We start from the raw sequence: 55,577 nt of genomic DNA, 5'->3' as shown, positions 1-55,577 counted from the left end.
ACGGCGACGCGGCGAGCGTGGCCAGGGGAGCGGTGACGAGCGCGATGACGAGCAACGGCAGGAAGCGATTCATCTGGACGGACTCCGAAGCGGTTCGAGGACGACTGATTCGAGGACTACTGGATGGACAGCACATGGATGAGCCCCCAGGCGGACAGCGTCAGGGCGGCGAAGCCAACGAGGCCCGCGTAGACGACCCGCATGCCCGCGCGGCGGACCATGCTCAGGTGGGTGCCAAGCCCCATGGCCGCCATGGCCATCACCATGAGGAAGACGCTGGCGGTGGAGAGCCACGCCTTGGCGGCGGCGGGCACCACGCCCACCGTGCCCAGCACGCCCACCGCGAGGAAGCCGATGACGAACCACGGGATGGGCGGCTCCTTCAGCGAGTAGCGCACCTGCCCGCCCGCGCCGGAGACCAGCCCCAGCACCACGAGCGCGGGGGCCAGCAGCACGACGCGCGTGAGCTTGACCAGCGTGCCCAGATCCCCGGCGGAGGTGCCCCAGGTGAAGGCCGCGGCCATGACCTGCGCCACCTCATGCAACGTGGCGCCCGACAGGATGGCGAGCTGCGCGGTGCTCAGCCCCAGCAGCGGCCCCACGAAGACGAAGAAGAGGACGCCCACCGTGCCCAGGATTCCACACAGCCCCACCGCCAGCGTGGTGTCCTCTTCCTCCGCGCGGGTGACGGAGCTGGCGGCCACCACCGCGCTGGCGCCACAAATGGAAGTCCCCACCGCCAGCAGCGTGCCCAGCTTCTCCGGCACGCCGAAGCGCTTCGTCACCCAGCGGATGCCCAGAATGCCGCCGACGATGACGGCCAGGGCCAGCAGCAGCACGCGTGGGCCCACCTTCGCCACCAGCCCGAAGTCGAGCCGCGCGCCCATCAGCACGATGCCCAACCGCAGCACCGTGCGCGCCGAGTAGCGCGTGCCCTCCATCAGGCCGGGGGCCAGCCCCAGGGCCGTGCGCAGTGAGATGCCAATCAGCAGGGCCACCGTGAGGGGCCCCACCACCTTGAGGCCGGGGAGCGTGGCCAGCCCGTAGCTGACCACCGCCAGTCCAGCGGCGAGCCCGAGCCCCGGCAGCCGCCGGCGCCAGGGGCCTCCAGGCGGAGGCGGGGCGGAAGTCGAGTCGGAAGCGGCGAGAGGTGCGGTCATTTCGGGGGGGCGGTGGGAGGAAGTCGCGCTCACGGTTGGACCTGCTGGGTGCGGAGCACGGCCGGCAGGTCCTCGCCCACCGCGCGGCCCTCCAGCGACTCGCGCAGTCGCGGCTTGCCGGCGAGGAAGCGGCGCACCGCCTCGTGCGCGTCCACGTCGAGCACTTGCGGATCCTGGACGCCGGGGATGCGGCAGAGCATGTCCGGCGAGTCCCCTTCCCGCTCGCAGGCCGTCACGGTGTAGAGGCGCTCATCCACCACCGGCTCGCCAGCGACCTCCAGGGCGAGGAGGCGCTGCCCCTTGGGGGCATCCGAGCGGAAGCGCACCGTCATCCCCGAGGGGCGCGGCAGCCACCCGCCGAAGCGCTTCTCCGGGTCCTTCGCGAAAACGTTCTCCAGCTCCTGCTCCCAGAAGGCGCGAAGCTGACGGCCACTCACCTTGCCCGTCTTCAGCTTGTTGGTGATGGGAAAGAAGTTCCACAGGTCGGCCTCACGCACGGGCCCGGGCAGCAGCGGCGTGCCGAAACGAAACCCATTGGAGAGGCCAATCTCCGTCCCGCCGACGGCGCGGATGGCGTCAGCCAGCACGTTGTCCAGCGGGTTCTCCACCACCGCGTAGCGTGCGAGCGTCACGTCGGTGTGCCCCACCGGCGAGGACAGCTTCTCATCATAAGGCGCGAGCGCGGCGTCCACGAGCCGCGCAACCTTCGGGTCCTCGGGGAAGCGCGACGCGGTCAGCTCGATGAGTTCCCAGCGGCGGTCCACCACCTTCCCGTCCTCCAGCCACAAGTCCATCCGGCCGAGGAAGGAGCCAAAGGCGCCGGGCTCCACCACCCAGCTCCCCGCCTGCTCGATGGGCTCATAGGTGCGCTCGTGCGTGTCACTGGAGAGGTGGGCGTCCACACCGGGCACCCTGGCGGCCAGCCCCACGGCCTTGGCGAGCCCCACGTGCGTCATCAGGAGCACCACCTGTGCGCCCTGGCGCTCACGCACCTCGCGCACCAGCTCCGGCAGCGCCTCCGGGCCGTCATAGCGCAGCCCCTGGCTGTACCCCGGGGGCTGACGGCGCGGGACGTCCGGGTCCGTGAAGCCCACCACGGCCACCTTCACCCCGCCCACCTCCTTCACCAGGTACGGCGGGAAGAGCCGCTCGCCGCTGGCCGCATCGCGCAGGTTGGCAGCGAAGAGCGGATGCTTCAGCTCACGGGCGCGCTGGCGCAGCACCGCGGGGCCGTACACCACTTCCCAGTTGCCGGGCACCGCGCCGTCCAGCCCGAGCGCGTTGAGCGGTTCGATGAGGGCCCCGCCCTCGCTGAGTGCCGCCGCGCCCGAGCCTTGAATCGTGTCACCGGCGTCGAGCACCAGCACGTTCCCACCGCGCTCGGCCCGAATCTGTTGGATGGCGGTGGCGACGCGAGCGAAGCCGCCCGCCATCTCGATGCGCTCCTTCCCGTCGCGCCAGAAGAGCTCCGGGTGGGCGCGCATTTGCGCATGCAGGTCCGCCACGTAGAGGACGGTGAGCTGCTGGCGCTGGGACGTGGGAGCGCTGGCGGTGACCGGGGGCCGGGATGAAGCACAGCCGGAGGCCAGGACGACCAGCGCGCCGAGCGCGGACAGGAGACGGGACATCGTGGAGCACCTTGCGAGGGGTGAAAGGAGACAGCGGAGGAGACACGAGGTGCGCCGCGTGGAGTTCCCGGACGGCGGCGCGCCTTGAGCGCCTCGCGCGTCACGGCCACGTCGACATGGGGCCGAGATTGAAGACGTCCTGGAACCCCTGCTCCTTCAACAGGCGCTCGGCACGGCCGCTGCGCGCGCCACTGCGGCAGTAGACGACCAGGGGCGTCTGTGGCGCGCCAAGCTCTCCGAACCGCCGTGCCAGTTCATCCACCGGGATGTTCACCGCGCCTGGCAGGTGACCGGAGGCGAACTCCTCGGGCGTGCGGACATCCACCAGCGTGGCGCCCGCCTCCACCCTGCGGCGGGCCTCGGCCCCCGCCGCGGCGTCACCTGGACGCGGGCGCGAACAGGCGGCGAAGAAGAGACCCATGAACACGGCGGCGACGACGAAAATAACCTTCATGGCGCGGCTCCAAGCGACACCGGCGGCTGCTGGCCGCCGGGAAGTGCGTACAGCCTGGTGAGAGCCGTGGCGACGACTAAAGGATTCAGCGTCCTCCCCGCCCGGCAGCCCGGCCGCGACAGGGACACACAGACGCGCGGACTCCCGCCTCCCCCAACGGCCCGCGGGGACGGTCCGGCCGCCGCTTCCGGCATGGCCCCGCCCCAGCCGCCTCAGGGAGAGAGGCGGGCCAGCGCGGCCAGGAGCACCGCGGGCTCCAGTTCGGAGACGGCCAGCGCGGCCCGCTCGCCCCCACTGGGCAGCACGCAGATGCGCTCTCCCACGGGCCCTTGCGTGCACCGAGGCCCGTCACCAGCGAAGCGGGCCGCCTCCTGCGCCGCCGCCGAGCCCGGCAGGGGAAGGAAGAGCGTCATCGCCTTGCCCTCCTCGTGCCGGTACAGCAACGAGGCGGAGAGCTTTCCATGCAACCGGCAGCGACGGGCACCCAGCAGCGTCGCGCCTGGCACCACCGGCACATCCACCGGATAGCCCACCTCCCGCTCCACCCACGCCTTCACCTCGGCCGGGTCCGAGGACTCGAACTCACAGGGGTCGACCCGGGAGAAGGCCTTGAGGTGGTGCCGCTCGAGGTCCATCGCCAGCGCCTCGTTCATGCCACTGGGCCATGACGTCCAGAGGACCCCCACCGACGCGAGCACCGCGGCCAGGCCCGCCGCCAACCTCCGCCTGGGGAAGAACGGCCGGGGACGCGGCGCCAGCCGCGTGACACGCTCCGCCAGTTCGGGCGGCACTCGCGGCTCCGCGGCGCCCTCCGCCCTCAGCGCCTGCCGCAGCGACGCATAGCGGGCAGCCTCCCGGGCACAGCCCGCGCATCGGGACAGGTGGTGCGCCACCGCCTGCTGCTCATGCGCCTGGACCTCACCGTCAAACCACGCGGAGAGACGCTCCTGCCACTGGGGGCTACAGGCTTCCATGGACCTTCTCCTTCTCGAGGAAGTCGAGCATCGCAAGCCGCGCCCTCGCCAGCCGCGAGCGCACGGTGCCCACCGGGCAGCCCTGCACCTGAGCAATCTCCTCGTAGCTCAGCTCCTCGACTTCCCGCAGCCACAACGTGTCGCGCCACTCCGGCGCCAGGGAATCGAGCGCCGCCTTCATCTCCGCACTCAAGGTGCGGGCGTGCAGCTCCGCCTCCAGGTCCGCGGATGGCTCCGGAGGAAGCGCCCGGCCCAGCCCGCCCTCCAGCACCTCCAGGTGAGGCCGCAGCCCCCGGCGAGAGTTGAGGTACACGGTGCGCTGTACGGCGAGCAGCCAGGCCTTGAGGCGCTCTGTCTCTCTCAGCGCGCCGCGCTGCTCCAGGGCGCGCGCCAGCGTCTCCTGTACCAGGTCATCCGCCTCCGCGGCGCTGCCCGTCAGCCGACGCCCCACCCGTCTCAAGACGGGCAGGTGCTCCAGGGCACGTTCGATGAAGGCGCGGGCGCTCACGGGCATGAGGACACGGTGGGGCGGGTGAAAGGTTCCCGGAAAAGGACGAGGGCGATCGAGAAGGAGGAGCGCCCTCGCCTTCCGCGTGGCGGACGCGGGGCTATGGAGCGGGCGTGGCACCCACGTGCGGAGCCCCTGGACGCGATGCATCCGCGCCCACGCCGCTCCGCGCCTGCAGCACCTGCGCGAGGTAGAAGCCCGCGAACATGGCGGGCACGAAGATGAGCAACGGGAAGGCCCCGGTCGCCAGCGAGGTGAGCGCGGGACCGGGGCAGTAGCCGCCCAGCCCCCAGCCCACGCCGAAGAGGGCCGAGCCCACGAGGAGCTTCGCGTCCGGCTTGCTGGCGGCGAACGAGGGGAACCTGGCGGCGAACAGGGGCTGCGCGCGCTGGTGGATGAGGGGCCGCAACGCCGCGTGAACGGCGATGGCGCCACCCATCACGAACGCGAGCCGGTAGTCCCAGTCTCCCGCGATGTCGAGGAAGCCGAGGACGTTGGCCGGGTCCGTCATGCCGGCGAGGCCCAAGCCAATGGCGAAGATGAGGCCGCTGAGGAACGCACTGAGGGAGGGACGCATGGGGGCTTTCTCTAGAGGACGTGACGGACCAGGAAGACGGTGAGGACACCGGTGGCCATGAAGGTGAGCGTGGCGGAGATGGAGCGGACCGAGCCCCGGCTGATGCCGCAGACGCCGTGTCCGCTGGTGCAGCCGTTGCCCAGCCGCGATCCGAACCCCACCAGCAGTCCGGCCCCCGCCAGCAGCCAGAGGCCGCCCGCGCTCGGGGTCGAGGGCGCCGGGAAGGAGCCGGGGCGCAACCAGGCGAGCAGCAGCCCCCCGGCGAGCAGCCCGGCGAAGAAGAGCACGCGCCAGGCCACGTCACCGCGCACGGGAGCCAGCAGCGAGCCCACCACGCCGCTGATGCCGGCGACCCGGCCGTTGGCCAGCAGCAACAGGGAGGCGCTCAGCCCGATGAGGGCCCCGCCCAGGAGAGGAAGGAGGATGGAGGAAGTCATGTCGGGTGAGAGCCAGGCTCCAAAGAAAGGATTCAGCAGGTCCTGAATCCTTCTTCCACGCCCCGGGCTCTCATGGACAGGAGGCTTCGACATGATTTTCCGGCAGCTTTTCGATTCCGAGTCCTCGACGTACACGTACCTCATCGGCGACGAGGCCACGCGCCAGGCCGTCCTCATCGACCCCGTGCTGGAGCAGGTCGACCGCGACCTGCAGTTGGTGGCCGAGCTGGACCTCACCCTCACCCACGTCTTCGACACCCACGTCCACGCCGACCACATCACCGCGTCGGGCGCGCTGCGGGAGCGCACGCAGGCCACGGTGGTGGGGAGCGTGAACGGCGCCAGTTGCGCCAACGTCCAGGTCCGCCACGGGGACGAGGTACGCGTCGGACAGCTCGTCTTCCAGGTGCTCGCCACCCCGGGGCACACGGACGACAGCACCAGCTACCTGCTCGGCGACCGCGTCTTCACCGGGGATGCGCTGCTCGTGCGCGGCAACGGCCGCACCGACTTCCAGAACGGGAACGCGAGCCAGCTCTACGACAGCCTCACGCGCGTCCTCTTCGCCCTCCCCGATGAGACGCTCGTCTACCCCGGCCACGACTACAAGGGCCGCACGGTGACGAGCATCGCCGAGGAGAAGCGGCACAACCCTCGCGTGGCCGGCAAGAGCCGGGAGGAGTTCATCCACATCATGGAGAACCTCAACCTGCCCAGGCCCAAGCTGATTGACGCCGCCGTCCCGGCCAACCGCGCCTGTGGACACACGGCGCCCTCACCCCAGGGGGCCTGAGCTCCCTGACCTCTTCGCAGGAGTCCCGACCATGACACCCCACCCCTATCAGGACATCACGCCCTCACAGCTCGACACGCTCGGCCCCGAGGTGCGGCGCATCGACGTGCGCGAGCCGGACGAGTACACCGGCCCCCTGGGCCACCTGCCCGGAGCCGAGCTCGTCCCCCTGGACACGCTCGAGGCCGCCGCCAACGCGTGGCCGCGCGAGGCGCCGCTGCTGCTCATCTGTCGCTCGGGCGGGCGCTCCGCACAGGCGGCGCGGTTGCTCGCCCACGGCGGCTTCAAGCACCTCTTCAACCTGGCGGGCGGGATGCTCGCTGTGCGCGAGCCGCTCGCGCCGCGGCCCCAAGGCTGAGCGCGCGTCGCGACAGGACGGACACCATGCCCCTTCTCGGCTTCTCCCTCGCGGCGCTCATGGGCCTGTCGCTCGGCCTGCTCGGCGGCGGTGGCTCCATCATCACCATCCCCATCCTCGTGTACGTCCTGGGCTTCGGGGCCAAGGAGTCCATCGCCATGGGACTGGCCGTGGTGGGCGTCACCAGCCTCTTCGGCGCGGCGAGCCACTGGCGCAGGGGCAACGTCCAGTGGAAGGCGGCCCTCGTCTTCGGGGCGGTGGCCATGGCGGGTACCTACGCCGGGGCGCGCCTGTCCGCGCTCATCTCCGGGACGACGCAACTCCTGCTCTTCGCCACGGTGATGCTCGTCTCCGCCGTCTTCATGTTCCGCAATGGCCGGAAGGACTCCGCACAGGCGCCCGAGCCCCGGAAGGCGTCCTTCCCCCTCATGGCCCTGGCCGCCCTCGGGGTGGGAGGCCTCACCGGTCTGGTCGGCGTGGGCGGCGGCTTCCTCATCGTCCCGGCACTGGTGCTGCTGGTGGGCCTGCCCATGAAGCAGGCGGTGGGCACCAGCCTGCTCGTCATCGCCCTCAACTCCCTCGTGGGCTTCGCCGGCTACCTCGGCCACGTCGAGGTGCCCTGGGTCTCCCTTGGCATCTTCACGGCCATCGCCGTGGTGGGCATCCTGCTGGGCACCTGGGCGTCCCACTTCGTCTCCCAGGCGACGCTCAAGACAGCCTTCTCCGGCTTCCTCGTCGTGATGGGCGTCTTCATCTTCTTCAAGAACCGGGAAGCGTTGGGGCTGGGGGGCGGCGCCGCCACGACACAGAATGCCCACTGACGTCACTCAGAACTCCAGGAGGAGCACCATGGCCGAGCAGCCCCCCGACGCAGCCGCTCAATGGGACGCACGCTTCAGTCACCCGGCGTATGTTTATGGCACGCAGCCCAACGACTTCCTCGTGGAGATGGCCTCGCGCCTGCCTCCCGGCGGGCGCGTGCTGAGCCTCGGTGAGGGCGAGGGCCGCAACGCCGTCTACCTCGCCTCCCTGGGCCACGCCGTCACCGCGGTGGACGCGTCGAGCGTGGGACTCCAGAAGGCGAAGCAGTTGGCAGACGAGCGCGGCGTCAACATCGAGACGCGCGTCAGCGACCTGGCGCACTTCACCTTTGCGCCGGAGGCGTGGGACGCGGCCATCGTCATCTTCTGCCACCTGCCCCCCGCACTGCGGCGGCGGGTGCATGGCGCGCTGGTGAAGAGCCTCCGCCCCGGTGGCCTGGTCCTCCTCGAAGCGTACACTCCCGCTCAGCTGGGCTTCCGCACGGGTGGACCGCCTGTCGAGGAGCTCCTCTACACGGCGGAAGCCCTGCGCGAGGACTTCGCGGGCCTGGAGCTGCCCGTGCTCCGCGAGCTGACGCGCGAGGTCCGCGAGGGGACCCTGCACACCGGAAGGGCCGCCGTGGTGCAGCTCGTCGGGCGCAAGGCGACGTGAGCCCGGACCGCGCCAGCGCCCCGCGCCTCATCTGCATGATGCCGCCAAGGAGCTCTCCTCCTCCGAGCCCACTCCGAACCAACCACACATGATTCGGGACTTGACCTCCGGGAGTGGCTCAGGTGTGCGAGGCAGGGCTCGGGCGATGCCGCGCATTCTCCTGAGGGACATTGAGCATGCGCAGGGATGCGTCGGCGGTTTCCTACGGGTTTGGCGTCCAGCAGAGGAATGGCTCCTCAATGAAATTTGAAACGTAGTTATTGGCGTCAAGCACGCGGAATCGGATGTACTTGGTGTAGTAGCGTCCGCCTGTAAACAAACCATACCTGCACGGCTCACTGAAAGCAGTGGAACCATTGCGCCAGTAGAAGTTACCTGGGTCTGGATTGGCATCGAGATTATGTGCCATTTGCCACTGATAGATGTACGGCGCTACGCCGCCGCTTGCACTTCCAGAGCACTCAATTCTTGTGAATGATTCATTCTGGAAACAGCTCCCAGTCACTGTCGGAGGCGGTATGTCGAAGGCGACTACAGTGTCGCCCGTATCGACTTCCCTTCCTTCGGCGGAAAGAGGCTCCCCGCAGGCACTGAGCAAGGCCACCGCTGAAGCAGTCACTGCGATTAACGGAAGGTACTTCCCGATGGTGCGAACCGACATGGGCGCTCCTGTGGCAAGGCCGAAAAGGCAGTCGAACTTTAACTGACTTCCACGAAATTCCGCTTGAGCGGTTCGGAAGTGTTCTGAACTGCTCAAATGCTGCGAGCGTCCGTGGGGCTGCCATCCCCGTTGGCTCGGCCCGCAACTGAGTAGCCGTTCAGCGGGTCAAGTCCCGAATCTTGTGTAGTTGTTTCGGAGGGGGGAATCGGGGGAGGAAGGCTCCTCGGAGGCATCAAGCAGCGTGGTAATGGCTTCGTGAGCGCTGTCGTGTGGCTCTCCGGGTCGGGGCCACACGCGACACCGGAGGCAAGTCATCGACTTTGAAGATCGGAATCGTCGCCAGCTCGGCTCTCAGCTCCGACCGTCAATGAAGGACGGGAGCCTCTGTCACGCGCTCGAACGACACGCCCAGATTCCCGACCCGTTCGAGTTCGTTCTTGATGTCCTCCGACACGATGAAGGCAGTCTTGAACTTCTTCAGCCGAAAGACATGCGCGCCTTCAGTTTTCGAGGGGTCGATTCGCAGCCCGTAGATCCAGTTGTACTCGCCTGGGTAGTCAGGGGACGGTTCGTCATAGTGATGCACCTCCTGGCACCGTGCCTCATCAATGGCATCAACTACCTTGATTACATTGACGACAAAGTACCGCTCGGACTCTCTCTCTATCGACACCGGAAAGAGCTGAACATCGTCGGGAGCCAGTGTCCTGAAGACGTTCGCAATGGCTTCGCTGACGATGGGGGCAGCCTCAATCACAGAGAAGTCAAACGCTCGCTTAGTGCCAGGATGTGCGATTCGTGCTGCGAGGGGCCCCAGGTCAGGAAGGATGCGACCATCCGCGAACATCCAAGGCTCGTCAAACGCCTCACCAGAATCCCGTGTCGGCGTCTCAATCAGCCACCGTGGCACATCACCAAGCTCCACTGAGTAATAATGACGCTCCAACTTATTTCTCCACCTTCACAATGAAGCTCCGCAGCGGATTTCCCGGCGTCATAAGCTCGTTCGCTATCCTCGCAAGTTCCTTCATCAGACTGGCCCGGCAGGTCTCCGTCGTTCGGCAGCGCGCAACAGAGCGCTCAAGACGCCGAATCACCGCTCGGTGATACAGTTCAGGGTGGGGCCCTTCGTGTCCCTTGAGCCGCACCTTGTTGGCAGCGTCTTCGAGCGTCATCCCGGCCTTCTCGAATAGCTTCTGGCACTGAGGAGTCCAAGGACCGCCGGTAGCGTCGGAGATGGGGTTCTTGTTCGTGCAGATGTGATGAACGGGCCCCACCGCGTCACCAGGAAATCGCCCGTCCGAGTACATCGCCAGGGCCGCCGCAGCTCCCGGAGCCAACGCCACATTCAGCACTCCAGCGGCAGGCATCGCGATTGAAGTCACGCCACCATTCAACGCCGCCCCGAGCTGAAATCCCGACTCAGCCTGCGCCCGAAGCGCGGCCTGGGGGAAGCCCGGGAGCTTCGGCCCCTGGGCCGCCATCGCGTTCTTTCCGCCGAGAGCCGCCATGACGACGAGCACCAGGACGCGCGTGCCACTCGTCCCCAGCACCCGCCCGAACCGATGCCCGATGTCTTGTAGCTCGATGACGCTCATCGCCGTCCCCGCATCATCCCACAAGCGGGCGAATCCGCGCCCGATCTCCCAGACGGGCACCACACCCAGGTACGCCACCATCGCCGCCGTCAGTGCTACCGCGATGACCTTGGTGATGGGCTCGGGAAGCGCCACAGTGAGGAGCAGGGTCAACGCGGCCGACGTCACCAAGGCCTTGAGCGCCGCTGGGTTCAGCACCTTGCCGACCTCGGCCTCGACGCTCTCCCAAACGGTGTCGAGTGCGAAGGACAGCGCCATCAGCGTCCGGTCCTTCCGGGAGAACGTCAGCCCCGTTCCACCCACCAGGGTCAAGCAGTCGTCCGCGTCGGGACAGATGCGCGCGTACAAGGACTCAGGCGAACTCCCCGAGCCGGAGTCCACAAGGCCCTTCGAGGACGCCAGCAGGGTCCTGGAGCGCACCCATTCTCGCTCATCCGCCGCTTCAGCCGCTCGGAACGCAACGTCCATGCGCATGTCGAGGATGAGCCGCGTGAGGGCAGACTTGAATTCGTCCTCGCCCACTTCGACTGGGTCAACATCTACCGACTCGTGGACGACTCGCTGACCATTTCCAGCATCGATATTGACAATGCGAGTGGTCGTACACCCCGCTAAAAGAAGCAGCAAAGACACCACTGCAACCCATCTCATAGCATCCCCCGAAGACACCCCTGGAAATCAGGAGGCGCTGCAGCCTGACTCTGGGGTCTGACAACTTCAGCAGATTTCGCGCGACAACCAACCTACTACACGCATCCCAACTTAACTTCCACACCCTCCAGGTTGCACTGTCCTTCAGGCGCCACCGAGCAAAGAGTGGATTGCCCCACCACGCTCCTGGAAGGTTGTTCGCTCTATGAGACCTACCCAATTCACAAGGTCTATCCTGACTTTCGCAGCACTAGCGTCGTTGGGTGCGCATGCCGCTGAGCACTATCGGCGGTCCATCCTGCTCTCCGAGCATCCGGAGAACGGGACCCACTCCGTCTACGTGAAGGGGCAAGTCATCACGACGTTGCACTTCGAGCAGCCCGCCAACCCGAGCAAGACGAAGGTGTTCGGCTGGGAAGGTCGACTCGAACCACTCACGGTGGCCCACAACAAGGTCATCCTGGAGCCCATCCGGGCTCTCCACCGCGATGAGTGTCGCCGTGCGTCACAATGACAGTCCAAGACCGCAAGAGAGCCCAGAAGACACACAAAAGGCGATGAGCTACCTGCATCTGTTCGTCGGAGAATCCGCCTGGGTGCAGCTCGACGCGAACCAGACCCGGGCGCGTCCCATCACCTTGTACGACGGGAACATCGAGAGCGTGCTGAATGAGAACCTCGGGCTTCTTGAAGCACCAGCTCGGCTCTACGGCAGGGTCTGGACAGGCGGTCCCCAAGTCGTCATCCGCTACCATGCGGCCCAGCCGATGAATGGCCGAGATCAGGTACCCATCTGCGCAGTGGCTCGCCTCGGGTTCGGGCAGCTCCGAAAGCACCCGGAGTCCAAGCCAGGGACAGCCATCCTCGATTCGCCCCGCGCAGGGGTCTACATCGTGGACGAGTTCCGGTGAGGAAGCAGGGCCGCTGATAATTGTCGCGGAACCCCCGGCCTGGTTGGAGCAACGCCCGAGCGTTGAGCACGGCGAAAAAGAAAAAGGGCTGGTTGCCTGAAGCAACCAGCCCTTCTCTCTTCTTGGAGCCGACACCCAGGATTGAACTGGGGACCTACTGATTACGAATCAGTTGCTCTGCCGCTGAGCTATGTCGGCGCGACAGGTGCGCGGGGAGTACCATGGCGGCTCATGTCCGGCAAGCAGAAATGAAGGCGGGCGCTCACCCGCCCCGCCACCACGCCCGTTTTCGCGCGCCCGCATCGTTGGCTTTCCAATCATCCCCACGGTTAACCACCCTGACACGGATGACACACCGCGTCTGTCGTAGGTGACACATCGCGTTGACATAAGTGCCCGTTATCGCTCCAGATTCTTGGGAGAGGACGGGTGCTTGGCGCGGTTGAAGTCTCGGAGCGCCTATGTACATAAGGGCCCCGCTACCCCCACGTGCCTCGCCCACGAGCGGCGACGCGACAAGGAGCATCTCCCGTCATGGCCAGCGAAGAGAATTTCATGCGTGCCCCGGCCCCTACGCCCAAGCGCACCGTCTACACCGAGGCGATGGAGATCTTCCATCGTGCCGCGGACCTCATCGCGCTGGACAAGCGCGTCCGCCTCGAGTTGGAGGAGCCGGACTACGAGCACATCTTCTACGTCACGGCGAAGCTGAAGGACCGCCTCGTCCCGCTCTCCGAGGAGAAGGCGCGCACCTTCTCCAACCTTCCCGAGACGCAGGTGCGCAACAAGGAAGGCCTGGAGCTGCTGGCCAACGGCAACATCATCCTCAACGGCCGCGCCCTGCTGGGCTCGGACGTGGACATCCGCCAGGGCCACCTGCGCCTGCCCGACGGCAAGGTGTACCAGCTGGTCCCCGGTGAGTCGCAGCGCTTCAAGGCCTACCGCGTGCAGCACAACCAGGCGCGCGGCCCCTACAAGGGCGGCCTGCGCTACCACCGCGAGGTGTCCCTGGACCTCTTCAAGGCCCTGGCCGCGGAGATGACCTGGAAGACGGCCATCGCCGAGGTTCCGTTCGGCGGCGGCAAGGGCGGCATCCAGATCGACCCGCGCGAGTACGGCCGCGAGGAGATCGAAGCCATCACCCTGCGCTTCATGTACCGGCTCAAGAGCATGATTGGCCCGGACATCGACATCCCGGCGCCGGACGTGGGCACCAACCCCGGCATCATGGCCCTGCTCTACCGCCAGTACTCGGACGGTGAGCGTGAGCGCCACAACCTGCGCGGCATCGTCACCGGCAAGGACGTGCGCATCGGCGGCTCCGAGGGCCGCCACAAGGCCACCGGCCAGGGCGTCGCCTTCTGCATCGAGGACTACTACGCCGACCGCGGCGAGTCCGTGAAGGGCAAGACGTTCATCATCCAGGGCTTCGGCAACGTGGGCAGCCACGCCGCCAACATCCTGTCGCAGATGGGCGCCCGCCTGCTCGCGGTGAACGACGCCGACGGCACCATCTTCAATGGTGACGGGATCGACGTGACCGCGCTCTCCGCCTACGTGCAGGACCCCAAGAACCTCAAGCGCAGCGTGCTCGGCTTCCCGGGCGCCCAGCGCATCGAGAAGAAGGACCTCTGGGACGTCCCGGCGGACATCCTGGTCCCCGCGGCCCTGGGCGGCGAAATCACCGCCGAGGTGGCCGAGCGCCTGCGCGTCAAGCTGGTGGCCGAGGGCGCCAACGGCCCCACCACCCCGGAGGCCGACCGCATCCTGGAGAAGCGCGGCATCGAGCTCATCCCGGACATCATCGCCAATGCCGGTGGTGTGACGGTGAGCTACTACGAGTGGATCCAGAACAAGCGCATGGAGCGCTGGAGCGAGGCCGAGGTCGACCAGCGGCTCGAGCGCGCCATGAAGCGCAACTACCGCATCATCCGCGACATCTCGCGCAACCAGCCGCGCAAGACGGAGATGCACGACAGCCGCCAGTACTGCATCGGTGAGGCGGTGGACACCCGCTGCGCCGCCATGATTCTGGCGCTCAAGCGCATCGAGGCCCACTACCTCCTCGAGGGCTTCTCGCAGTAGTCGAAGCCACGGGCACCCGCCCACCGCTGGAAACACGAAGGGCACGGTCCTCCATCTGGAAGGCCGTGCCCTTTCGTTTTCACCGGGTCCGGAGGTTGGCTTGGGCGGCCCCCGCTGCTGTTCCGGGAAGCGCCAGGCCGCGAAGCCCCTCACGGGCCCCAGGCGAACGTCAGTGCATCACCCGCTCGCGGTCCACCAGCAGGAGGGGAGCGTCGTCCTGCGTCTCATAGGCCACGATGCGCAGCCCCACGCCGCGGCTGCTGCCCTCGCGCCCGTCCTTGCGCCCGAAGGCCAGGGCCACCTGGTAGCGGACCTCGCACAGGCACGTCATCTCCGTCCCGTCCTCGCCAGCGAACGTCACCTTCAGCTTCTCGCCCAGGCCCACCTGGTCCCGGACCTCCACGAACATGCCCCGCGTGCTGATGTTGCGGCCCACACCCCGAAGCATCCCATCCTGGGTGGTGAGGTAGACGGTGAAGACCTTGTCGAAACGGAGGTGGGAACGGCGCTCGTGAGGACGCTCAAACATGGGGGTAGTAGCTCCCGGAACAGGTGGTGACAGGCGCAACCTACACGGTAGCCACATGTAGGCAAGTTCTTCACCTACATCCACCCCTGCACACCCATGTAACGAGTGCCGGACGCTTTCCGAAATGGCACGATTCCGGGCTGAACCCCTGTTCCCCGGAGACCTCGCCCGTGAATCGCATCCTCCTCGCCGCCGCCCTCTTCCTCGCGCCCGCGCTTGCCCTGGCGGACGCGGACCCTCGCTTCGCCAAGCTGCGTGACGAAGCCGAGCCGCTGGGCGGGCTGGGGACCTTCTTGGATAAGTTCGTGGGCGCGTGCGACGGCCCCTTCGTGGACTCGCAGTGCAAGGCCAACGCGGAGGCGTTCCGGAAGAAGTACCAGGGCAAGCGGCTGTACATGATCGTCACCGAGGACGACGCCACCATGCTCGCCCCGGGCCCCTATTCGCTGGGCACGGGCGAGTACAGCATCAACATCACCCCGTTCTTCCCCGCCGGCAGCTCGGCGCTCACCCACGGGGCGCCCAAGAAGACGGACGGCAACGGCAACCCCATCCTCCCCTACCTCACCGTCACCGGTGACATGCCGGCGGGGTGGAACCTGCAGATGTTCAACCGCCTCTTCTCCTCGCGCTCGGTGCGGGCACAGATTGTCTTCACCCCGCAGAGCGTGTGGACCCTGCCCAAGAAGGGCGGCGGGAAGAGCCACGGCGTGACGGCACGCATCGAAGCCATCTTCATCACCGAGGCCCGCAGCGGCCAGACCATGGGCTTGTGGCTCAACGGCAAGGACGCCAAGAAGCGCTAGCCGGGCGTCACCTCACCGGGCGATGGCGATGTACTGGAGCGCCTCGCCCCGCTTCACCCGAAGGAGGATGCTGACCCCGGCGCTCCCCTTCCCCAGCGCCGCGCGCACCCCGGCCACGTCCTTCACCCGGCGGCGGTTCACTTCCGTCACGACGTCTCCCGCCCGCAGGCCGGCCGAGTCCGCCGGGCTGCGCGGCGTGACACCTGACACCAGCACGCCAGACCAGGCCGTCTCCCCCAGGGGCGCGGCCACCTCCGGCGTGAGGTCGCGGATCACCAGCCCCATCTCCTCCTCGCTGGCCGTCCGCTGGATGAGCCCCTCGGTGGCCTCCTGCGCGGGGCGCGCCACCAGCCGCACCGTCACTTCCTGCGTCTCGGTGCCCCGCGTCAGCGACAGGCGCGCCTCGGTGCCCGGCGCCAGCAGCGCCACCTTGCGCAACAGCTGCAGGTAGGAGCCGATGGGCCGCCCGTTCACCGCCACCAACCGGTCTCCGGGGCGGATGCCCACGGCCGCGGCGGGGCTGCCCTTGTAGACGTCCTTCACCAGCGGGGCCTGGCGCTCACTGCCCCCATTGCTCCCGTCGTCATTGATGACGACGCCCAGCCACCCACGCGCCAGCTTGCCGTTCTCCCGGAGGTTGGGCAGCAGCTCCTTCACCAGGTTGCTGGGGACCGCGAAACCAATGCCCTGCCCCTGACTGATGATGGCGGTGTTCACCCCCACCACCTCCCCCTTCATGTTGAAGAGCGGCCCACCGGAGTTGCCGGGGTTGATGAGCGCGTCCGTCTGGATGAAGTCGTCGAACTGGCCCACGCCCAGTACGCGCTCCTTGGCGGAGATCATCCCGTGGGACACGGAGTGGTCCAGGCCAAAGGGGTTGCCTATGGCCACCACCCAGTCGCCCACCGCCATCCGGTCCGAGTCCCCCAGGTAGACGGCGGGCAGCTTGCCCAGGTCCACGCCGCTGAGCCGCAACAGCGCCACGTCCGTGGAGGCGTCACGGCCCACCACGGAGGCGGCGAACTCGCGGCCATCCGCCAGACGCACGGCAATCTGCTGCGCGCTGGCCACCACGTGGTTGTTGGTGACGACGAGCCCGTCGGGCGTCAGCACGAAGCCGGAGCCTGTGGACTTCTTCATCCCCTCCAGGCCACCGGCCCGGGGCCCCACGGTGGTGATGTTGACGACGCCCGCCTCCACCGCGCGGATCAGCGGCGCCAGCGAGGACGGGGGCACGAAGTGGGGGATGCCCGGGTCTCCCTCGGCGCGCTCGCGCCACAGGCCCAGGCTGCCCGTCTGCCCCTCGACACCCGCGGCCTGCGCGGCGAACCACGCGGCATGCTCCCGGGCCCGCGCGGGAAGCCACGCGTCGAGAGGACCCTCGGCGGCCGCCGCGACCGGGGCGAGCGCCAGCACCAAACACAGGGAGAAGAATCGGGAGAGCACGGAGCGGCAGTCTACACGGCGGACCATGGTCGAGCGGACGCAACAACCGGGCCCGGCGCCCCCTTCCCGTGACGGGGGCGCCCTGGACGGCGGCGTCAGGCCTGGACGGGGGCGACGTACTTCGCCACCTTCACCCGGGCCGGACGGATGATGCGGTCCTTCAGCCGGTAGCCCGCACGCAGCTCGGCGACGATGCGGTGGTCCTCGTCCGGAGTGGCGGTCACCTCCATGTCGACCGCATCGGCCGTGTTCGGGTCGAAGGTCTGCCCGACGACATGAAGGCGCTCGATGCCCGTGGACTGCGCCTTGCGCAAGAGCTCGTCACGAATCATCCGGACGCCCTCGGCCAGCGGCGTGGTGTCCTGGGCGCTGACGGACAGGCACCGGTCCAACTCGTCGATGGCCTCCAGCAGCGTGACGGCCACGTTGCCGCGCTCCACGTCCAGCATGCGCTCACGCTCCCGCGTCACGCGCTGCTTGAACTCCTCGCGGTCCTTCTCCGCGGCCTGCACCGCGCGGACGGCGATGTCGAACTTCTTGCGAAGCGTCTCCAGCTCCGCGACCAGCCGCTCCCGCTCCGCGTCCTGACCGGCAGCCGCGTGCTCCTCCGGAGCCTGCTGCTGAGAGGAAGACTCCTCGGCGGCGGAAACAGGTCCCTCGCCGTTGGCGGAGGGGGGCTGCTGGGGGGCTTCGGGGGCTGCGTCGGTGCGGGTGTTACCGGCCATGTCGAACCTGAGGCGATGGTGGGTGCGCAGTCTCGCGCGAAAGGTAGGGAGCCACTGCTGCCCGGAACCTAACCGCGAGAAGGCCCCTGTCAACGCGGGAGCGAGCTAGTGCTCCTGCGGCGCGGCAGGAGACTCGGCCATGAAGCCGTGGTCCACCTGCCCTGTCACCTCGTCAATGATTTCCACCTGGGCGGCCCGCAGCGAGTAGTAGAGGAGCCACCGCTCCGCCGCCGTCAGGGATCCCGCCGGCAGGGCCTCCTCAATCTCCTGAACCGTGAGCCGTCCCTCCTTGAGCCCCTTCGCGAAGAGGGCCTTGCGGGCGATGTAGCTCTTACCGATCCTGTTCTCCACGGCGACGCCTCCTTTCCTCTGAAGATAATTTCGCCCACCGCTCGCCGCAGGGCGTCGTGGTGGCGGTGGGCTTCGGGACGGCAGGAGGGCAGGCGCCCAGCCAGCCGACGTCTCAGGAGTCGAGCGCGTCCGAGTGCTGCGTGGGCGGCGTCTGGTCGTCACTGCTTCCGACGTCCACCGGGTGCGCGGAGATGACCTGACGCGCCTCCGGGTGCAGCAGGCCGCGCTGCGCCAACACCTTGGGACCCAGAATCGTCACCATGGTCTCCTCCTCCACCACCTCCACGGCCAGGAGCCGGGCCGCCAACGCCTGGGCCCTGTCCTTGTGAGTGGTCAGCACCTGACGGGCCCTGTCGAGCGCTTCACTGACGAGCTTGCGCACCTCCTCGTCAATCATCCGCGCCGTCTGCTCGGAGTAGCTGCGCGTCTCCGGTACGCCCGCCGAGCGGAGGAAGCCCGGGCCATGTTCCGCGCTCAGGGCCACCGGCCCCAGCGTGCTCATGCCGTAGTCCCGCACCATCATCCGGGCCATTTCCGTGGCCTGGCGGATGTCGTTGGACGCGCCGGTGGAGATTTCCCCGATGAAGATCTCCTCCGCGGCCCGGCCGCCCATCATCCCCGCCATCTTGTCGCGCAGCTCGTCCAGCGACATGAGATAGCGGTCCTCCAGCGGCAGCGACATCGTGTAGCCCAGCGCCGCCAGGCCGCGCGGGATGATGGACACCTTCGTCACCCGCTCCGCGTGAGGCAGCATCCACCCCACCACCGCGTGGCCCGCCTCGTGGTGCGCGACAATCTCCTTTTCACGCTCGTTCATCCGGCGGTTCTTCTTCTCCAGGCCGGCGACGACACGCTCGATGGCTTCCTCGAAGTCCGCCCGCATCACCGCGTCGCGGTTGCGGCGCGCGGCCAGGAGCGCGGCCTCGTTCACCACGTTGGCCAGGTCCGCGCCCGCGAAGCCCGGGGTGCGCGAGGCAATGGCATTGAGGTCCACGTCCGGTCCCAACTTCACGCCCTTGGCGTGAATCTCCAGCACGCGCTCGCGGCCCCGCTTGTCCGGCCGGTCCACCAGCACCTGCCGGTCGAAGCGGCCCGGACGCATCAGCGCGCTGTCCAGGATCTCCGGACGGTTGGTGGCCGCCAGGATGATGAGACCCGCGCGGCTGTCGAAGCCGTCCATCTCCGCAAGCAGCTGGTTGAGCGTCTGCTCACGCTCGTCATGTCCACCGGCCACGCCCGAGTTGCGGCTCTTGCCAATGGCATCCAGCTCGTCGATGAAGATGATGCACGGCGCCTTCGCCGTGGCCTGGGCGAACAAGTCGCGGACTCGCGCGGCGCCCACGCCGACGAACATTTCCACGAACTCGGAGCCCGACAGGCTGAAGAAGGGAACGCCCGCTTCACCGGCCACGGCCCGCGCCAGCAGCGTCTTGCCCGTACCCGGAGGGCCCACCAGCAGCACACCCTTGGGGATGCGCCCGCCCAGGCGGCGGAACTTCTCGGGCGTCTTGAGGAACTCGACGATTTCGCGCAACTCGTCGACCGCCTCATCCACGCCGGCCACGTCATTGAAGCCCACGCCGGTGTCGGCCTCGGCCTGCACCTTGGCGCGTGTCTTCCCGAAGCTCATGACGCTCTGCGGGCCCTGCCCCATGCCGCCGGCCACCCGGCGCATCATGAAGCTCCAGAAGAGGAAGAAGAGGCCCAGGGGCAACAGCCATATCCACAGCGCCTCGCCCAGCCCTGACTGCGGCACGGCCTCGAACTGGATGCCCTTCTGCTCCAGCAACGGCACCAGCCCCTCGTCACCGGCGACGCGGTAGGCCATCCACGGCAGGGCGCTCGGCTCGCCGCGCAGCGTGCGCTCCCCGTCTGCCGGAGGAGGCGGCTGCGCCGTGTCCTTGAGGAAGCCCTTCACCCACTCGTTCGAAATCTGGACCCGGCTGAAGTTCCCGGATTCCACCCCGTCGCGGAACTGGCTGTAGCTCACGCGCCGCACGCCCGCGTCCTGGAAGACGTTGCGGAACAGCAGGAAGCCCAGGACGAGCAACAGGATGTAGCCCAACGGAGAGCCGAACTTGAACCCCTTCCCCGTTGGCGTTGGCTTGTCTGTCTTCTTTCCGCGTGGGCCCATCCCAGGCGGCAAATCCTGTGGCTTCATCGTCGGCACGCTCGACCCTCCCCCTCCCCCGCCCACGCGGACACCGTGACCGCAAGGCGTCTTCCCCGGCGGGCCAAAGATGTTCACCGTTGCCATACCGTCAACCCGCCAGGTGGGCTTCACGGCATGTGCGGGCCCTTGCGGCGAATCAGTGACACCCGATCAACCACAAGGGTTGACCAGTGAACTCCGTCCCCAACAAATAGCCGTTGCCGTCTTGCACGAAGGTGATGGCTTCTGCCTGTGCCTGGCTCCCGCTCGGAACCTCGACGAGCTGTCCTTGCAACAGGTCCTCCAGCCGCGCGGCGTCGGGGCGGCGCAGCTCGTACGCGCGCGAGTAGGTGCGCAGCAACAGCCGCTCACCGGACGGATGCAAGGAGGCCGCGGTGGTGGCCCGGTCCATCCCAAGTGGCGCCGTCAGCGTCCCCAGCTTCCGGGCCTGGATGGAGGTGTCCGCGCTCAGGCCATCCAGCGCGAAGACATCTCCCAGGGAGTCCAGCGTCTTGGTGATGACGGCCAACCGGCCAGAGCGTGCATCGATGATGACCGACTCCGCGTCGCGGGGCCCGTCCGGATACATGAAGGGCAGCACCTCCACCGGCACCGTGGCGTCTTCGAGCGCCTCCGGTTCGGGCAGCCGGTAGAGCCGCACCTGCTCGCGGCGCGCGAAGTTGTCGCCAATGTCCGCCAGGTAGACGCAGCTGCGCGACGTACCCGGGGCGCAGGGCCCCACCGTGACGTCCTCGATATCGCGCGGGGTGGCCCCGGTGAGCGCCAACCGGGCGAGGATGGCGCCCTTCGCGTCCATCGCGAACAGCTCGAAGCCGTTGCCGGAGTCGTTGTGCGCCCAGAAGGCGCCCGGGTGGCGCTGGCTGGCGGCCAGGCCGGAGAGCTCGGGCAGCACGTCGGGCACGGTGCCGGACCGCTGAGGCTCGCCGTAGAGCGTACACCCCGGCACGCCCTGGGCCGGGACCTGGTTCGTCACCTCGGGTGGAGGCGGCGCGGGCGGCGGCTTGGAGCGGGAGCACGCGCCCAGCACTCCGGCCAGCAACGCCAGGAGGAGACGGCGCGGCACGTCAGCTGTCCAGGTCGAGCAGCTTCGCCAGCGTCTTGGCATCCGCGTCCGGGAAGCGGTACGCGGACATCTCCTCCAGCGTCACCCAGCGGTGGTCATGCACGCGCAGGTGTTGAATCTCCTCCGTCGGCCGCGAGAGCCGGCAGTGGAAGACGCGGAAGTCGATGTCGTAGTTGGGGTACTCGTGGTGGGTGTGCATGGCCTGACCCAGCACGTCCACCTCCACGCCCGTCTCTTCCTGGATTTCCCGGGCAAGGGCCTCGGCGTCCTCTTCGCCCTCCTCCACGCGCCCGCCGGGGAACTCCCACAGCAGGGGCAGTGACGCGGTGGGGGGGCGCTGGGTGATGAGGTAGCGCCCCTGCTCATTCTGGAGCATCGCACCGACGACACGGACCTGACGGCGGGCCATTCGCTTCTCCTCTTTCTGGCGGGACACCGGGGGGAGGGGCGAACTAACACAGCCCCCGCCCGGCGCCAATGCCGCAACCCCAGTCGCCCAGCCTGCGCACGTCCGGACAACCCGGCCACCCTCCCCCTGGGCCGCACAGTCGCCGCGGACGCCCGGGGGGCTTGCCCCGGCCGCCCGCCCCCCGGGCAATGTTCGGGTCCGTGCGCCAGCGCACCGGCATGTGGTGAATTGGATGACGGGAACGCGAGAAGGCGTCATGCTCGCCCCATGACGACGAGTCGTAGGGAAAGGGCCGAGGTGCTCGGAGCGGCACTGAAAGCCGCCCGCCAGCAGGCGGGGCTCGGCATGGAGGAGGTCGCCGAGCAACTGGAAATCCCCGTGGAAGTGCTCGCTCGGGTGGAACGAGGGGTGATGGTGCCGACCATTCCCACCCTGACGCGCCTGTGTGTGATTCTGAAGCTGGACCCGGATGTGCTGCCCGAGCTGCCGGAGATGAGTGACTGACGTCCGGGCGTGGCCGTCCAAGCTCCCGGCCCCGAGCTCCCACGCCCATGCGCTGCCCCACCTGCCATCGCCGCGTGGCCGAGCGCTGTCCTCGCCACGGCCCGGTCGAAGCGCGTGCCCCAGGCTCCTTGCCGGAGCCTCCGGAAGTGGCGGGCTATGTCCTGGGAGCGCCCTTGGGGCGCGGTGGGTTTGGACGGGTGTTTGCCGCGCGGCGCGAGGTGGATGGGCAGGACGTCGCGCTGAAGGTGCTGGAGCCGCTCGCGGGCGAACGACTGGGGCGGGAGTTGGAGGCCCTGCGCCGCATCGGTCCCCCCGCCGTGCCGCGGCTGCTGGGCGAGGCCACGACCCGCGCCGGTGAGCGGGTGGTCATCATGGAGCGCATCGAGGGCCCGACGCTGGCTCGGCGGTTAGCGAAGCTTCCGGGCGCCGGTGCCCTGCCCTGGGCCGATGCGGCCCCGCTGACGCGAGCCCTGGCGGAGGCGCTGGCCCAGGTCCATGCGGCGGGCGTGGTGCACCGGGACCTGAAGCCGGAAAACGTCGTGCTGTCCGAAGGGCGGCTCGTTCTGCTGGACTTCGGGCTCGCGCGGCTGACGGCCCAGGATGATGCGGAGGGGCTCTCGCCAGGGCTCACCCGCACGGGTCAGCGGCTGGGGACCCATGAGTACATGTCACCCGAGCAGTGCCGGGACGCGCGATTCATCGACGCGCGCGCGGACCTGTATGGGCTTGGGGTCATGTTCTTTGAGTTGCTGTGTGGTCGGCCTCCCTTTGTCGGAGAGGCGGCAGCGGTGCTCCAGGCGCATGTCTCGCGGCGGCCTCCGACAATGCGGACGCTCGCGCCTTGGCCGGTGCCCGCGGCGGTGGAGACATTGGTGCAGCGGCTGCTGGCCAAGGTGCCCGAGGACCGGGGACACAGTGCGCGGTCGCTGGCGGAGGAGTTGCGCGAGCTTCAGGGCGCTGGCGATGCGCTGGGCCCACATGCGGTGTCCGCGGCCTTGGCGGAGAGCCCGCGCCACGCCACGGAGGCGTCATGGACGAACACGGGCCCTTCAACCACCCCCACCCCGGACACCAGCCGAACCACGAACGAAGTGGCGGTCCTCGGTGTGAAGTCCTCACTGGACGCACCGGCCTTGCAGGCGTGCCTCGCCGGAAGCGGCGTCATCCTCGCGCGCGTGGAGCCGGGCCTTTGCCTCTTCGCGTTCCCCCACGAAGCGGCGGTGGAAGCCGGGCTGCGCGCAGCGCTCCGGGCCGCAGAGGTGCTGAAAGCCGCTCTCCCCCCAAACGCAACGCTCGCGCTTCATTGCGCACCGCTGCGCATTCGTGAGCGTGCAGGTCGCTTGACGGTGGGTGGAGCGGCGGTGGAGCGGCCCGAGCGGTGGTGGCCATCGTTTGAATCCGTCTCCCCCCCTGAGACTGTCGCACTGACGGCCAGCGCCCGAGCCCACCTGGGCGACCTGCCCTACAGCACGCCGCATGGGGACGCGCTGATAGCTCCTGACGTCCTCCTGGGCCGGGACACGGAACGGCAGTGGCTGCGCGAAGCCCTGTCGCGCGTGCAGGCACACGGCGCGCCCGTGCTGCGCACCCTGCTGGCGGAAGAGGGACAGGGCAAGACACGCCTGCTCACGACGTGGCGGAGCGAACTGGAGGGCACGCCCGGCGTCTCCGTGCGCTTCGTCGAGGCGCTCCCGGATGAAGGCAGCGCGAGCGAAAGCGGTCTGCGAAGTCTCATCAACACCGTCCTCGGCCTTCCAGCTCAGACGCCCTCGGATGAAGCGCTGCGCCGGCTGCTCGCGGACGCGCATCCCCCGTTGGATGTGGCCACCGTGCACCCGGCGGCGCGCAGGCAACTGGTGGCGAGGGCCATCGCAGCGCACCTGTGGCGGCTCGCGGCCGCGCAGCCCCTGGTTCTGCTGGTCGATGACGCGCACACGCTGGACCCCACGGCCCTGGATGCACTGGAACTGGCGACGCTCTCTGGAGAGGGGGCCCCCCTGTGCGTGGTGCTCGCCGGCCGGCACCGGCTGCTAGGCCTGCGCCCCTACTTGGGAGAACGCGCACGAGACGCCGAACAGCGAGAGCTTCCTCCCCTTCCGGAACTCGATGCGCGTGAGTTGCTCCGCCAGTGGCTGCGCCCCGTAGACCTGATTGCCGAAGGCGTGTTGAGAGAGCTGGTGGACCGCTGCGGTGGCTCACCGCTGCGCATGCTGGAGACGGTGCGTGCCCTCCGAGGCGCGGGCGCCATCCGTACCCGTCCGGATGGGGGTGGCTACCTCGCTGCGGACGCCCTCAACGGGCTGGCCCCGGACCGCCCGGGCGCGGATGAACGGCTCGCCGAACGAAGCCTCTCGGGCCTGCCCACTGGCATGCGCGCCCCGCTCCATGTCGCGGCACTCCTGGGAGACGACGTCAGGCTGGAGGAACTCACCGCCACGCTCGCCCACCTGGAGGCAGACGCGTCCCTGGACCTGTCGCTGGACCCGGGCGTCGCGATGGAGCGGCTGGCACGAGCGGGCATGCTGGAACCCCGAGGGCCGCGACGCTGGCGCTTCGAACACACCACCCTGCGCGAAGCCTTCACCGCCCTGCTCCCTCCGGCCCTGAAGCGGCGCATCTGCACGGCCGCCTTGCGCGCCCTGCCCGCTACGCCCACCGCCCGAAGGGCGCGTCTGGCCGAGTCCGCCGGAGATTCCCTCCAAGCCACGGCCCTCCACTGGAACCTGGCCGAATCCGCTCGCCACGCGCACCGGCTCCTGGAGGCGGAACGGCACTACTCGGCCGCCCTGTCGCTGGTGCCGCGCACCGAAGAGGCCGTCCGGTTGGAGCTGCTGTCGGGACGAGGACGCGTGCGCTACCGCCTCCAGCGCATCGACGACGCGGTGGAAGACCTGCGCGCCGCCCGCCTGCTGGCCGAGGCCCACCGCGATGTGGTGCGCGAGGCGGACCTGCTGCTGGAAGAAGCCACCGCCCTCGACTGGCAGGACGACGCAGTGGGCTCCACCGCACTGCTGGAGCAGGCCCTGCACTGCCTGAAGGACGCGGTCCCCTCGGAGCTGGCCGCGCGCCATGCCCTGGCCCAGGCGCGCGTCTTCGTGCGGCGGGAGGACATCACTGGGGCTGTGCCCGCCCTGGAGCGAGCCGTGGAGGCCGCGCGGTCCGGAGAGGATTCGGAGACGGAGGCCATCGCCCTGGCCATGCTGGGCGCGATGCTGGCGTGGACCGACCGGCTGGACGAAGCCTCGCGCCGCTTCGACGAAGCCATCGCCCTGTGCGAGGCGACCGGCGACACCCTGCACCTGGGCGTGGCCCTCAACAACCGGATGGTGCTGCATGTCCAGCGCCGGGACGCGGCGGGCGCTCACGCGGACCTGGAGCGCGCGGTAACCCTGGGACGCGAGCTGGGCAACGTGCAGATTGAACGGACCTCCGCCTTCAACCTGGCGCTGCTGCTCGGCTACCAGGGCCGGGCCGTGGAGGCATTGCCCCTGGCGCGGCGGGCCGGCGTGCTCAGCCAGCGCTTCTTCCCCCGGTCCATGGCCCAGGATGCCCTGCTGGTGGCGCGCCTGTGCTGCGAACTCGGAGACCTGTCCGAAGTCGCACGTCAGCTCGCCTGGCTCGAGGAGCCGGACACGCGGGAGCGTCTGTCACCTTCGGACGCGCTGATGCTGTCCGTGGTCCGGCGCGTCGTGAACGAGGCTCAAGATGCCCTTCCCTACGGCGCCGATGCCTGGGCCCACCTGGTAGAAGCGTCACGCCGGTTGGCCACGCCTGATGAGCGGCTGGAGATTCTCGTCTGGGCGGCACGCGCGGCTCGCAAGGCCGGAGACACGGTGACGCTGCGCGCTCGGGTCGCGGAGGTCGAGGAGACCGCACGCGAAGCGCCGCTGTGGACGGACCGCGTCCGCGCGCTGGTGGCGCCGGCCGAAAGCCCCTAGCGGGACGGCCACGCCCAGTGCCGGGGCCGAGAACCGTGTTAGCACGGGGTGTCGCCGCACAGGCACGGAGGGACGTCCCATGGCCGATGGGCCCCCACGCGAACACGCCATATCGCTCTACGGAGACGAACTGGAACCCGGAGCGCTGGTGGGCGACTGGGTCATCGAGTCCCGCGTCCACGCGGGCGTGACCGCGTGGCTCTATCGCGCGTCGCACCTGTCCACCCGGGCTCCCGCCGCGGTGAAGGTGGTGCGTGCCGAGTTCAACCACGTCACCAACGTGCTCCGCCGCTTCCAGCAGGAAGCGGACACGCTCCGGGCGCTGCGCCATCCCCACATCGTGGAGGTGCTCGAGCACGGCGACCTTCGCGACGGACGCCCCTGGCTGGCCATGGAATGGTTGGAGGGCGAAAGCGTGGACCAGTGGCTCACGCACCGAGGCCCCTACTCCCTCGCGGAGGCGCTGACGGTGATGGAGGAACTGGGCGCCGCGCTGCACTTCGCCCATGGCCGCGGCATCCTGCACCGGGACCTCAAGGCCCAGAACGTGATGGTCATCCCCCTGACGGAGGGCTTCACGGTGAAGCTGGTGGACTTCGGCATCGCCCGCGTGGAGCCACCGGAGGGGCTCTCCGGCCTGACGTCCGGCGGCGCCGTGCTCGGCACTCCCGTGTCCATGGCCCCCGAGCAGATTCGCGGGCAAGCCCTGGACGCACGCACCGACCTGTACGCGATGGGCGTGCTTCTCTACCAACTCCTCACCGGGAGCCTGCCTTTCGAGGGCACCAGCGTGGTGGAGGTCGAGGAGCAGCACCTCCATGCGCCGCCACCGCACCTGGATGAACGGGTGCACGCACTGCCAGCACTGGACGCCGTGGTCCAACGGGGTCTCGCGAAGGCCCCTGGGGACCGCTGGCCGGACGTGCCCGCCTTCCTCGATGCCTTGCGCGCGGCGCTGGCGCCCACCCCGGAGGAGACATGGGCCGTGGCTGTCTATGTGGACCTCCGCTTCCCGGTGGCCCTGGACGAGCCCACCGACGCGGACCTGGATGCCAGGGACGCCACGCTGGACGCGACGCTCACCGAACTGGAGACCCGCGGCTGGCTGCTCGCCATGGAGAGTGGCAACGCCGTGCTCGCGTGGAGACCACTGCCTCCCACCTCCGAGGCCCGTGTCCCTGCCCTGGTGGAAGCGCGCCAGGTGGCGGACGCGCTGTTGCGGCAAGCGTGTGAAGCCGCGGCTGACAGCGTGGAAGTCCGCGTCTATGCGCACGCGGCCCTGTGTGAGCTGAACACGGACGCCCAGGGCCTTCCGCGGTTGGCGGGTGGTGAGTTGCTCCGCCTGGAGTCCTGGACTTCGGGAGGCACGGCGGGCGAGGTCCTGCTGTCGGATGCACTCGCCAGCCGCTGAGCGAGCTACGTCCGCAGCCGGTGCCGGCGCAGCAGGCGGTACAGGTACACGCGGTCCATGTCCGCGGCGGTGGCGGCCTGCGACACCTTGCCTCCGTGGAGCTTGAGGAGCGCATCCAGGTACTCGCGCTCGAAGACCTCCAGCGCGCGGCGACGGGCCTCCGCGTAGGGCTGCTTCGGGTCCACCAGGCTGCGCAGCACCGCTTGCGCGCTCACCTCCTCGGCGTCCGGCGGCATGGCGTCCTGGAAGACGAGGCAACGCTCCAGGTGGTTGCGCAGCTCGCGCACATTCCCCGGCCACGCGGCGTGCTGGAGCTGCGCGATGAACTCCGGAGTGCTCAGCGCCGCGAGCTGCTCGGAGCCGGCCCCGAAGGCCGTGAGGATTCGCTCCGCGATGAGGGGGATGTCCTCGGGCCGCTCCCGCAGCGCGGGGATGATGATGCGCACCACCGCGAGGCGGAAGAACAGGTCGGAGCGGAAGCGCGCCGCGTTCACCTCGGCGCGCAGGTCCCGGTGCGTGGCGGCGATGACACGCACGTTGACGGGCTGGTACCCGTTGGCGCCCAGCCGGCGAATCTCCTTGTTCTCCAGGACGCGCAGCAGCTTCGGCTGCAGCTCCGCGGGCAGCTCGCCAATCTCGTCCAGGAAGATGGTGCCGCCGTCCGCCTCCTCGAAGGCACCAATGCGGCGCTGGATGGCGCCGGTGAAGGAGCCCTTCTCGTGGCCGAACAGCTCGCTCTCCAGCAGGTTGCCGGGAATGGCGCCGCAGTCCACGGTGAGGAAAGGCCCTGAGACCCGGGCGCTGGCCTGATGGATGGCGAAGGCCGCGCGGCTCTTGCCCGTGCCCGTCTCCCCCTCCAGCAACACCGTCGCGTCGCTCGCGGCGGCTCGCTCCATGAGGGCGAAGCTGGCGCGCGTCACGGGCGACGCGCCCACCAGCTCACCGAACGTCGTGCGGTCGGAGATGAGCAGCCGGTTCGTCTCCGGGCTGAAGTCGAACCGGACGCTCACCCGGCCCAGGCGCAGGATGCTGCCGCCACGAAGGTACGCGTCGCGCACGTGGACGCCGTCGAGCACGGTGCCGTTTCGGCTGTCCAAATCCCGCAGGCGGGCGCCGTCGTGGTCGACCTTCACCTCGCAGTGGAAGCGCGAGACGGTGGGCTCCTCGATGACGAAGTCGTTGAGCCCATGCGAGCCGATGGAGAACGTGTCCGCGTTGCTGTCCTTGGACTGCCCAGGCTGCGGACCTTCGAGGACGGTGAATCGGAAGCGGCGAACAGCGCCCGAGCTCCCGGGCCTTCCTGTACCTGTGGGCCGCGTCTGCTGGACGGAATCAGGCCCTTCGGCTGGACGGCCCGCCCCCTGGGGTCGCTCGGTGTGACTCATAAGGGATGGACGCTATCACCGTGGACGCCACGCCAGCGGGCCCCGTGGCCACTTGACCTACCGGAGGCCCCATTCGACGACGAAGTCCGGCCCGTCCTCCGCGCGAGACAGCCGGGCAAACGACTCCGGGCGTTCGTCCCCCGTCCACAGACCGACGAGGTCGCCCAACAGCCAGTGGGACAGTGAGCGCGCCACCCGCTGCACCCCGTCTCGCGGCACACCCGACAGCGAGCGCTGCGATTCCATCATCGCGCGCACCGTTCGCGACGGAACCACCCAGCACTCGGCCCGAGGAAACGGAGGCGCCAGGAACAGGCAGAACGCGGCATCGGTCCGCAGCAACTGCGCGTCCAGGTGCTCCCGGCCCAGCCGGAAGGCGGGCAGCCACTGACCTTCTCCGCGCTGTTCGAGCTTCACCACCTGCACGGACACCACGCGCCGCGTGCGCAGGAAGTCGCCCACCGCCACGTCGAGGACGAAAGCCACCTCCACCCCCAGTCGCGCGGCGGCCAAAGGCGGAGGCATGGCGTCCGGAGCCGCCTCGCCGTCCACCAGGACAGGCTCGGGCGCGGGCTCCGGTTCACGGCGCCGGACCGTCATCGACAGCTCCCACGGCGAGGGCTGCCCCTGGGCCATCAACGCGGCGACGTCCGCCTTCACCCGCGCCAGCTCGGCGCGCAGTGCTTCGAGCAGGTCCGCCGCCAGCGTCTCGGTGTCCTCGCGGAAGCGCTCCGGATAGCGAGACGAGAACTCCGCCTCCACTCGACCGAAAGCGCCCAGCAACAGCTCCTCCAGGTCCCGGTCACGCAGCCACGTCCGGCCTCCGAGCGGCACCGCGCGCGTCACGTGCAGGTGCCGCAACGCCTCCGTCAACGACGCGGGGCCCGAAGCCTGTGAAGGCTCCACGGAGGCGCCCGGCTTCCCCTTCGCCGACGGGCCCTGGAACCAGGACTGGAGCGTCCGGACGCGGAGGCGAACGCGTGACGACGGGTGCTCCTTGAGCCGCTTCACCTGTCTCCGGTCGGTCGCGGTGCGCACCAGCAACAGCACCGTGAGCTCCGCCTCGGACGAAGCGGCATCCGGCGCGCACCAGAGGAAGAACTCGATGGCCGCCTTGCGCAGCACGGGCTTGCGCCCCACGCGGTCGGCGACTTCCTGACGCCACGCCGCCAGTTCGTCCAGCCCGGGCCGCACGGCACCGGGCATGAATCGAGGCCACAGCTCGGCACATTCTTCCGCCAGCCAGTGGAGCTGGTCGAATCCCGGCGCCCCCGGCTTGAGCTTCGACAGCGCGCGCTTGCGGCGGTCGAAGGCATCTGGTGCGCCCTTGCGCACAGCGGCACGGAACAACCGCTCCTCCAGCCACAGCAGCGTGAGCACCAGACCGGGCTCGCCCTTGCGCAGCGTGGCCTGGCAGTGGTCGAGCACGAAGCGCACGGGGCCCAGGTCCGCCGAGGCCTCGAAGTCGCCGTTCACCAAAGCGCCCAGCGCCCCACGCAGGCCGTCCACCGGCGGCGCATCGAAGCGCGCCAGCAGCTCGCACAGGTTCTCCACCACTTCGGGAGGACCGCCGACCTCCAGCGTGCGCGACAGCAAGAGCCCCGCCCGAGCGCACCAGTCCGGCTCCTTGCGTCCACCGGGGTAGCACGCCAGGAAACCACTCATGCCGCTGCGGCCCTCCGGCGACGTCGCCAGCGAGAAGAGCCGCTCGGCCAGTACCTCCGAAGCTTCCCGCCACGGCAGCCGCGCGGCCCGTGTCCGGATGAACTCCGCCAACCGGTCGCGCCCGTCCGCCGCCGTCGCCGGCATCAGCGCGCGCAGTTGCTCCAGCAGCGCGACGGACTTCGCGCCGGTGCCCAACACCTGACGCAGGTCCACCTCCACCGCGCCGTGGAAGCGCAGGGCCCGGCCGTCGAAGGTGCACGGCGCGTCGCCGACGAGGGACTGGAGCGCGTCCGGGTGCCGCTTCAGGATGCGCGTCAGCACCGTGGTGACGGTGGCCTCCGTCTCACGCCGCACCCGCGCGGCCGTGTCCGCATCCCCCACCTCCAGCAACGCGCCCAGCATCGTCTCCTGCCGCGCCATCAAGCGCGGCAGCAGGCCCCGGGGCGGCACGGCGTAGGGCCACAGCAACTCACTGCATGAAGAGAGCAAGAACAACAGCTCGCCGAGGGTCCGCTCGCCCTCGTCCAGTCGGCTCCAGGCCGCCGCTTGCGCCAGGGTGCGCTCATCCAGCGAAGCGCCTCGCACCCAGGCCGCGAAGGACTCGCGCCACTGGGTGGACGCGGCCATGGCCTCCGCCGCGGGCGTCCCCGTCACCGTCTCATAGAGGGACCGGAGCGACTCCGGCCACCCGGTTTCATTGACGGACTGCATGCTCTCTCACGCGCCTCATGCCACCGCGCCAGCGGGCAGGGCCCGCGATTCTCCGGCCGGGGTGATGCTGATGACCACCGACTTCGACGTGGGCGTGCGGCTCTTCTCCGCGAAGCTGTTCACGGGAACGAGGACGTTGGCCTCGGGGAAGTAGGTGGCCGCGCACCTGCGCGGGATGTTGTACGGCACCACGCGGAAGCCACGCGCCAGCCGCGTCTCGCCTTCGAAGTGGCTCAGCAGGTCGACAAGCTGGTCCGCGGCCAGCCCCTGCGCCTTCATGTCGGCGGGATGCAGCAACACCACCCGGCGGCCATTGCGGATGCCGCGGTAGCGGTCATCCAGCCCGTACACCGTGGTGTTGAACTGGTCATGCGTGCGAATCGTCATCATCAGGAGCTGTCCCGGCTCCAGGGTAATGGGCTGTAGCGCATGCACCGTGAAGTGCGCCTTGCCACTCTTCGTGGTGAAGCGTCCCTCGCGCGGACCGTTCGGCAGCGCGAAGCCGCCCGGCTCCCGCACGCGGCGATTGAAGTCGTCGAAGCCGGGGATGACGCGCGAAATCTGCTCACGGATGCGGTCGTAGTCCTCCACCAGCGACAGCCAGGGCACGCGAGAGCGCTCCCCCAGCACCGCCGTCGCCAGCCGGGCGACGATGACGGGTTCGCTGAGCAGGTGCTCCGATGCGGGCGCCACCGAGCCCCGCGAAGACGACACCACGCCCATGGAGTTCTCCACGGTGACGAACTGGGCCCCGCCGGCCTGCACGTCGTGCTCGGTGCGGCCCAGGCACGGCAGGATGAGCGCCCGCCGTCCGTGGACCAGATGCGAGCGGTTGAGCTTGGTGGACACGTGGACGGTGAGGCGCGTGCGGCGCAGGGCCTCGGCGGTGAACTCCGTGTCCGGCGTGGCGGAGAGGAAGTTGCCACCAAGTCCGAAGAACACCTTCACCCGGCCGTCGTGCATGGCGAGCAGCGTGTCCACCACGTCCATGCCGTGGTGCCGCGGCGGCTCGAACCCGAACTCCCGGGACAGCGCCGTCAACAGGGCCTCGGGCGGCTTCTCCCAGATGCCCATGGTGCGGTCGCCCTGCACGTTGCTGTGACCGCGCACCGGGCACAGGCCCGCGCCCGGCTTGCCGATACCGCCGCGCAGCAGCGTCAGGTTGACGATTTCCTGAATGCACGCCACGCCGTTGCGGTGCTGCGTCAGCCCCATGGCCCAGCAGAAGATGGTGCGCTCGGAGCGCGCGAGGATTTCCGCCGCCGCGAGCACCTGCGCGCGCGACACCCCACTCCCCTCCTCCACGTCCTCCCACTTCACCGCGCGCATGTGGGCCGCGTAGGCCTCGAAGCCGAGCGTCTTGTCGTCGATGAAGCCCTTGGCCACCACCGAGCCGGGGTTCGCGTCCTCCATCTCGAACAGCGCCTTGGCGATGCCCTGCAGCAGCGCGGCGTCGCCGTTGATGCGGACCTGAACGAACAGGGAGTTGAGCGCCGTTCCGGGCCCGATGAGGTGCAGCACGTCCTGCGGGTGCTTGAAGCGGTTGAGCCCCGTCTCCGGCAGCGGGTTGATGCTGACAATCTGGCAGCCCCGTCGCGCGGCGGCCTCCAGCGACGACAACATGCGCGGATGGTTCGTCCCCGGGTTCTGCCCGATGACGAAGATGGCATCCGCCTGGTCGAAGTCCTCCAGCGTGACAGTGCCCTTGCCGATGCCCACCGTCTCGTTGAGCGCCGAGCCGCTCGACTCGTGGCACATGTTCGAGCAGTCCGGCAGGTTGTTGGTGCCGAACTGCCGCACGAAGAGCTGGTAGAGGAACGCCGCCTCGTTGCTCGTACGCCCGGAGGTGTAGAAGCTCGCGGCGTCTGGCGTGTCGAGCGCGTTCAGCTCCTCGGCCACCAGCGCGAAGGCTTCGTCCCAGGACAGGGGCGCATAGTGCGTGGCGCCTTCGCGGAGCACCATCGGGTGCGTCAGCCGGCCCTGCTTGCCCAGCCAGTGGTCCGTCTGGAGGGCGAGGTCCGCCACGCTCCATTGACGGAAGAACTCCGGCGTCGCCCGCGCGGACATGGCCTCTTCCGCCACCGCCTTGGCGCCGTTCTCACAGAACTCCGCCATGGAGCGGTGTCCCGGGTCGGGCCACGCGCAGCCGGGGCAGTCGAAGCCCTCCTTCTGGTTCACCTTGAGCAGCAGCTTCGTCCCGCGCACCACGTCCATTTCACCGTAGACGTGCCGCATGGCGGAGATGACGGCGGGGATGCCGCCCGCCACCGTCGCGACGGGCCCCACGGAGGGACCACGGGCCTCCTCGGGAGGCTGGGCGCAGGGCGTTGCCTTCGTGAGCGCGGACGAAGCTCGCGCGCCAGGCTCCTGTGCGTTCCGGCTCCCGTCGTCCATGGCACTCCCTCCAGGCATCGCGCGGCTGGCTGGCTGGCCGGTCGCTGCTGTGGACTCTACCGCGCTCTGGCCGCGCGGGAATGCTCATGGAACGACTGGCGCCTCCCCCGGCATACAGCGGGCACTCCGGGGCCCCCATGCCCGGCCGAGCCCCTGACGGGGCCTGCCTGCGTTGCCAGCAGCGCTCGCGGTCCAGAACGTCAGGAGACAGGCCCTGGGCGAACGCTCAACGAGAGGAGGCCATCCAGATGAACGGCAGGCGCGACGACGACCGGCGATGGGGAGACAAGGAGCGGGAGCAGCGGCCCTCGAGGGGCTGGGAGGACGAACACACCCATCCGAGGGGCACCTGGGCCCGCGCCCCGGACAGGGATGAGCACGGCGACGAGCGCGGGTCCGAACGCAGGGGCGACTTCGAGCGGGACGACGCCGAGCGACGACGGGGCGGTCCGCACCGGGGCCACCACCGCCGAGGCGGTTGGGCCTCCGAGGATGATGCGTTTCCACGCACCTTCGACAGCGAGCGGCACTTCCGGGACGCGGCGAGGGACCGGGACACACGCGATTACCAACAAGACGTGGACTTCGGACGCGCCGCGCGCGCACTGGACCAGGGCCGGGAGTATGGCCGCGACTTCGACCTGGACCGGGAGCTGGACCGCCGCGCCCGGCACTTCGACCCAGAGCGCATCGCCAGACGGCCCGGCTACAGCCCCAGCGGCACGTTCCGCGAAGTCGCGGAGGACTGGCGCCTGGAGCCTCCCTACCTCGGCGTCCTGGAGGACGTGGGGACGGAGGGAGGACGCCGGGGCGGACCTGAGATGCCAGAGCGCCGGGGGCACGGCGGGAGGCGCCATGGCCACCGGGGCGCCGACGACGCCCACGAGCGCCGCCGACGGGAAGCGGGCGGCATGGACCGGGGCCGGCCCTGGCGCGCCGCCGGCCACATGGCCGAAACGGATGTCCGCTACGGGGGCACACAGCCCGCGGGCCACGGCCCCGGTGTGGAGAACATGGCGCCACCGTGGGATGGGTACTCCACCAGTCCGTCACGGCCGGACGACCACGACCTGGGGCAAGGTGGCTTTTCGGGTGGGCGCTACCGGCCCGAAGGCCCTGTGAGGGCGCCACCCCGGGGACGCGCGCCGCGAGGCTACCGGCGCTCCAGCGAGCGAATCCTGGCGGACCTCTGCGACCGGCTGATGCAGAGCTGGGTGGACGCCGAGGACGTGGACATCCGCGTGCGGGACGGCGTGGTGCTGCTGGCCGGCGTGGTGCGCAGCCAGGATGAACGGCACGCGACGGAAGCGCTCGCCCGGGACGTGCTGGGGGTGAAGGAGGTCATCAACGACATTCGCATCGACCGCGAGGACGGCGTCATGGACCGGCCCGCGTCACGCAGCCCCGTCCAGACTCCGGGTATGGACGCCTCCGACGACGACACGCTGCATTCGTGAGGCGGCGGACGCGACGCGGCGCGACGCGGACATCGCGGTGGCCCGGAAGCACGCTGGTTCAGGTAGTGTGCCGGGCCTTTCCGTCCGCCACACTCTAGGAGTCCGTTCATGTCCCGCGTCATCCGCGCCCCCCACGGTTCCACCCTGTCCTGCAAGGGCTGGGTCCAGGAGGCCGCGCTCCGGATGTTGATGAACAACCTCGACCCGGACGTCGCCGAGCGCCCCGAGGACCTCGTCGTCTACGGCGGCACCGGCAAGGCCGCCCGCGACTGGCCCTCCTTCGACCGCATCGTGTCGAGCCTCCAGAACCTGGGCGACGATGAGACCCTGCTCGTCCAGTCCGGCAAGCCCGTGGGCATCTTCCGCACGCACCCGGACGCGCCGCGCGTGCTCATCGCCAACTCCAACCTCGTGGGCCGCTGGGCCAACTGGGAGCACTTCCACGAGCTGGAGAAGAAGGGCCTGATGATGTACGGCCAGATGACCGCGGGCTCGTGGATCTACATCGGCACGCAGGGCATCCTCCAGGGCACCTACGAGACGTTCGCCGCCGCCGGCCGCTTCCACTTCGGCACCGACGACCTGGCGGGCCGCCTCATCCTCTCCGGCGGTCTGGGTGGCATGGGTGGCGCGCAGCCGCTGGCCGCCACCATGAACAACGCGGTGTTCCTCGGCGTGGAGATCGACCCCACGCGCGCTCGCCGCCGCGTGGAGACGCGCTACCTGGACGTCGTCGCCAAGGACCTGGATGAGGCGCTGGCCCTGGTGAAGGACGCCCAGGAGAAGCGCGTGGGCCGCTCCATCGCCGTCATCGGCAACGCGGCATCGGTGTTCCGCGAGCTGTACCGCCGCGGCATCAAGCCGGACCTCGTCACAGACCAGACGAGCGCCCATGACCCGCTCAACGGCTACATCCCCACGGACCTGTCGCTGGAGGCCGCCGCCGAGCTGCGCCAGCGGGATCCGGAGACGTACGTCCGCCGCGCGCGCGAGTCGATGATGATGCACGTGCAGGCGATGAACGACTTCCAGAAGGCCGGCAGCCACGTCTTCGACTACGGCAACAACCTGCGCGGGCAGGCGGAGCTGGGCGGCATGGAGAACGCCTTCGAGTTCCCCGGCTTCGTCCCCGCCTACATCCGTCCCCTCTTCTGCGAGGGCATGGGGCCCTTCCGCTGGGTGGCGCTCTCCGGCGACCCGGAGGACATCCGCGTCACCGACCGCGTGGTGCGCGAGCTGTTCCCCCAGAAGGCCTCGCTCCAGCGCTGGCTGAACATGGCCGAGGAGCGCGTGGCGTTCCAGGGCCTGCCCTCGCGCATCTGCTGGCTGGGGTATGGCGAGCGCGCCAAGGCGGGCCTCGCGTTCAACGAGCTGGTGCGCAAGGGCGAGGTGAAGGCGCCCATCGTCATCGGCCGGGACCACCTGGACTGCGGCTCGGTGGCGTCGCCCAACCGCGAGACGGAGGCGATGAAGGACGGCACGGACGCGGTCGCGGACTGGCCCATCCTCAACGCGCTGGTGAACGCGGTGAACGGCGCCTCGTGGGTGTCCTTCCACCACGGCGGCGGCGTGGGCATGGGCTACTCGCTGCACGCCGGTCAGGTCATCGTCGCGGACGGAACGCCGGAGGCCGCGCGCCGCATCGAGCGCGTGCTCACCAGCGACCCCGGCATGGGCGTGCTGCGCCACGCGGACGCGGGCTACCCGGAGGCCATCGAGGTGGCGAAAGAGCGCGGCGTGAAGATTCCCGGCATCACCACCTGAAGATGAAGCAGGAGGCCGCAGTGAAGCGCTTGTGCGCGGCAGGGGTCGGACTGTGGGGCGCCGCCGTCGTGGGACTGACGGGGTGCGCCCCCACGGCGATGGGCCCCATGGTGATGCGGATGGGGCCCGGGGCGCCGGACCGCAACGTCATGCAGGTCGGCATGCGCTCCGGCCCCCGGCTGAGCGCGCCCATCGCGGGGACGCAGGGCAGCCTCGGAACGGGAAACAGCTTTCGGGGAAACGAGTCGAGCTTCTCCACGCAGCAGTGGGGCGTGGCGTTCGACGCGGCCCTGACGGTGCCCCTGTCCGAGCGGCTGCATCTGCACACCGGGCTTCAGGGCGAGTTCCTCCTGCCCATCCCGCTGCCCGGGTACGGGCTGTACGCCGGGGCCTCGTACTACGTGGGCTCGGAGCGGCTGGGCCTGGCCCCGGCGTTGTCGCTGCGAGGCGCCAGTGATTTCGAGCTGGGCACCCCGCGCGGCGGGCCGGGCACCATCTTCGGCGCGGAGGTGTCGTGCGCGCTCACGATGCAGCCGGAGAAGAACGTGTCCATTGGCCTGGTGCCCTTCGCGTCGTGGCACACGGTGGTGTCGCACGGGCGCAACGAGCAAGCGTTGTATTACGGCGGCGTGGTGGCGGCGCGCGTCTCCTGGGGCGGAAAGAACGACTTCGAGCTGTCCGGCGGGTTTGGCCGCGCGAAGGTTGGCAAGGGTGTGAGCTGGAACGTGCCCATCATGGGCGCACGCGGAGGACGTTGAGCCATGGACGTGCTGGACCTGCTGGTGCGCAACACCTCCGAAGTGCTGACGGTGGAAGGCTCGCACCGCGAGCGCGCGGAGGATGCCCTCACCCCACGCCCAGGTGCGGTGGTGGGTGTGCGCGAAGGACGCATCGCCTACGTGGGCCCCGAGGCCGGCCTCCCCACGGGTGCGGTCGGCCCTGGCACCGAGGTGGTGGACGCCCAGGGTGGCTTCGTGGGCCCCGGCTTCGTGGACCCCCACACTCACCTCGTCTTCGCCGGTGAGCGCTCGGCGGAGTTCGACCTGCGCAACCAGGGCGCCACCTACTTGGAGATTGCCAAGGCGGGCGGTGGCATCGCCGGCACGGTGCGGGCAACGCGGGCCGCGAGCGAGGAGGAACTGGTGCGGCTCGCCCTCCCCCGCACGAAGCGCCTGTTGGAGCAGGGCGTCACGACGGCGGAGGTGAAGAGCGGCTACGGGCTCGACCTGGCGACGGAGCTGAAGATGCTGCGCGCGGTGCGGCGGCTCGGGACGCTGACGCCGCTGGAGCTGGTCCCCACGCTGCTGTGCGCGCACGCCGTGCCGGAGGAGTACCGCGGCAAGCGCGAGGACTACGTGCGGCTGTGCATCGAGGAGATTCTTCCCGCCGTCGCGCGCGAGGGGCTGGCGCGCTTCTGTGACGTTTTCGTGGAAGACAGCGCCTTCACCGTGGACGAGGCGCGCCGCATCTTGAGCGCGGGCCGGGCACTGGGAATGGTGCCGCGGCTGCATGCGGACCAGCTCACCGCGTGTGGTGCCTCCGAGCTCGCCGCGGAGTTGGGGGCCGCCACGGCGGACCACCTGGAGCAGGTGACGGACGCGGGACTCAAGGCGCTGGCGGACGCCAACGTCACGGCGGTGCTCGTTCCCACCTCCACGCTGTTCCTGCGCATGCGGCCCTACGCGCCTGGACGCCGCATCCGCGATGCGGGGCTCAACGTCGCTTTGGGTACCAACGTCAACCCCGGTTCCGCCATGAGTGAAAACACAGCGCTGGCGCTGGGACTCGCGTGTCTGGAAAACGGGCTTACTGCGGCAGAGGCGTATTGGGGAGCCACCCGTGGCGCGGCAATGTCTTTGGGACTGCAACGGCACGGAAGGCTGACCGTGGGTGACGCGGGCGACCTGGTGGTCTTCAGCTGTGCTTCGTACCGCCACCTGCCCTACCATCTAGGGGTAGCGCACGCGCGAGTGGTCGTGAAGGCCGGACGCATCGCTGTCCGGCAGCAGATGGAAAGCTGCGCGTGAACCGGCGTCGCAGAGACACAGCGGCTCCGAGTGGATAAAGACGGGACGACATCCGTCAGGGCCGGACGTTAAGAGTCATCGTTGCTAGCCATGTGCCGACTATTTGGATTCCGTTCAGCGATTCCCGCCGCCGTGCACCCCTCGTTGGTAACGGAGAAGAACTCGCTCCTCATCCAGTCGCGCGAGCACAAGGATGGATGGGGCATCGCGGCCTACGGCGCCGAGCAGGCGCCGGTGGTGGCGCACGGTGTGGGGCCCGCGCACAGCGACCCGGACTTCGAGCGGGTGAGCAGCCGGGTATCCTCCCACACGGTGGTGGCGCACATCCGGTTGGCCTCGGTGGGCGCGGTGGAGCTGCGCAACTCGCACCCCTTCCTGCATGGCCGCTGGTCGTTCGTGCATAACGGTACGCTGCGGGAGTTCGCGCAGCACCGGGCTGCCGTGGAAGCGCTCATCTGCCCGAGCCTGCGGACGAACATCAAGGGCACCACGGACAGCGAGCGGTGCTTCTACCTGTTCCTCACCCGCTTGGGCGCCCGGCATCCGATTGACCGGCAGGTTTCGGTGTCGGCAGTGGCGCGCGCGCTGGCGGAGACGATGACGCTGGTGGCGGCCATCACGGATGCCTCGGGTCAGGATGGCCGCTCGGCGATGAACTTCCTCGTGTCCGACGGCGAGTTGATGGTGGCCTCGCGGCGCAACCGAACGCTGTTCGTGTCCACGGGCCCGTCGCGCGACGACCTGCCGAAGCTGCCGGCGCCAGGAACGAAGTTGGAGCAGCTCGTCGTGGCCAGTGAGTCACTGTGTGGCGGGCCGTACTGGGCACCGGTGGCTGAGGAGGACGTCATCGGCGTGGACGCGAACCTCGTGTTCCACCACTGGCGCGTACCGGAGCTCGCGGGCCCGGACCTCTTCCCCGCCGTGAAGCCGGCCGCGTCGCCCACCATGGCCTGAGGCCTCGGTTGCGCGCCGAACTCATCGAACGGTGGCAGACGGTCGACGGGCAGCGGCGGCGCTCGGAGCTCCTGCAAATGGGGCTGCGGGGCAACTGGCCCGAGGCCTTGAGCGGTTTCGTGGCAACCTCCGAGCTGGGTGACAACCCACGAGACCTCCGAGGCATCGACCTGTCAGGGCAGGACCTGGCATCCGCAGACCTGGTGCGCGCGCGGCTGGACGGGGCGAGGCTCGATAGCAGCGGGCTGGAGTACGCCCAGCTCGACCTGGCAACACTCACGGGCGCATCGCTCCGGCTCGCGCGGCTGAACCACGCGAGCCTCCATGCGTGTGTCGCGTTAGGTACCCAATGGGATGACGCTCAGCTGGAAGGCACCCGGCTCACGGCGTCCAACTTGACGGGGAGTTCCTTCCGCCGAGCCCGGTTTCGAGGCGCTCAGCTCGAACAGACCATCTTGCTGAACGCGGACCTCCGCAACGCGGACCTGCGTGACGCGAGGTTGTTCCTCTGCGACCTGGAAGGCGCACTCCTCACGTGCGTCCAATGGAATCCGCCACGTCCAGTCGGAGCTGCGCGCCATTCTGCACGAGAAGAACTGGCGCATCGTGCTGATGGCGGCTGCAGGCATCGTGCTAGCGGGAGCCGACGAGGCCACGCTGGCGACACTCTGGGCGCGGCTCGATGAATGGAGCTGGGTCCACCCTCAGCTCATGGTGGCCGCGGTGCTCCGCGATCCATCCTGCGATGACCGGGTGCGCGAACGACTCATGCATCATGAGTTGCCGCGACGGGACAACATCCGAGAGAGCCTGGAGTGGGCGGCGACCGTTGGACGCAACGTGCTCGGCTTACGCGAGCCCCACGCCGGGCACCCCACCTGTCAGGCTCACCGCTGGCTGAGGCAACTGCAAGCCTTCGCCCCCCTGACGGTCCAGGAACAATGGTTACGCGGAGGCAGCGCCAAAGCGTGAACAGGCCACGCGGGCGACGGGGCCCCGATTGAGGCTGAGCAGCTCCTGTTCGGAAATGTCGGGACTTTCGTCGCCGCTAAAACCCCCGACATTTCCGAACAGCACGCGCCCAAACCACCCAGGGAGGCGTGGTCAGGCTGGTGGCAGTTCGGCACACCCCTTCGAGTCAGCCCATCCACGCGGCAAGCAACGCCGCAGGCCGTACACCAAACGCCTCCGCCATCAGCTCGCGTGCCTCGCCGCCCGCGTGCTTCAGCGTAACGCGCAGGTAGTCGCGCGGCGCAGCCTGCGGAATCTTGTCCAACCACTCCACCAGCATCGCGCTCTCGGTGCCTTCCAGGTCCAGGAAGCCCGTGGCGTACAGGTCGTCGTAGTCCGTCAGCCGGTACAGGTCCGCGTGGTACAGCGGGATGCGTCCCGAATACGGATACACAATCGCGAACGTGGGGCTCGCCACCTCGGAGCGAGGAACGTTCGCCCCGTCCGCCACTCCGCGCACCAGGTGCGTCTTTCCCGCGCCCAGGTCGCCAATCAGCCCCACGAAGTCACCGGGCTCCAGCAACTCACCCAGGCGCACACCCAGCCGGTGCGTCTCCTCGGGAGACTCCAGCCGTACCGTCCGCACACGCGCAGCCGACGCTTCCGTGCTCATCGTTCCCACCGCAGCCACACCTCGCACAGCCCCTGCTCCACGATGTCCCCTGCAACCAATCCCAGTTGCCCGCGCTTCGCCGCCGCCAGGTCCCCAGCGAGCCCGTGCGCGTACACCGCCGTCCAGATGGCCGAGGGTATCGGAAGCGACTGAGCCAGGAACGCGCCACAAATCCCGGACAGGACATCCCCCGAGCCCCCCGTCGCCATGCCCGAGTTGCCCGTGGTGTTGAGGTACACGCGCCCGTCCGCGTCACTCGTCAGCGTCCGGTCCCCCTTCAGCACGAGCGTCACCTTCGAACCCACGGAGAATTGCCGCGCCACGTCCAGCCGGTGCGCTTGGACTTCCTTCGTGGACTTGCCCGTCAGCCGGGCCATCTCTCCCGGGTGCGGCGTCATCACCACCGGCCCCTTCGCCCGGCGCAGCACCGACAAGTCCGTGGCCACCGCATTGAGCGCATCCGCGTCCAGCACCGCGGGAACCTCCACGCACGACAACAGCTCGCCAATCAGCGCCCCCGTCTCCGGGCCCCGAGGAATCCCCGGCCCGATGACGAGCGCATCCTTCCCCTCCGCCGCCGCCACCAGCGCGTCCAGGTCACCCATGCCCAGCGGCCCGGAAGCCTCCAGCGGGATGCCCATGATTTCCGCTGAATGCGCCTGGATGGTGTCCAGCGCATCCGCGCGAGCGGCCACTGTCACGAGCCCCGCCCCGGAGCGCAGCGCCGCCTTCGCCACCAGCGCCGCGGCCCCTGTCTTTCCCCAGCTGCCCGCCACCACCAGCACGTGGCCAAAGGTCCCCTTATGAGAGTCCGCCTTCCGCGCCGGCAATGTGCGGCGCGCGTCCGACTCCTCCACCACGAAGAGCTCGGGACCGGAGACCTCCTTCGAGGACTCGCCCCCCATGCCGATGTCCACCTGGTGCACGCGGCCACACAGCGAGGCCCCCGGCTCCAGCACCTGCCCCGGCTTGAGGAAGCCGAACGCCACGGTGGCATCCGCCTCCACACACGGCGAGAAAGACGCTCCCGTGTCGCTCTGAAGCCCGGACGGCACATCCGCCGCCACGACCTTGGCCCCTGCTGCCCGCCAGCCACGAATCGCCGACACGGCGTCCGCGAAGGCCCCCGCGGGTGCACGACTCAATCCCGTGCCAAAGAGCGCGTCCACCACCACGTCACCGCGCCTAGCCGGCTCCACGGCCTCCAGCGTGCGCGGCGTCACACCGAAGCCCTTCACCGCCTCCACGTTCCGGCGCGCCTCGGGCGTCAGCTTCGCGGCGTCGCCCACCATCACCACCGACACGCAGGCGCCGCCCTCCCGGAGGAAGCGCGCGGCCACCAGCCCGTCCCCTCCATTGTTGCCCGGTCCACACACCACCACGAAGCGCCCACCCGAGCCGATGAGCCCCCGAGCCACCTCCGCGAGCCCCCGCCCGGCGTTCTCCATCAGCAACGCGGAGGGCATGCCGTGGCGGGTTTCGGCGGCCTGCTCGGCCTGACGCATCTGGGCGGCGGTGAGGACGCGCAACATGGCTTCAATCCCCCTTCGATTGGAGCACCACCGTAGCGGCGGCGACGTCCGCATCGTGGGTCAGCGCGAGGAAGGCCTCCAGCCCTCGCGCCTCCATGACCTCCAGGGCCACGCCGGACAGTGCGAAATAAGGCGCTCCGCCCTGCCGCCGGACCTCCATGTCCTTCCAGCGGATGCCCGGCGGCGCGCCCAACGCCTTCACCAGGGCCTCCTTGGCGGCGAAGCGCGCGGCATAGGCACTGGCCGCGTCACTGCGCCGGCCGCACAGGGCCCGCTCCGCCTCGGTGTAGACGCGGTTCAGGAAGGGCTCCGCGCGCGGCCCGTCCAGGATGCGCTGGATGCGGGAGATGGAGCAGATATCCAGGCCCAGGCCGCGGATTCCCATGGCGCCCTACCCCGGGTTGCGCATGAGTTCGAGCATCTCGCGCACCGCGCGCTCGAAGCCCACCAGGACCGCGCGCCCGACAATGGCGTGCCCGATGTTCAGCTCGTCGATTTCGGAGATGCGGGCAATCGGCTGCACGTTGTCGTAGTTGAGCCCATGGCCCGCGGCCACGCCCAGGCCCAGCTTGGTACCCGCCTTGGCCGCGTCGATGATGCGCGCCAGCTCCCGGGCCCGCTCCTTCTCGTTGCGCGCCTCGCAGTAGCGGCCCGTGTGCAGCTCGATGCGGTCCGCGTTCACCTTGTGCGCCGCCCGGACCTGGTCCAGGTCCGGGTCGATGAAGAGCGCGACGGAAATCTCGCCGTCCTTCAGGTTCTTGATGATCTTCGCGATGTGCTCGCGCTGGTTGGCGACCTCCAGGCCGCCCTCCGTGGTGAGCTCCTCGCGGCGCTCGGGCACCAGCGTCACCACGTCCGGCTTGTGCTCGTAGGCGATCTTCACCATCTCCGCGGTGGCGGCCATCTCCAGGTTCAGGAGCGTCTGCGTCGTCTCACGAAGGATGCGCAAATCCCGGTCCTGGATGTGACGCCGGTCCTCGCGCAGGTGGATGGTGATTTGCTGCGCGCCGGCAAGCTCCGCCAGCGCCGCGGCCGTCACCGGATCCGGATACGTGGTGCGCCGCGCCTGACGCAGCGTCGCCACATGGTCCACGTTGACACCCAGTCGCTGTCCCATCGACCGCACCTCGCTCGTGCGCGGCCATGGGATTGTCGAAAGGCCCCGGTGCGCGCCGGTCCTTCTTCACGCTGGCTGCGTCCGGAAGTCAACCACCGTTCGCAGTGGCCCTCAGACGCTGAGGGCCTTGGACAGCGCGTCCGCGATTTCCTTCGCGTAGGCCTGGTTGCGGGCGGCGTCCTCGCCCTCGATGAGGACGCGGGCCTTGGGCTCGGTGCCGGAGAAGCGCACCAGCACCCGGCCGGTGTTGCCCAGCCGCTGCTCCACGCTCTTGATGACCTTCATCACCGTCGGGAGCTCGCCCAGTTCCTTCTTCTGCTTCACGACGACGTTGACCAGCGTCTGGGGCACGGGCTCGAAGATGGAGGCCAGCTCGCTCAGCGGCTTGCCCGCCCGGCACATCACCGCCAGCAACTGGAGCGCCGCCAGGGTTCCGTCACCGGTGGTGGTGTGGTCCAGGAAGATGAGGTGGCCGCTCTGCTCGCCGCCCAGGTTGTAGCCATTGCGGCGCATCTCATCGACGACGTAGCGGTCACCCACGCGCGTGCGAGCCACCTTCACGCCCCAGCGCGCCACCGCGCGCTCCAGGCCGATGTTGCTCATCACCGTGGAGACCAACATCTTCTTCTTCAGCTGCTTGCGGGCAACCAGCTCGCCCGTGCAGATGGCCATGATGGCGTCGCCGTCGACGACCTTGCCCTTCTCGTCCACGACGATGAGGCGGTCGGCGTCACCGTCCAGGGCGATGCCCAGATGCGCGCCGTGCTTCACCACCGTCTTGGCCAGGTTCTCCGGATAGAGGGCGCCACACTTGTGGTTGATGTTCTTGCCGTCCGGCGAAACGCCGAGCGCAATCACCTTGGCGCCCAGTTCCTCCAGCACGGCGGGCGCCGTCTTGTAGGCCGCGCCGTTGGCGCAGTCGACGACGATGGTCATCCCCTCCAGCGTCAGCTCGCGCGGGAAGGTGGCCTTCAGGAAGACGATGTAGCGGCCCCGCGCGTCCTCCATGCGGAAGGCCCGGCCAATCTTCGTGGCCGTGGGACGGATGGAGTCGATGGAGCCGCTGGACACCAGTTCCTCAATCTTGCCTTCCGTCTCGTCCGGCAGCTTGAAGCCGTCGCGCCAGAAGAACTTGATGCCGTTGTCCTCGTAGGGGTTGTGGGACGCGGAGATGACGGCGCCCGCGTCCGCCCGCATGGAGGTGGTGATGTTGGAGATGCCCGGGGTCGGCAGCGGCCCGACGAGCTCCACGTCCACGCCCATGGAGGTGAGGCCGGAGGCCAGCGCCTGCTCCAACATGTAGCCGGACAGCCGCGTGTCCTTGCCAACGATGACGCGGTGGCGGTGCGGGCCGTTGCGGATGAGGAACGCAAGCGCCCGCCCGAGCTGCATCGCGACCTCGGCAGTCATGGGATAGACGTTCGCCTTCCCACGAACACCATCCGTGCCGAACAGCTTCTGGGAAGCCCGCGCCTCCTTCGGAGGCATGTTCATCCTGTACGCCATGTGTGCCGCTCCGCCTTTCCCACGCCGGGCCTGCGCCGGCCTCTCGACGTCGGGGCTTATACCCCGCCCACCACGCGGGCTCGAAGTTAGGAACCCACTGCTCCCTGGGCAACCGCCCAGGCATGCGGGCCGACGCAGACTAAAAGAGGTTGCGAAATCAGTACCAACCGAATCGCAGCCGTCCATACACGGCGGCTCGGGGGGCGGCCAGCGGAAGGTGAAGATTCCGGCCACAGCTTGAGGGCTGTAAGCCACACCTTGTTACCGGGCGTAGAACGTTCCTCCGTCTTCGCACCGCCGGATGGCGTCCGCGACGGCCAACGCGTCCCGGGCCTCAGGCACATCATGGACGCGGACCACGTCGGCCCCGCCCACCGTCGCCATGGAGGCCACCGAGCCCAACGTCGCCGCCAGCCGTTCGGAGGCAGGCTTGCCCCCCGCCAACCGGCCGAGGAAGCCCTTGCGGCTCGTGCCCACCAGCAACGGCAGCCCCAGCACGCGCAGCTCCGGGAGGCGGCGCAGCAGGAAGAGGTTGTGCTCGAAGGTCTTCCCGAACCCGATGCCGGGGTCCAGGAGGATGCGCCCCCGGGGGATGCCCGCCGACTCGGCCCGGATGATGGCGGCCTCCAGGAAGGCCAGCACGTCCTCGACGACGTCGTCGTAGCGCGGCGCCTGCTGCATCGTGGCCGGAGTGCCCTGGATGTGCATCAGGCAGCAGGCGGCGCCGGCCTCGGCCACCACGCGGGGCAGGCCGACATCGGAGCTGAAACCGGTGATGTCATTGATGAGGTGCGCACCGGCCTTCAACGCCTCGCGCGCCACCCCGGCCTTGGTGGTGTCCACGGAAAGAGGCACATCGGTCCGGGCCCGCAGGCCCTCGATGACGGGAATCACCCGCGCCAGTTCCTCGTCGGCACTGACCGGCAGGGAGCCGGGCCGGGTGGACTCACCGCCCACGTCGAGCAGGTCCGCCCCCGCCTCGGCCAAGGCCAACCCGTGGGCGATGGTGGCTTCCGTCCCGGCATAGCGCCCGCCATCCGAGAAGCTGTCCGGCGTCGCGTTCACCACGCCCATGACGTAGGTGCGGGAGCCCCACTCGAAGCGCCGGGCGCCCAGCGTCAGCACCGCCGGCGCCACGCCCGCGGCCAGCGCGGACGCCACCGCCGATGCCAACGCGGACAGGCCCCGGGCGTCGGTGCGAGCGGCCGTCACCAGCCGCTGGAACTGCGCTGCGCGCCCCGTCAGCAGCCCCGTCCCCGAACGGGAATGGGCGTCCCCGGGAAGCCATTCGGGGAACGCATCAGACAGCGTCTGGAGGAAGGCCGCGTCCTGGAGACTCAACCCGGTGAGGAGGAGCCGAGTGAATGGCAGCGTCTCCAGCAGGGCCCGTTGCGTGGGCTCCGTCAGCCCCATGCGCCGGAAGGCCAGGATGAGGTCCTCCGGGTGCTCTGACGTCAGGGGGCGGGCGCGAATCATCGGGAGGCTCCAGGGAGGGGACCGCGTACCGCCACCAGGACGGGACGCGCATCCCTACCCTACCGCTCCCGAGCGCGCCCGGGGGCTCAGGCTTCGAGCGGCTCGGTCACGATGTCCACCGTGGACGTCGTCATCAGCTTGTGGATGGGGCACTGCGCGACGGCGTTGTACAGCCGCTGCATGTCCGCCGGCGACAGCGCCCCGTGGAACGCCAGCTTCACCTTCAGCGTGTAGGTGCCCTGCCGCTCCCGCGAATCATCCCGTTCGACGTGCGTCTCCACACGCTCCAGGGCCAGGCCGTTACGCTTCGCGTACCACGTGGCCGTCAGGGCCTTGCATGCCGCCAGCGCGGCGTCGAAGTAGTCGTGCGGGCTGGGCGCGGAGTCCTCTCCGCCCAGCGCGGGGGCCACGTCCGCATGCAGGGTATGGGTGCCGGTCTGCAGGACCTGGCGAAACGCTCCGGGCTTCTCGGTCTGGCTGTGGGTCTTCATGGGGGCTCCGGGAGAAGAAGGTGGACCGGAGGCCCGGTGAAGGCGCCTCCGGAGCGGTCCGCGTGGGTGACTCAGGCCGCCTGCTCGGCCTGCGCCTTCACCGCCTGGACCTCGATGGCGATTTCAATCTTCTCACCGACGAGGACGCCGCCCGTCTCCAGCGCCTGGTTCCACGTCAGGCCGAAGTCGCGGCGGTCCACCGACGTCTTCGCCTCGAACGCGGCCTTGACGTTGCCCCACGGGTCCTTGCCCCCGCCGAGCTGCTCGGCGTCCAGCACCACCTCGCGGGTGATGTCGCGGATGGTCAGGTTGCCCGTCACCTTCAGCCCGTTGCCGTACGCCTTCTCCACCTTCGTGCTCTTGAACGTGATGCTGGGGAACTTCTCCACGTCGAAGAAGTCCGGCGAGCGCAGGTGGTTGTCACGCTGTTCGACGCCGGAGTCGATGCTGGCCGTCTCGATGGTGACGGCGACGGAGGACTTCGTGACGTCCTGCTCGTCCAGCGAAACGGCGCCGCTGTACTTGCGGAAGCTGCCGCGAACCTTCGCGATGACCATGTGGCGGACGGAGAAGTGGATGCCGGAGTGGGTGGTGTCGATGTTCCAGGTCGTGGTGGCCATGAGGTGCCTTCCTTTTTGTGTGAAGCGGTGTGTTCGACGAGGAGGAAGGTAGCGGTGCCCCCCGCGCTTGATTAGATGGGCCAGACTGGAAGAACTGTTCCACCCACGGAACAACGCTCCGGGAAGGACGGGAGATGGACCTCAACGAGCTGCTCGTCTTCGCACGCGTGGTACAGGCAGGCAGCTTCACCGCCGCGGCGCGTGGGCTGCGGATGCCCAAGTCCACGGTGAGCCGGAAGGTGTCGGAGCTGGAGACACGGGTCGGCGCGCAGTTGCTCCAACGCACCACGCGCAAGCTGCGCCTCACCGACGTGGGCCGGACGTACTACGAGCACTGCGCGCGCATCGTCGCGGAGGCGGAGCAGGCCGAGCTGGCCGTGACGCGGATGCAGGCAGCCCCCCATGGCCTGCTGCGCGTGACGACGCCGCTGACGTTCAGCTTCATCGGGCCGCTGGTGTCCACCTTCATCAAGCAGTACCCCGAGGTCCAGCTCGAGATGGTGTGTACCGACCGCAACGTGGACCTGGTGGCGGAAGGCTTCGACGTGGCGATTCGCGCCGGGCGGCTGGCGGACTCGTCACTCATGGCGCGGCGGCTGGGCATCGTGGAGCGCGTCGTCATCGCGGCGCCCAGCTATCTCAAGGCGCGCGGGACGCCCAAGGCTCCGAAGGATTTGGAGAAGCACGACTGCCTCCTCTTCGGCGCGGGCCTGGAGAACAACATCTGGACGCTCCACTCCGGCAACCGCTCGGTGGACGTCAAGGTGCCCGCCCGAATCGTCGTGAATGAGCCGGACATGCTCTACGCGGTGGCGCGGGCGGGCTCCGGCATCGCCCTGCTCCCCAACCTCCACTTCTCCTCGGAGCTGGCCGCCGGGCGCTTGCAGCGCATCCTGCCGGACTGGAGCTCCACGGGCGCGCCCGTCCATGCCGTCTACCCGAGCGCGCGGCACCACTCCCCCAAGGTGATGGCCTTCGTGGAGTGCCTGCGCGAGCACTGGCCCATCCCCGGCTGAACGGGACATCGTTCCATCTGTGGAACGATGCTTCCCATTGTCCACGCCTAGTCCCGAAAGGCCCTCACGCACATCATGACTCTCGAAACAGCGGCCGCCATCCAGGTTCTGCCGCGGAAAGGAACGCCATGATTGCCATTCGCCCCTCGGAAGCCCGCGGTCACGCCAACCACGGTTGGCTGGACTCCCACCACACCTTCTCCTTCGCCGGTTACTACGACCCGGACTTCATGGGCTTCCGAGCCCTGCGCGTCATCAACGAGGACCGCGTCGCGCCCCACGAGGGCTTCGGTACGCACCCTCACCGGGACATGGAAATCATCACCTACCCGCTGAGCGGCGCCATTGCCCACCGCGACAGCACGGGCGGCGAGGGCCTGCTGCGCGCCGGTGAAATCCAGCGGATGACGGCCGGCACCGGTGTCCTGCACAGCGAGATGAACGGCACGGATGAGAACCTCCACTTCCTGCAGATCTGGATCATCCCGGACCGCAAAGGCCTGACGCCTGGCTACGAGCAGAAGGCCTTCCCGGAGGCCGAGCGCCAGGGCCGCTGGCGGGTGGTGGCCAGCCCGGACGCCCGCGACGGCAGCCTCACGGTGCACCAGGACGTGGTGCTTCACGCGACGCTGCTGGGCACGGGCGAGCAGGCGACGTACACGCTCGCTCCGGGCCGCCACGCCTGGCTGCAGATGGCGCGGGGCAAGGCCACGCTCAACGGCGTGGAGTTGAAAGCGGGGGACGGCGTCGCCGTGGCGGACGAGTCGCAGCTCGTCCTCTCCGCCACGGAGCCGGTGGAAGCGCTGCTGTTCGACCTGGCCTGAGGCCACATCGCTGAACGAAAGGGAGCACGACATGAGCCGGGACGACTTGAACGCGGAGCAGCTTCCCCCTTCGATGGAGACACTCATCGTCGCGCCCTCACGCGACCTGGGCGACGGGTTCGAGGTGCGGCGCGCGCTGCCCTCGGCCCGCCGCCGGATGGTGGGGCCCTTCATCTTTCTGGACCAGATGGGCCCCGCCGGCTTCCAACCTGGCCACGGCCTGGATGTGCGGCCCCATCCGCACATCGGGCTGGCCACCGTCACCTACCTCTTCGACGGAGAAGTCATGCACCGGGACAGCCTGGGCACGGTGCAGCCCATCCGCCCCGGCGCGGTGAACTGGATGACGGCGGGCAACGGCATCGTCCACTCGGAGCGCACCGGCCCCGGCCCACGCGCCGCGGGCAGCAAGCTCTTTGGCATGCAGGCGTGGGTGGCGCTGCCCAAGCGCCACGAGGAGACGGCCCCAGCGTTCGTCCACCACCCCGAGGACCAGATGCCCTGCCACGAGGGTGAGGGCGCGCGGATGCGCGTCATCACCGGCACCGTGCACGGTCAGCGCTCGCCGGTGCAGACGCTGTCGGACATGTTCTACGCGGACGTGGCGTTGGAGGCCGGCGCGCGCTTCGTGGTTCCGGCCGAGCACGAGGAGCGGGCGATGTACCTCGTCCAGGGCACCGTGGAGGTGGACGGCATGGCCTTCGAGCCGGGAGAGCTTCTCGTCTTCCGGCCCGGCGGCGCCGTCACCCTCCACGCCACCGCGGCGGCGCGGCTGCTGGTGCTCGGCGGGGAGCCCATGGACGGGCCGCGCTACATCTTCTGGAACTTCGTCTCCAGCTCGAAGGAGCGGCTGGAGCAGGCGAAGGAGGACTGGAAGGCCGGCCGCTTCGCCGCCGTCCCGGACGAGACGGAGTTCATCCCCCTGCCCGAGGCCCCCCTCCCCGTGCGCTACCCGTAGGCGCGCGGGCTCCCAGGAGCCCGCAAAGCAGAAGGCCCTTCCCACGCTGCTGGGAAGGGCCTTCTTCATTTCAGCTCAACCGCTGGAAGGGCGTGAAGCTCAGGCCTTCTTCGGCTCCATCGCCGGCAGGCCCTCGAGCGCGTCGAGAATCTTCCGCTTGTCCTTCTTCTCCGTCGCCTTCGGGGGCGCATTCACGCGCGGGGGCGGACGCTCACGGGTCAGCTGCCCACCTTGGAGGAGGATGTTGACGTCCTCGGCGTCCAGCGTCTCGTACTCCACCAGCGCGTCGGACACGCGGCGCAGGGCCTCGATGTTCTCCGTCAGCAGTTGCTTGCCGCGCTCGTAGCAGCCCACGACGATGTTGCGGACCTCGGCGTCAATCTGCCGGGCGGTGTCCTCGGAGTAGTCCTTGGACGAGTTGAAGTCGCGGCCCAGGAACACCTCACCGTCGCTCTTGCCGAAGGCCAGGGGGCCCATCTTCTCGCTCATGCCCCAGCGGCACACCATGGCGCGGGCCGTCTCGGTGGCACGCTCGATGTCGTTGGCGGCGCCGCTGCTCATCTCGTCGAACATGAGCTCTTCGGCGATGCGCCCGCCCATGGCCATGGAGATCTGGTCCAGCATCTGCTTCTTGTAGCCGTTGACCTTGTCCTCGGTGGGCAGGCTCCAGGTGACGCCCAGGGCCTGGCCGCGCGGGATGATGGTGACCTTGTGGAGCGGGTCGCAGCCCGGAAGCAGCTTGGCCAGCAGCGCGTGGCCCGCCTCGTGGGTGGCGGTGTTCTTCTTCTCCTTCTCGGTCATGATCATGGAGCGCCGCTCGGGGCCCATGAAGACCTTGTCCTTGGCGGCCTCGAAGTCGCTCAGGTCCACGCGCTCCTTGTTCTGCCGCGCGGCCATCAGCGCCGACTCGTTGACGAGGTTCTCCAGGTCCGCGCCCGTCATGCCCGGCGTACCGCGAGCGATGACCTCCAGGTCCACTTCCGGCGCCAGCGGCACGCGGCGGGTGTGCACCTTCAGCACGCCCAGGCGGCCCTTCACGTCGGGACGCGGCACCACGATGCGCCGGTCGAAGCGGCCGGGACGCTGGAGCGCCGGATCCAACACGTCCGGACGGTTGGTGGCGGCAATCAGGATGACGCCGTCGTTGGACTCGAAGCCGTCCATCTCCACGAGGAGCTGGTTGAGCGTCTGCTCGCGCTCGTCGTGTCCACCGCCCAGGCCCGCGCCACGGTGACGGCCCACAGCGTCGATTTCGTCGATGAAGATGATGCAGGGGGCGTTCTTCTTGCCCTGCTCGAAGAGGTCACGGACGCGGCTGGCGCCGACGCCCACGAACATCTCCACGAAGTCCGAGCCGGAGATGGAGAAGAACGGCACGCCGGCCTCGCCGGCCACCGCGCGGGCGAGCAGCGTCTTGCCCGTTCCCGGCGAGCCCATCATCAGCACGCCCTTGGGAATGCGGCCGCCCAGCTTGGTGAACTTCTTCGGATCCTTGAGGAAGGCGACAATCTCCTCGAGCTCTTCCTTGCACTCGTCCGCGCCGGCCACGTCCGCGAAGGTGACCTTGTTGTGGCTCTCGCTGAGGAGCTTGGCCTTCGACTTGCCGAAGGTCATCGCCTTGCCGCTGCCACCCTGCAGTTGGCGCATGAAGAAGATGAAGAACAGGAACAGGAAGACGACCGGCATCCACTGACCGAGGATGGTCAGCCAGAGGCTGTTCTGCTCCTCCCGCTCGTACTTCACGTCCACGCCATTGCTGCGGAGCTGGTTCAGCATGGCCGCATCCGGCGCCGGCCCCGTCGTGCGGAACTTCTCCGACGTGTCGGTGAACTTGCCGGAATAGGTGTTGCCCTTGACGGCAACCTCCTGGACCTTCTTCTCCTCCACCTTCGTCAGCAACTGGGTGAAGGACGGTTCCTGGACCTGGTCGTTGCCCTGGGAGAAGAAATTGTAGAAGGCGACGAAGAGGACGATCAGGATGACCCAGAGCCCGATGGTCTTGTAAGTCGAACGCACGTGTCAGCTGCCCTTTCGGAACTCGGCGGGATGAGGGCCGCGCTGGGAAGAACCCCAGCTTTATCCATCACTTGGCCGACACCAGGCGAGCTACCCAGCGACGGACCGTATCAGCAACAGTAAAAAGCCCTCAACTATTTAGGGGGCCGCGCCCATCCCCCGAACTGCGACTCTGCCACTCTATAACGCCGCGGTCCGCTGAATGCTCGAACCGGGGGGGACCGCCCAGAGATACTCCCTGGCGGCCGCACGCGGAACCACCGGTGGCCAGAGGCCGGGGAGCCACAACACCTGCCCCTCGGCATCCGCCACCACCGGCCGCGTGGCCCGTGCTTCCGCGGGCACCCGAAGATCAACCAACACATCTTGAAGCTTGCGTTGTCCCCCAACAGTGCACACCCGGTCGCCGGGGCGACGTGTCCGCACGGTCAGCGGCCAGCGCGTCCCGTCCCCGAGCGCCAGCCCGAGCACGCCCGCAGGTGGAGGTGCGAACTCGACGGAAAAATTCCAGCCCGTCCCCACGAGCGCGCCCCGCGAACCCGCGTGCTCCAGCCGAAGTTCAGCCGGTGGGGTGGACGGCACCTGCCGCACGCAGCGCACCCGTCCGCTGGTCGCGCGCAGCACGTAGCCCCGCCCCAACGTGGCCGTGCCGCCCTGGGCCACCGCGCGCTGCACGCGGGCCAGCGTGGCCTCATCCACCGCGGCCTCCGTGCTGGCCACCAGCCGGGCGAGCACCCGCCGGCGCAGCGCGGGCTCCAGCGCGCGCACGCCCACCGCATCCAGGGCGCCATCCTCCAGGCGCAGCCGGTCGAAGGCCGCGTCCGCCATGGACGCCAGCAGCGACTCGTCCTCCGCGACCACCCGCGCGAAGGCGGCCAGGTGCCCCTCCACCGCGAAGCCGGCGGCGCGCGACAGGGCGGGTAGCACTCCAAGGCGAACGCGCGTCCGGAAGTGGACAGGGTCGGCGTTCATCGGGTCTGTCGTGTAGGCGACACCCTGTTCCGCCAGGAAGGCCACCACATCCTCCCGCGTGCACCACAGCAGGGGGCGCACCAGTCCGGGGCGCGCTTCGTGGATGCCCACCGCGCCGCGCAGGGCGGTGCCTCGTGCCAGGCGCATGAGCAGCGTCTCCGCCTGGTCCGTGGCGGTGTGCGCGGTGGCCACCACGTCCAGGCCCCGCTCACGGCGGAGCGCCTCCAACGTCGCGTAGCGAGCCTCCCTCGCGCGCGCCTCGATGCCGGCCCCTGGATGCAGCCGCAGCGCCTGGACGTGGCAGGGCAGCCCCCGCGCGGACGCCAGGGCGGACACCTGGCGGGCCTCCTCCGCCGCTTCGGGACGCAGGCCATGGTCCAGCGAGGCCACCTCCACGCGAAGCCGGAGTCGCTCGGCGACGTGCGCGGTTCCCACCAGGAGGGCCGTGGAGTCCGCGCCGCCGGAAACGGCGAGCAGCACCGAACCTCCCTCGAGTCCCAGGCGGGTGTACGCCTCTTGAAGCGTCGTCGTCAGCAGCTGCGTGGCGGAATCGTGACGGGGCATCGGACCGCGGTGGAATGGAGTGTCGGGTGAGCGGGTTACAGAGGCACGTGCGGTTGAAGGCAGGGGGGCTGATTCTTATGATCGCCACAACATCGAATCGGCGTTGATGCGGTAGCGGAAATACACGCGGCCGCGAACGCTGTTCTTGAGACGGTCGAATTTTAAGCTGTTGGACCTAGGGGTCCCCCCCCTCCCCCTCTGGGTCCACGGGCCCGCCTGGAGATTTCTCCGGGCGGTCCCTCTTTCCGAAGCGCCCCGGACTTCCTCGTGGAGTCCGGGGCGTTTCCTTTTTCGCGCATGGTTGCACAGCTTACGTGCAACTGGACGAGCAAGGGGACGGAGCGTGCGACCTCGGAATGAGTCCTTGGAAACCGTTGACCCTCTTGGGAGTCTGTCGGATAACGGCCCAGGTGTGTTCAGGTCGTCACCCCGAATCCGCCCCGGAGACCCAAGTATGGCAGGCACCGACAAGCGCAAGCAGTCGCTGTACTTCCCCGAGGAGATGCTGAAGGAGATCCAGGAAGAGGCGACCCGTCAGGACCGCTCCCTTTCCTGGGTCGTGCAGCAGGCGTGGAAGATCGCCCGCGAGCGCATCAAGTCGTTCCCCGCCGTGAATGACGTGACTGGCGACGAGCGCCAGGACCCTCGGGAGGAGTAACGACGGATGGCTACGACGGACCATCGTAAACAGAGTCTCTATTTCCCCGAGGACATGCTGGAGGAGATCCAGCGTGAGGCGACGAGGCAGGACCGCTCGCTGTCCTGGATTGTCCAGCAGGCGTGGAAGGTGGCGCGCGGGGACATCCGGAAGATGCCGTCGGTCAACGACGTGCTCAGCCCGCCTCCTCGCCCCGCGGCCCCCGCGCGCCACCTTCCACGCC

Annotated in this window: 53 protein-coding genes, 1 tRNA gene and 1 pseudogene (1 of these 55 running past the window's edge); 23 read left to right on the top strand and 32 right to left on the bottom strand. The window is 69.1% G+C overall.

The features are described 5' to 3' along the window. The 8 genes from F8M74_RS25915 to F8M74_RS25880 all read right to left on the bottom strand — a co-directional run. Nucleotides 1-73 carry the beginning of a DsrE family protein gene (locus F8M74_RS25915; RefSeq protein ID WP_228560312.1) on the bottom strand. 389 nt of this gene lie to the left of the window's left edge, so the window shows 73 of its 462 coding nt (coding positions 1-73); the start codon lies at nucleotides 71-73; the stop codon falls past the left edge of the window. Nucleotides 74-116: 43 nt separating this feature from the next. Further along, complete coding sequence (locus F8M74_RS25910; RefSeq protein ID WP_228565755.1) at nucleotides 117-1,193, bottom strand: YeiH family protein; 1,077 nt, start codon at nucleotides 1,191-1,193, stop codon at nucleotides 117-119. Further along, complete coding sequence (locus F8M74_RS25905; RefSeq protein WP_141258145.1) at nucleotides 1,190-2,788, bottom strand: bifunctional UDP-sugar hydrolase/5'-nucleotidase; 1,599 nt, start codon at nucleotides 2,786-2,788, stop codon at nucleotides 1,190-1,192. The genes F8M74_RS25910 and F8M74_RS25905 overlap by 4 nt, the downstream gene beginning before the upstream one ends. Before the next feature lie 100 nt (nucleotides 2,789-2,888). Beyond that, on the bottom strand, nucleotides 2,889-3,242 hold the full coding sequence (locus tag F8M74_RS25900) for a rhodanese-like domain-containing protein (protein ID WP_141258144.1): 354 nt from the start codon (nucleotides 3,240-3,242) through the stop codon (nucleotides 2,889-2,891). 212 nt (nucleotides 3,243-3,454) lie between these two features. After that, nucleotides 3,455-4,216, bottom strand: coding sequence for an anti-sigma factor (locus tag F8M74_RS25895; protein ID WP_141258143.1), 762 nt, complete (start codon nucleotides 4,214-4,216; stop codon nucleotides 3,455-3,457). Further along, on the bottom strand, nucleotides 4,203-4,730 hold the full coding sequence (locus F8M74_RS25890) for an RNA polymerase sigma factor (RefSeq protein ID WP_141258142.1): 528 nt from the start codon (nucleotides 4,728-4,730) through the stop codon (nucleotides 4,203-4,205). Before F8M74_RS25890 ends, F8M74_RS25895 begins: the two co-directional genes overlap by 14 nt. 94 nt (nucleotides 4,731-4,824) lie before the next feature. Then, nucleotides 4,825-5,301, bottom strand: a complete 477-nt coding sequence (locus tag F8M74_RS25885) for a DUF6691 family protein (RefSeq protein ID WP_141258141.1) — start codon at nucleotides 5,299-5,301, stop codon at nucleotides 4,825-4,827. An 11-nt stretch (nucleotides 5,302-5,312) separates the two neighbouring features. Next, nucleotides 5,313-5,738: a YeeE/YedE family protein gene (locus tag F8M74_RS25880; RefSeq protein ID WP_141258140.1), complete on the bottom strand. Its 426-nt coding sequence runs from the start codon at nucleotides 5,736-5,738 to the stop codon at nucleotides 5,313-5,315. Between the two features lie 91 nt (nucleotides 5,739-5,829). Here F8M74_RS25880 and F8M74_RS25875 point away from each other — a divergent pair, with 91 nt between their 5' ends. From F8M74_RS25875 to F8M74_RS25860, 4 genes are read left to right on the top strand one after another with little or no spacing between them, the layout of a single operon-like run. After that, a complete protein-coding gene (locus F8M74_RS25875; RefSeq protein ID WP_141258139.1) occupies nucleotides 5,830-6,531 on the top strand; it encodes an MBL fold metallo-hydrolase in 702 nt (233 codons plus the stop codon). A gap of 31 nt (nucleotides 6,532-6,562) precedes the next feature. Beyond that, complete coding sequence (locus F8M74_RS25870) at nucleotides 6,563-6,889, top strand: rhodanese-like domain-containing protein (protein WP_141258138.1); 327 nt, start codon at nucleotides 6,563-6,565, stop codon at nucleotides 6,887-6,889. A gap of 26 nt (nucleotides 6,890-6,915) precedes the next feature. After that, complete coding sequence (locus tag F8M74_RS25865; RefSeq protein WP_141258137.1) at nucleotides 6,916-7,710, top strand: sulfite exporter TauE/SafE family protein; 795 nt, start codon at nucleotides 6,916-6,918, stop codon at nucleotides 7,708-7,710. A gap of 28 nt (nucleotides 7,711-7,738) precedes the next feature. Then, a complete protein-coding gene (locus tag F8M74_RS25860) occupies nucleotides 7,739-8,362 on the top strand; it encodes a class I SAM-dependent methyltransferase (protein WP_011554325.1) in 624 nt (207 codons plus the stop codon). Between the two features lie 202 nt (nucleotides 8,363-8,564). Here F8M74_RS25860 and F8M74_RS25855 read toward each other — a convergent pair whose 3' ends face one another. From F8M74_RS25855 to F8M74_RS25845, 3 genes are all read right to left on the bottom strand, one after another. Beyond that, nucleotides 8,565-9,023, bottom strand: a complete 459-nt coding sequence (locus F8M74_RS25855; RefSeq protein WP_141258136.1) for a hypothetical protein — start codon at nucleotides 9,021-9,023, stop codon at nucleotides 8,565-8,567. A 364-nt stretch (nucleotides 9,024-9,387) separates the two neighbouring features. Beyond that, on the bottom strand, nucleotides 9,388-9,948 hold the full coding sequence (locus F8M74_RS25850; RefSeq protein WP_228560310.1) for a DUF1629 domain-containing protein: 561 nt from the start codon (nucleotides 9,946-9,948) through the stop codon (nucleotides 9,388-9,390). Nucleotides 9,949-9,970: 22 nt separating this feature from the next. Beyond that, on the bottom strand, nucleotides 9,971-11,272 hold the full coding sequence (locus F8M74_RS25845) for an AHH domain-containing protein (protein WP_141258135.1): 1,302 nt from the start codon (nucleotides 11,270-11,272) through the stop codon (nucleotides 9,971-9,973). Nucleotides 11,273-11,531: 259 nt separating this feature from the next. On the opposite strand from F8M74_RS25845, the gene F8M74_RS25840 reads away from it, so the two are divergent. Next, entirely contained in the window at nucleotides 11,532-11,786 is a 255-nt protein-coding gene (locus F8M74_RS25840; RefSeq protein WP_239004993.1) for a DUF2381 family protein, read from the top strand. Between the two features lie 43 nt (nucleotides 11,787-11,829). Then, nucleotides 11,830-12,183 carry a hypothetical protein gene (locus F8M74_RS25835; RefSeq protein WP_141258134.1) on the top strand — a complete coding sequence of 118 codons (354 nt, stop codon included), beginning with the start codon at nucleotides 11,830-11,832 and terminating at the stop codon, nucleotides 12,181-12,183. A gap of 123 nt (nucleotides 12,184-12,306) precedes the next feature. Here F8M74_RS25835 and F8M74_RS25830 read toward each other — a convergent pair. Next, nucleotides 12,307-12,381: transfer RNA gene (locus F8M74_RS25830), tRNA-Thr, on the bottom strand. Between the two features lie 336 nt (nucleotides 12,382-12,717). On the opposite strand from F8M74_RS25830, the gene F8M74_RS25825 reads away from it, so the two are divergent. Further along, nucleotides 12,718-14,268, top strand: a complete 1,551-nt coding sequence (locus F8M74_RS25825; protein ID WP_141258133.1) for a Glu/Leu/Phe/Val dehydrogenase — start codon at nucleotides 12,718-12,720, stop codon at nucleotides 14,266-14,268. Between the two features lie 169 nt (nucleotides 14,269-14,437). Here F8M74_RS25825 and F8M74_RS25820 read toward each other — a convergent pair whose 3' ends face one another. Further along, nucleotides 14,438-14,797, bottom strand: a complete 360-nt coding sequence (locus F8M74_RS25820) for a PilZ domain-containing protein (protein WP_002638616.1) — start codon at nucleotides 14,795-14,797, stop codon at nucleotides 14,438-14,440. A 170-nt stretch (nucleotides 14,798-14,967) separates the two neighbouring features. Between F8M74_RS25820 and F8M74_RS25815 the strand changes: the two genes are divergently transcribed. Continuing rightward, the gene (locus tag F8M74_RS25815; RefSeq protein WP_141258132.1) at nucleotides 14,968-15,603 is read left to right on the top strand and encodes a DUF6066 family protein; all 636 of its coding nucleotides are present in this window, start codon (nucleotides 14,968-14,970) and stop codon (nucleotides 15,601-15,603) included. A gap of 12 nt (nucleotides 15,604-15,615) precedes the next feature. Here F8M74_RS25815 and F8M74_RS25810 read toward each other — a convergent pair whose 3' ends face one another. The 6 genes from F8M74_RS25810 to F8M74_RS25785 all read right to left on the bottom strand — a co-directional run bounded on the left by F8M74_RS25810 (nucleotide 15,616) and on the right by F8M74_RS25785 (nucleotide 21,770). Beyond that, complete coding sequence (locus F8M74_RS25810) at nucleotides 15,616-17,076, bottom strand: trypsin-like peptidase domain-containing protein (RefSeq protein WP_171410516.1); 1,461 nt, start codon at nucleotides 17,074-17,076, stop codon at nucleotides 15,616-15,618. Nucleotides 17,077-17,144: 68 nt separating this feature from the next. Continuing rightward, a complete protein-coding gene (locus F8M74_RS25805) occupies nucleotides 17,145-17,774 on the bottom strand; it encodes a nucleotide exchange factor GrpE (RefSeq protein ID WP_141607789.1) in 630 nt (209 codons plus the stop codon). A 105-nt stretch (nucleotides 17,775-17,879) separates the two neighbouring features. Continuing rightward, a complete protein-coding gene (locus F8M74_RS25800) occupies nucleotides 17,880-18,125 on the bottom strand; it encodes an RNA polymerase sigma factor region1.1 domain-containing protein (RefSeq protein WP_140792871.1) in 246 nt (81 codons plus the stop codon). Between the two features lie 112 nt (nucleotides 18,126-18,237). Next, on the bottom strand, nucleotides 18,238-20,259 hold the full coding sequence (gene ftsH, locus F8M74_RS25795) for an ATP-dependent zinc metalloprotease FtsH (protein ID WP_141256577.1): 2,022 nt from the start codon (nucleotides 20,257-20,259) through the stop codon (nucleotides 18,238-18,240). A gap of 175 nt (nucleotides 20,260-20,434) precedes the next feature. Continuing rightward, entirely contained in the window at nucleotides 20,435-21,361 is a 927-nt protein-coding gene (locus F8M74_RS25790) for a hypothetical protein (RefSeq protein WP_141256555.1), read from the bottom strand. A gap of 1 nt (nucleotide 21,362) precedes the next feature. Beyond that, a complete protein-coding gene (locus tag F8M74_RS25785) occupies nucleotides 21,363-21,770 on the bottom strand; it encodes a (deoxy)nucleoside triphosphate pyrophosphohydrolase (RefSeq protein ID WP_090490760.1) in 408 nt (135 codons plus the stop codon). Nucleotides 21,771-22,037: 267 nt separating this feature from the next. Here F8M74_RS25785 and F8M74_RS25780 point away from each other — a divergent pair, with 267 nt between their 5' ends. From F8M74_RS25780 to F8M74_RS25770, 3 genes are all read left to right on the top strand, one after another. Next, the gene (locus F8M74_RS25780; RefSeq protein ID WP_013940940.1) at nucleotides 22,038-22,274 is read left to right on the top strand and encodes a helix-turn-helix domain-containing protein; all 237 of its coding nucleotides are present in this window, start codon (nucleotides 22,038-22,040) and stop codon (nucleotides 22,272-22,274) included. 146 nt (nucleotides 22,275-22,420) lie between these two features. Next, nucleotides 22,421-26,212, top strand: coding sequence for a serine/threonine-protein kinase (locus F8M74_RS25775; RefSeq protein WP_228560301.1), 3,792 nt, complete (start codon nucleotides 22,421-22,423; stop codon nucleotides 26,210-26,212). Between the two features lie 79 nt (nucleotides 26,213-26,291). After that, nucleotides 26,292-27,623, top strand: coding sequence for a serine/threonine-protein kinase (locus F8M74_RS25770; protein ID WP_141256557.1), 1,332 nt, complete (start codon nucleotides 26,292-26,294; stop codon nucleotides 27,621-27,623). 5 nt (nucleotides 27,624-27,628) lie between these two features. Here the strand turns inward: F8M74_RS25770 and F8M74_RS25765 are convergent, their stop codons facing one another. Genes F8M74_RS25765 through F8M74_RS25755 form a run of 3 tightly spaced genes read right to left on the bottom strand, consistent with a single transcriptional unit; the run spans nucleotide 27,629 to nucleotide 33,778 of the window. Then, nucleotides 27,629-29,008 (bottom strand): sigma 54-interacting transcriptional regulator, encoded by a 1,380-nt coding sequence (locus tag F8M74_RS25765; RefSeq protein WP_141256558.1) that lies wholly within the window; start codon nucleotides 29,006-29,008, stop codon nucleotides 27,629-27,631. 57 nt (nucleotides 29,009-29,065) lie between these two features. Then, complete coding sequence (locus tag F8M74_RS25760; RefSeq protein ID WP_141256559.1) at nucleotides 29,066-31,384, bottom strand: hypothetical protein; 2,319 nt, start codon at nucleotides 31,382-31,384, stop codon at nucleotides 29,066-29,068. A 15-nt stretch (nucleotides 31,385-31,399) separates the two neighbouring features. Then, on the bottom strand, nucleotides 31,400-33,778 hold the full coding sequence (locus tag F8M74_RS25755) for an FdhF/YdeP family oxidoreductase (protein ID WP_141256560.1): 2,379 nt from the start codon (nucleotides 33,776-33,778) through the stop codon (nucleotides 31,400-31,402). Nucleotides 33,779-34,026: 248 nt separating this feature from the next. On the opposite strand from F8M74_RS25755, the gene F8M74_RS25750 reads away from it, so the two are divergent. The 7 genes and pseudogenes from F8M74_RS25750 (at nucleotide 34,027) to F8M74_RS38065 (ending at nucleotide 40,952) form a co-directional block, all read left to right on the top strand. Next, the gene (locus F8M74_RS25750) at nucleotides 34,027-35,235 is read left to right on the top strand and encodes a BON domain-containing protein (protein ID WP_141256561.1); all 1,209 of its coding nucleotides are present in this window, start codon (nucleotides 34,027-34,029) and stop codon (nucleotides 35,233-35,235) included. 108 nt (nucleotides 35,236-35,343) lie between these two features. Continuing rightward, nucleotides 35,344-36,999: a urocanate hydratase gene (gene hutU / locus F8M74_RS25745; RefSeq protein WP_011554344.1), complete on the top strand. Its 1,656-nt coding sequence runs from the start codon at nucleotides 35,344-35,346 to the stop codon at nucleotides 36,997-36,999. A gap of 2 nt (nucleotides 37,000-37,001) precedes the next feature. Beyond that, nucleotides 37,002-37,757, top strand: coding sequence for a hypothetical protein (locus F8M74_RS25740; RefSeq protein WP_141256562.1), 756 nt, complete (start codon nucleotides 37,002-37,004; stop codon nucleotides 37,755-37,757). A 3-nt stretch (nucleotides 37,758-37,760) separates the two neighbouring features. Beyond that, a complete protein-coding gene (gene hutI / locus F8M74_RS25735; protein WP_141256563.1) occupies nucleotides 37,761-39,026 on the top strand; it encodes an imidazolonepropionase in 1,266 nt (421 codons plus the stop codon). A gap of 90 nt (nucleotides 39,027-39,116) precedes the next feature. Beyond that, nucleotides 39,117-39,980: a class II glutamine amidotransferase gene (locus F8M74_RS25730; RefSeq protein WP_141256564.1), complete on the top strand. Its 864-nt coding sequence runs from the start codon at nucleotides 39,117-39,119 to the stop codon at nucleotides 39,978-39,980. Between the two features lie 77 nt (nucleotides 39,981-40,057). Beyond that, nucleotides 40,058-40,462: pseudogene (locus tag F8M74_RS38070) on the top strand (pentapeptide repeat-containing protein); the annotation flags it as partial. A gap of 7 nt (nucleotides 40,463-40,469) precedes the next feature. Then, complete coding sequence (locus F8M74_RS38065) at nucleotides 40,470-40,952, top strand: hypothetical protein (protein ID WP_228560313.1); 483 nt, start codon at nucleotides 40,470-40,472, stop codon at nucleotides 40,950-40,952. Nucleotides 40,953-41,118: 166 nt separating this feature from the next. Here F8M74_RS38065 and tsaE read toward each other — a convergent pair whose 3' ends face one another. The 8 genes from tsaE to F8M74_RS25685 all read right to left on the bottom strand — a co-directional run bounded on the left by tsaE (nucleotide 41,119) and on the right by F8M74_RS25685 (nucleotide 48,346). Next, nucleotides 41,119-41,604 carry a tRNA (adenosine(37)-N6)-threonylcarbamoyltransferase complex ATPase subunit type 1 TsaE gene (tsaE, locus tag F8M74_RS25720; protein ID WP_141256565.1) on the bottom strand — a complete coding sequence of 162 codons (486 nt, stop codon included), beginning with the start codon at nucleotides 41,602-41,604 and terminating at the stop codon, nucleotides 41,119-41,121. After that, entirely contained in the window at nucleotides 41,601-43,136 is a 1,536-nt protein-coding gene (locus tag F8M74_RS25715) for an NAD(P)H-hydrate dehydratase (protein WP_141256566.1), read from the bottom strand. The genes tsaE and F8M74_RS25715 overlap by 4 nt, the downstream gene beginning before the upstream one ends. Nucleotides 43,137-43,140: 4 nt before the next feature. Further along, on the bottom strand, nucleotides 43,141-43,521 hold the full coding sequence (gene acpS / locus F8M74_RS25710) for a holo-ACP synthase (RefSeq protein WP_011554351.1): 381 nt from the start codon (nucleotides 43,519-43,521) through the stop codon (nucleotides 43,141-43,143). Nucleotides 43,522-43,527: 6 nt separating this feature from the next. Further along, nucleotides 43,528-44,253 carry a pyridoxine 5'-phosphate synthase gene (locus tag F8M74_RS25705; protein WP_141256567.1) on the bottom strand — a complete coding sequence of 242 codons (726 nt, stop codon included), beginning with the start codon at nucleotides 44,251-44,253 and terminating at the stop codon, nucleotides 43,528-43,530. A 111-nt stretch (nucleotides 44,254-44,364) separates the two neighbouring features. Beyond that, nucleotides 44,365-45,759, bottom strand: coding sequence for a phosphoglucosamine mutase (gene glmM, locus F8M74_RS25700; protein WP_141256568.1), 1,395 nt, complete (start codon nucleotides 45,757-45,759; stop codon nucleotides 44,365-44,367). Nucleotides 45,760-46,020: 261 nt separating this feature from the next. After that, complete coding sequence (folP, locus tag F8M74_RS25695; protein WP_141256569.1) at nucleotides 46,021-47,235, bottom strand: dihydropteroate synthase; 1,215 nt, start codon at nucleotides 47,233-47,235, stop codon at nucleotides 46,021-46,023. A gap of 86 nt (nucleotides 47,236-47,321) precedes the next feature. Further along, nucleotides 47,322-47,726 (bottom strand): OsmC family protein, encoded by a 405-nt coding sequence (locus F8M74_RS25690; protein ID WP_141256570.1) that lies wholly within the window; start codon nucleotides 47,724-47,726, stop codon nucleotides 47,322-47,324. A gap of 71 nt (nucleotides 47,727-47,797) precedes the next feature. Beyond that, entirely contained in the window at nucleotides 47,798-48,346 is a 549-nt protein-coding gene (locus F8M74_RS25685) for a YceI family protein (RefSeq protein ID WP_141256571.1), read from the bottom strand. A gap of 134 nt (nucleotides 48,347-48,480) precedes the next feature. On the opposite strand from F8M74_RS25685, the gene F8M74_RS25680 reads away from it, so the two are divergent. The 3 genes from F8M74_RS25680 to F8M74_RS25670 all read left to right on the top strand — a co-directional run bounded on the left by F8M74_RS25680 (nucleotide 48,481) and on the right by F8M74_RS25670 (nucleotide 51,144). Then, nucleotides 48,481-49,362, top strand: a complete 882-nt coding sequence (locus F8M74_RS25680; protein WP_141256572.1) for a LysR family transcriptional regulator — start codon at nucleotides 48,481-48,483, stop codon at nucleotides 49,360-49,362. 128 nt (nucleotides 49,363-49,490) lie between these two features. Next, nucleotides 49,491-50,186 carry a pirin family protein gene (locus F8M74_RS25675; RefSeq protein ID WP_141256573.1) on the top strand — a complete coding sequence of 232 codons (696 nt, stop codon included), beginning with the start codon at nucleotides 49,491-49,493 and terminating at the stop codon, nucleotides 50,184-50,186. A gap of 31 nt (nucleotides 50,187-50,217) precedes the next feature. Beyond that, nucleotides 50,218-51,144, top strand: coding sequence for a pirin family protein (locus F8M74_RS25670; protein ID WP_011554359.1), 927 nt, complete (start codon nucleotides 50,218-50,220; stop codon nucleotides 51,142-51,144). Between the two features lie 99 nt (nucleotides 51,145-51,243). Here F8M74_RS25670 and ftsH (F8M74_RS25665) read toward each other — a convergent pair whose 3' ends face one another. Together ftsH (F8M74_RS25665) and tilS are read right to left on the bottom strand one after the other, a co-directional pair. Continuing rightward, on the bottom strand, nucleotides 51,244-53,160 hold the full coding sequence (gene ftsH, locus F8M74_RS25665; protein WP_141256574.1) for an ATP-dependent zinc metalloprotease FtsH: 1,917 nt from the start codon (nucleotides 53,158-53,160) through the stop codon (nucleotides 51,244-51,246). Between the two features lie 180 nt (nucleotides 53,161-53,340). Then, nucleotides 53,341-54,696 carry a tRNA lysidine(34) synthetase TilS gene (gene tilS, locus F8M74_RS25660; protein WP_141256575.1) on the bottom strand — a complete coding sequence of 452 codons (1,356 nt, stop codon included), beginning with the start codon at nucleotides 54,694-54,696 and terminating at the stop codon, nucleotides 53,341-53,343. Nucleotides 54,697-55,150: 454 nt separating this feature from the next. Here tilS and F8M74_RS25655 point away from each other — a divergent pair, with 454 nt between their 5' ends. Further along, the gene (locus F8M74_RS25655; protein WP_002638649.1) at nucleotides 55,151-55,354 is read left to right on the top strand and encodes a TIGR04563 family protein; all 204 of its coding nucleotides are present in this window, start codon (nucleotides 55,151-55,153) and stop codon (nucleotides 55,352-55,354) included. Between the two features lie 6 nt (nucleotides 55,355-55,360). Then, a partial coding sequence (locus F8M74_RS25650; protein ID WP_163884564.1) for a TIGR04563 family protein occupies nucleotides 55,361-55,577 on the top strand: 217 nt, incomplete at its 3' end.

The sequence above is a fragment of the Myxococcus sp. CA023 genome, from assembly GCF_010998615.1.
Classification (GTDB): Bacteria; Myxococcota; Myxococcia; order Myxococcales; family Myxococcaceae; genus Myxococcus.
This window is presented reverse-complemented; position numbering and strand designations above follow the sequence as displayed.

Excerpts from the sequence above, each read along its gene's own strand:
- F8M74_RS25875 (WP_141258139.1), top strand. The coding sequence starts at position 5,830 with ATGATTTTCCGGCAGCTTTTCGATTCCGAGTCCTCGACGTACACGTAC.
- F8M74_RS25825 (WP_141258133.1), top strand. The coding sequence starts at position 12,718 with ATGGCCAGCGAAGAGAATTTCATGCGTGCCCCGGCCCCTACGCCCAAG.
- F8M74_RS25740 (WP_141256562.1), top strand. The coding sequence starts at position 37,002 with ATGAAGCAGGAGGCCGCAGTGAAGCGCTTGTGCGCGGCAGGGGTCGGA.
- acpS (WP_011554351.1), bottom strand. The coding sequence starts at position 43,521 with ATGGGAATCCGCGGCCTGGGCCTGGATATCTGCTCCATCTCCCGCATC.
- F8M74_RS25765 (WP_141256558.1), bottom strand. The coding sequence starts at position 29,008 with ATGAGTCACACCGAGCGACCCCAGGGGGCGGGCCGTCCAGCCGAAGGG.
- F8M74_RS25835 (WP_141258134.1), top strand. The coding sequence starts at position 11,830 with ATGAGCTACCTGCATCTGTTCGTCGGAGAATCCGCCTGGGTGCAGCTC.
- F8M74_RS25675 (WP_141256573.1), top strand. The coding sequence starts at position 49,491 with ATGATTGCCATTCGCCCCTCGGAAGCCCGCGGTCACGCCAACCACGGT.
- F8M74_RS25880 (WP_141258140.1), bottom strand. The coding sequence starts at position 5,738 with ATGACTTCCTCCATCCTCCTTCCTCTCCTGGGCGGGGCCCTCATCGGG.
- F8M74_RS25780 (WP_013940940.1), top strand. The coding sequence starts at position 22,038 with ATGACGACGAGTCGTAGGGAAAGGGCCGAGGTGCTCGGAGCGGCACTG.
- F8M74_RS25750 (WP_141256561.1), top strand. The coding sequence starts at position 34,027 with ATGAACGGCAGGCGCGACGACGACCGGCGATGGGGAGACAAGGAGCGG.
- F8M74_RS25855 (WP_141258136.1), bottom strand. The coding sequence starts at position 9,023 with ATGTCGGTTCGCACCATCGGGAAGTACCTTCCGTTAATCGCAGTGACT.
- F8M74_RS25890 (WP_141258142.1), bottom strand. The coding sequence starts at position 4,730 with ATGCCCGTGAGCGCCCGCGCCTTCATCGAACGTGCCCTGGAGCACCTG.
- ftsH (WP_141256577.1), bottom strand. The coding sequence starts at position 20,259 with ATGGGCCCACGCGGAAAGAAGACAGACAAGCCAACGCCAACGGGGAAG.
- F8M74_RS25715 (WP_141256566.1), bottom strand. The coding sequence starts at position 43,136 with ATGTTGCGCGTCCTCACCGCCGCCCAGATGCGTCAGGCCGAGCAGGCC.
- tsaE (WP_141256565.1), bottom strand. The coding sequence starts at position 41,604 with ATGAGCACGGAAGCGTCGGCTGCGCGTGTGCGGACGGTACGGCTGGAG.
- F8M74_RS25905 (WP_141258145.1), bottom strand. The coding sequence starts at position 2,788 with ATGTCCCGTCTCCTGTCCGCGCTCGGCGCGCTGGTCGTCCTGGCCTCC.
- F8M74_RS25730 (WP_141256564.1), top strand. The coding sequence starts at position 39,117 with ATGTGCCGACTATTTGGATTCCGTTCAGCGATTCCCGCCGCCGTGCAC.
- F8M74_RS25870 (WP_141258138.1), top strand. The coding sequence starts at position 6,563 with ATGACACCCCACCCCTATCAGGACATCACGCCCTCACAGCTCGACACG.
- folP (WP_141256569.1), bottom strand. The coding sequence starts at position 47,235 with ATGATTCGCGCCCGCCCCCTGACGTCAGAGCACCCGGAGGACCTCATC.
- F8M74_RS25655 (WP_002638649.1), top strand. The coding sequence starts at position 55,151 with ATGGCAGGCACCGACAAGCGCAAGCAGTCGCTGTACTTCCCCGAGGAG.
- F8M74_RS25685 (WP_141256571.1), bottom strand. The coding sequence starts at position 48,346 with ATGGCCACCACGACCTGGAACATCGACACCACCCACTCCGGCATCCAC.
- F8M74_RS25845 (WP_141258135.1), bottom strand. The coding sequence starts at position 11,272 with ATGAGATGGGTTGCAGTGGTGTCTTTGCTGCTTCTTTTAGCGGGGTGT.
- F8M74_RS25690 (WP_141256570.1), bottom strand. The coding sequence starts at position 47,726 with ATGAAGACCCACAGCCAGACCGAGAAGCCCGGAGCGTTTCGCCAGGTC.
- F8M74_RS25770 (WP_141256557.1), top strand. The coding sequence starts at position 26,292 with ATGGCCGATGGGCCCCCACGCGAACACGCCATATCGCTCTACGGAGAC.
- F8M74_RS25860 (WP_011554325.1), top strand. The coding sequence starts at position 7,739 with ATGGCCGAGCAGCCCCCCGACGCAGCCGCTCAATGGGACGCACGCTTC.
- F8M74_RS25760 (WP_141256559.1), bottom strand. The coding sequence starts at position 31,384 with ATGCAGTCCGTCAATGAAACCGGGTGGCCGGAGTCGCTCCGGTCCCTC.
- F8M74_RS25680 (WP_141256572.1), top strand. The coding sequence starts at position 48,481 with ATGGACCTCAACGAGCTGCTCGTCTTCGCACGCGTGGTACAGGCAGGC.
- F8M74_RS25705 (WP_141256567.1), bottom strand. The coding sequence starts at position 44,253 with ATGGGACAGCGACTGGGTGTCAACGTGGACCATGTGGCGACGCTGCGT.
- F8M74_RS25805 (WP_141607789.1), bottom strand. The coding sequence starts at position 17,774 with ATGGCCGGTAACACCCGCACCGACGCAGCCCCCGAAGCCCCCCAGCAG.
- hutU (WP_011554344.1), top strand. The coding sequence starts at position 35,344 with ATGTCCCGCGTCATCCGCGCCCCCCACGGTTCCACCCTGTCCTGCAAG.
- F8M74_RS25810 (WP_171410516.1), bottom strand. The coding sequence starts at position 17,076 with ATGGTCCGCCGTGTAGACTGCCGCTCCGTGCTCTCCCGATTCTTCTCC.
- glmM (WP_141256568.1), bottom strand. The coding sequence starts at position 45,759 with ATGGCGTACAGGATGAACATGCCTCCGAAGGAGGCGCGGGCTTCCCAG.
- F8M74_RS25885 (WP_141258141.1), bottom strand. The coding sequence starts at position 5,301 with ATGCGTCCCTCCCTCAGTGCGTTCCTCAGCGGCCTCATCTTCGCCATT.
- hutI (WP_141256563.1), top strand. The coding sequence starts at position 37,761 with ATGGACGTGCTGGACCTGCTGGTGCGCAACACCTCCGAAGTGCTGACG.
- F8M74_RS25755 (WP_141256560.1), bottom strand. The coding sequence starts at position 33,778 with ATGGACGACGGGAGCCGGAACGCACAGGAGCCTGGCGCGCGAGCTTCG.
- tilS (WP_141256575.1), bottom strand. The coding sequence starts at position 54,696 with ATGCCCCGTCACGATTCCGCCACGCAGCTGCTGACGACGACGCTTCAA.
- F8M74_RS25820 (WP_002638616.1), bottom strand. The coding sequence starts at position 14,797 with ATGTTTGAGCGTCCTCACGAGCGCCGTTCCCACCTCCGTTTCGACAAG.
- F8M74_RS25900 (WP_141258144.1), bottom strand. The coding sequence starts at position 3,242 with ATGAAGGTTATTTTCGTCGTCGCCGCCGTGTTCATGGGTCTCTTCTTC.
- F8M74_RS25670 (WP_011554359.1), top strand. The coding sequence starts at position 50,218 with ATGAGCCGGGACGACTTGAACGCGGAGCAGCTTCCCCCTTCGATGGAG.
- F8M74_RS25865 (WP_141258137.1), top strand. The coding sequence starts at position 6,916 with ATGCCCCTTCTCGGCTTCTCCCTCGCGGCGCTCATGGGCCTGTCGCTC.
- F8M74_RS25785 (WP_090490760.1), bottom strand. The coding sequence starts at position 21,770 with ATGGCCCGCCGTCAGGTCCGTGTCGTCGGTGCGATGCTCCAGAATGAG.
- F8M74_RS25895 (WP_141258143.1), bottom strand. The coding sequence starts at position 4,216 with ATGGAAGCCTGTAGCCCCCAGTGGCAGGAGCGTCTCTCCGCGTGGTTT.